Consider the following 57,671-nt stretch of genomic DNA (forward strand, 5'->3'; position numbering starts at 1 on the left):
CTCTAGTGCCAGAAACTATCAAGATGACAGTACGGTTTTAGAAATAGACGATGCTGGATTTTTCGGTTAGTTGTTAAAGGGCACTCGTTACAAACGAGCGCTAGCAGAGGAAAAAGTCAACAGGTAATATAGTATCAAGAGGTAAGCTCAAATAAAATAAAAAAGCGCACTTCTAAAAGTGCGCTTTAAGGATCCCAAAAATTATAATTTGGTGACTAACTCAAATAATTAAATAATTGTGGATTGTCCTAAATGAATGTTGGTAAAGTTTAGATTGGTTTCGTCAGGATTGTTAATAAAATCCTCTATGAAGTCCCCAACCTTGATTGTGGTGATGTGTTCGTATTTTGTATTTAAATCGGGGGTAGTAATATGAAGCTTTAATGACTTATCGACACCTTCTTTTACCAAAGAAGCTTCGTCATATAATTCAAAATGATCTAATAACATAGCCGCCGATAAAATCGCTGCTATAGGGTTTGCAATGCCTTGGTTTGAGGCTTTGTTGTAAGCTCCGTGAATGGGCTGAAACATGGCTTTTTTGTCGCTAAAAGATGCCGAAGCCAATAAACCTATAGAGCCTACGATGACCCCAGCAAGTTCAGATAGAATATCGCCAAACATGTTTTCGGTTAAAATAACATCAAACTGTCTTGGGTTAATGGCCAACTCCATAGCCGCTTTATCTATATACATGTAACTAACGGCAACATCTGGATATTGAGGTGCCATTTCTTGAATCACTTTACGCCATAATTTTGAACTTGCCAAAACATTGGCTTTATCAACCAAGGTTAATTTGCGTTTTCTTTTTTGTGCGGCTATAAAAGCTAAATGTGCAATGCGTTCTATTTGAAAGCGTGTGTACTGACAGGTGTCTGTAGCGGTGTTCCCATCGTCACTAAATGTTTTTTCACCAAAATATATACCACTAGTAAGTTCTCTGTAAATAAGAATATCAGTGTCTTTAATTTGTTTCTTTTTTAAAGACGACTTGTCTAAAATATCTTCGTAAGCGATGACGGGTCTTACATCTGCATATAAATCAAATGTTTTGCGTAAGCCCAAAAGACCTTGTTCTGGTCTTATTTTCGCCATAGGATCCATATCATATACAGCATTGCCAATAGCGCCAAATAGGATGGCATCTGCTTTTTCGCAAAGTGCAATAGTTTCCTGTGGTAAGGCAACGCCTGTTTTTTCTATGGCAGAGGCACCAACCACTCCGTAATCAAAAGTAAATACATGGTTAAACTCCATAGCAATAGCTTTCAAGACCTTAACGGCTTGTGCTGTTACTTCTGGACCAATACCATCGCCCGGTAAAACGGCAATATTTAACTTCATAAATTAACTTTTAAGACGAAATGATTTCTTTGTACAATTTACTATGTTCTATAATTTGATGAATATCATCATCATCTACTTGTTTCTTATTGTCTGCAAAGTCTAAAAAGCTAGTATATATGTCATCTAGCTGAAGCTTTGTTAATTCGTAACCTAAATTTTTAGCTCTGTAGGCCAAAGCTGCTCTACCACTTCTGGCAGTAAGTACAATAGCAGATTCCGTAACTCCAACATCCTTAGGATCTATAATCTCATATGTTTCACGTTTTTTAATAACCCCATCTTGGTGAATGCCCGAGCTATGTGCAAAGGCATTGGCTCCCACAATGGCTTTATTTGGCTGGGTGTAAATGCCCATACTCTCTGATACTAATTGGCTGATGCCGTATAACATTTCTGTTTTAATTCTGGTATCCAAATTAAGATATGGATGTTGTTTTAAAATCATAACCACTTCTTCTAAAGCAGTGTTTCCAGCACGTTCACCTATACCATTAATGGTACATTCAATTTGTCTGGCGCCGTTAATAACACCTTCAATGGAATTTGCGGTGGCCAAGCCTAAATCATTATGGCAATGGCAAGACAAAATAGCTTTGTCTATACCTTTAACATTTTCCTTTAGGTATTTAATTTTGGCACCGTATTCACTTGGCAAACAATACCCTGTAGTATCTGGAATATTTAAAACGGTAGCACCAGCTTTAATGACCGCTTCACACACACGAGCTAAATATTCGTTATCGGTTCTACCAGCATCTTCCGCATAAAATTCTACATCTTCAACAAAAGATTTAGCATATTTAACGGCATGAAAGGCACGCTCTAATATATCTTCTTGGGTGGATTTGAACTTGTATTTTATGTGAGAGTCCGATGTGCCAATACCAGTATGAATCCTTGGGCGTTTAGCATATTTTAATGCTTCGGCAGCTACTTTTATATCATTTTCAACAGAGCGTGTTAATCCGCAAACTGTAGCATTTTTTATTATTTTTGAGATGGCTTCAACCGATTTAAAATCGCCCGGGCTAGACACAGGGAAACCAGCTTCAATAACATCTACTCCTAAAATATCAAGTTGTTCTGCAATAATAAGTTTCTGTTCTGTGTTTAATTTACAGCCAGGAACTTGCTCACCATCACGAAGGGTAGTGTCAAAAATTTGAACGTTGTTATTCGACATTTATTAAAATATATTTTCGTATTCTTACTACGAATTTATATTTTGGTTTGTCAAAATCAGTATTCATCAATTGACTTTTACGATGTTTAACACTTCTATTATTGATTTAACTATTTGTATATCATATATTTAATATTGTTTTTACAACTATGACAAAGGAGCAAAAAGATAATTTGTTTGTACTAATAAAATCGTTATCAAAATCAGAGAAGCGGCAGTTTAAGCTATATGTTGGGCGTTTAGGTGTCAATGAAGATTCAAAATTTTTAATGCTTTTTGATATTCTTGAAAAACTATCTGTGTATGATGAATCGGTCATTTTAAAGAAGGGGATAGTAAAAAAGCAACAATTATCAAATCTTAAGGCTCATTTATACAAACAGATTTTAATCAGTTTAAGGTTGAATCCGTCGCATCAGGATGTTAGAATTCAAATTCGAGAACAATTAGATTTTGCCACCATATTGTATCACAAGGGTTTATATAAGCAAAGTCTAAAAATTTTAGAAAAAGCGAAGGCCGTTGCCGTTGCACATGAAGAAAAAAATGTGGCTTATGAAATTGTTGAACTTGAAAAAGTTATTGAATCCCAATACATCACCAGAAGTTTAAGCACTAGAGCCGATGAACTTTCTATTCAAGCCAAGGAATTAAGTCAGCAAAATGTGCTGGCAAGTAAATTATCTAATTTATCACTTCAATTATATGGTCTTTTCTTAAAAACGGGTTACGTTAAAAATGACAAGGAAACTAAACGAATTGTAAAATATTTTGAAGCTAGAATGCCAAAATATGATATTAACGACCTTGGTTTTAGAGAAAAATTATGGCTTTATAAAGCTTATTTATGGTATAGCTTTTTGACACACGATTTTTTGTCTTGTTATAAATATGCGACTAAATGGGTCAATCTGTTTTATGAAAATAAAGACATGATTACTTTAAATCCCGTATTCTTTTTACGAGGAAATCATTACTTGCTTGAGGCATTATTTTATTTAAGACATTATGAAAAGTTTAAAGAATCGCTCCTTAGATTGGAATCTATTACTAAGGAACCTTGGTTTCCAGTAGATGACAATTTGGAAGGTTTGGCATTCTTATATATTTACAACAATAAATTTAACCTCCATTTTATGGAAGGTAGTTTTGAAGAAGGCCTACCTTTAATTGATGAGGTTGTATTTAAATTGAAAGATTTTCACGACCGTATAGATGAGCATCATATTATGGTTTTTTATTATAAAATTGCCAGTATGTACTTTGGTGCAGGCGAAAGCAAAAAATGTATCTATTACTTAGAAAAAATAATTTCAAACAAATCATTACAAATGCGCGAGGATTTATTGTGTTTTACCAGAATATTGAATTTGGTGGCTCATTATGAATCTGGTTTAGATTACCATTTAGATGTACTTATAAAAAGCACCTATAAATTCTTAATTAAAATGGAAGATTTGTATGAAGTGCAAAAAGAGTTTATTAAATTTTTAAGAGGTTTGGGCGATATTTATCCGCATGAAGTTAGAAACGAATTCATCAAACTTCATAAAAAACTAAAAGAATTTGAGGATGATCCATACCAAAGTAGAGCGTTTCTATATTTAGATATTATTTCGTGGTTGGAATCTAAAATCCAAAACAGACCAATAGGGCTAGTTATTAGAAATAAATTTCATGATAATTTGGGAAAACATAAAAGTCATTGAAAAAAAAATTATTAAAAAAATTAGGATTTTAAATTTTTCTGACTGAATATTTGCATTCACAAAGTTCAAAAACGTATTGAAATGTTATCAAGAAAGGCGGAGGGATTAGACCCTGTGAAGCCTTAGCAACCCTTTATCCGTAAAGAAGGTGCTAAATTCTACCCACTTCTGAATAATTTTCAGAATAATTTGGATAGATAACCAAACGAAATTGCTTACGGCAATTTTTATTTCTTTTTAACATTTTTCTATTAAGTACATTTCGAAAGAAGTGTTTATTATTAATTAATAGTCTTTTACCTCTCCTTTGGAGAGGTCAGAAATAGCTGAAACTATTTCTAGGTGAGGCAAATAAAAAACTAGAAAAATGAGTACATTAAAATTAGCAACTAACGCATTACATGCAGGACATGATGTAACGGCAAACGCAGGAACTAGAGCGGTTCCTATTTATCAAACAACGTCGTATGTTTTTAAAAATTCTGACCATGCGGCGAATCTGTTTTCATTACAGGAACTCGGTTTTATTTATACGAGGCTCAACAACCCTACCAATCAAATTTTACAAGAACGTTTAGCAGCTGTTGAAGGCGGTATAGGTGCCGTAGTTTTTGCATCAGGAACGTCAGCTATTTCAACAGGTTTATTAACCTTGTTAAAAGCAGGTGACCATATTGTGGCATCTAGCAGCTTATATGGCGGTACGTATAATTTACTAAAAGTTACCTTGCCACGATTAGGCATTACCACAACGTTTGTGGATGCCGATAATCCAGATAATTTTAAACACGCTGTTCAAGATAATACGAGAGCCTTTTTTGTGGAATCTTTAGGAAATCCAAAATTAGATGTGTTGGATTTAGAAGCCATTGCTGTGCATTCAAAAGCGGCAGGTGTACCGTTTATTGTGGATAACACCGTTGCAAGCCCCGTCTTGTTAAACCCAATAAAACATGGAGCAGACATTGTGATCCATTCGTTAACTAAATATATTGGTGGACAAGGAACATCTTTAGGTGGTGCTATCATTGATGCCGGAACTTTTGATTGGGCTAACGGGAAGTTCCCAGAATTTACAGAACCTTCTGCTGGATATCATGGTTTAGTGTATCATGAAGCATTAGGTGCTGCGGCATATACGTTTAAATTGATATTAGAAGGATTACGGGATTTTGGTGGTGCTTTAAGTCCGTTTAACGCCTTTCAAATCATTCAAGGTTTGGAAACATTACCAGTTAGAATAAAACAACATAGTGAAAATGCTTTGGAACTGGCCAAATGGTTAGAACAGCAAGACGAAGTGGCTTGGGTAAATTATCCAGGATTGGCATCGAGTAAATATAAAGCATTATCAGATAAATATTTGCCAAAAGGACAGAGTGGAGTTATTACCTTTGGGGCCAAAGGGGGTTATGATGCAGCGAAAGCCATAGTAGATAATTCGAAATTATTTTCATTATTGGCAAACATCGGTGATACAAAATCTTTAATTATCCATCCAGCAAGTACAACGCACCAACAATTAACGGACGCTGAGCAAGAATCGACAGGTACTTCAAAAGATTTAATCCGTTTGTCGGTTGGTATTGAAGATATAGAAGATTTGAAAGCTGATTTAAAAGAAGCATTTAAAGCCATTAAATAATTTTTCAGTTGAATAAAGCATTGCAACATATCATCATCACAGATTATATTACAGAAAACAACGTATCTATTTCTGAAATCAAATTAAGCTATCAGCTATTTGGTAAAGATTTAGGTACGGCTCCTGTGGTATTGGTCAACCATGCATTAACGGGAAATAGTAATGTGGCTGGTGAAGATGGCTGGTGGACTGATTTGGTTGGGGATGATAAAGTCATTGATACCAAACTTTACACGGTTTTGGCTTTTAATATTCCGGGTAATGGGTTTGATGGTTTTGTTATTGAAAATTATAAAGATTTTGTAGCAAGGGATATTGCCAAATTATTTTTAATTGGTTTAAAAGAGCTTAAAGTCGATAAACTTTTTGCATTAATTGGCGGTTCGTTAGGTGGCGGTATTGCTTGGGAAATGGCTGTTTTAAATCCAGATATTACCGAGAATTTAATACCTGTGGCAACCGATTGGAAATCGACCGATTGGCTTATTGCCAACTGTCAAATTCAAGAACAATTTTTAATGAATTCTAGAAATCCGGTGCACGATGCCAGAATGCACGCCATGTTATGTTACAGAACACCAGAATCGTTTAACGAGCGTTTCCACCGTTCTAAAAATGAGGAATTGGAAATTTTTAATGTCGAGAGTTGGTTGTTGCATCATGGTAAAAAATTGCAGGAACGTTTTCAGCTATCGGCATATAAATTAATGAACCAACTTTTAAAAACCATTGATGTTACTAAAAACAGACCGAACGATTTTAATGTTTTGGAAAGCATTCATGGGAATATTTATATTATTGGGGTGGATTCCGATTTGTTTTTTACGGCTGAAGAAAATAGACAAACGCATAAACAATTGGCGTTGACAAATCCCAATGTCACTTATAATGAGATTAATTCGGTGCACGGACATGATGCATTTTTAATGGAATACGAGCAATTAGAAAAGATAATAGAAGGCATTTTTGTGCCAAATTCTAAAAAGAGACGCATGAAAGTATTAAAGTTTGGAGGCAAATCTTTAGCAAACGGCGAAGGGTTGAATACCGTGATTTCAATCATTGAAAATAAGGTAAAAGAAGGCGAAAAAATAACCGTTGTGGTTTCTGCCAGAAGTTCTGCTACCGATGATTTGGAAAATATTTTAAATAAAGCCTCAAAAGGACATCCCTACAAAGAAGTGTTGCAGGTTTTTAAAGATTATCAAACAGAACCTTTAAAGGATATTGATTTTTCTAAAGAATTCACCATTTTAGACAAACTGTTTGAAGGCGTCAGTTTATTAGGTGATTACAGCAATAAAACCAAAGATGAAATTTTAGCACAAGGCGAATTGCTTTCAGTGAAACTTATTTCAGCTTTATTGAATAAAAAAGGGATAAAGGCTTCGGCGGTTGATGCCAGGGAACTCATTAAAACCGACGGATCTTTTGGTAATGCACAACCTATTTTGCAATTATCGAAAGACAACGTCAAAAACTTTTATAAAAACAGCGGTAAAGATGTCGTCAATGTTGTAACAGGGTTTATTGCGTCTAACGCTAAAAATGAAACCACAACCTTGGGTAGAAATGGCAGTAACTATACGGCTGCTTTGTTGGCGAATTATTTAGATGCCGAAGAATTGCAAAATTATACGCATGTGAATGGTATTTACACAGCCAACCCCGATTTGGTTGAAGATGCCAAAAAAATTAGGGAATTATCGTTTAGTGAAGCCAATGAATTAGCAAACTTTGGAACCACCGTTTTACATGCTAAAACCATCATTCCGTTGGTTGAAAAAAATATCAACCTTCGTATTTTAAATACCTTTAATCCAGATGATGAAGGAACGTTGATTACGGCGAAACCAAATTCAAAAGAAGTCACCTCCTTATCGGTTTTAGATAATGTGTCGTTATTAAATTTGGAAGGACGCGGGTTGTTAGGAAAAAGCGGTGTGGATGCTCGAATTTTTGGAGCATTGGCAAATCATAATATTAGTGTCAGCATTATTTCGCAAGGGTCTTCAGAACGAGGAATTGGTTTGGTTATCAATTCCGAGCAAGCAACGCAAGCGGTTATCGCTTTAGAACGTGAGTTTGAAAATGATTTTTATTCGCAAGATGTCAATAAAATTGGCGTGGTAGACGATGTGTGTGTTATCTCCATTATTGGTATTGAGTTGAGTTCATTCCACAAACCGTTTAATGCCCTTATAAAAAACCAAATAGTGCCGTTATTGTTTAATAATACGGTGACTGGGAAAAATGTGAGTTTGGTTGTTAAAAAGGATCAGTTGCATAAAGCCATGAACGTGATTCATGGTGAGATTTTCGGAATTTCAAAGAAAATAAATATCGTCATTTTTGGTCATGGGGGCGTTGGTGGCGCTTTAATTAATCAGATTTTAAAATCGAAAGGCGATATAGAAAATCGAAAAGGCATCAACCTAAATGTGTTTGCTATAGCGAATTCCAAAAAACTGCTTTTAAACAAAAGAGGCGTTGATATTAATTGGAAAGATGCCATAAAATCAGCATCATTAGAAAATTCCATTCAAGATATTATAGCGTTTGCAAATACACATCATTTAGAAAATTTAATTGCCGTAGATAATACAGCGAGTCCTCATTTTTATAAAAATTATATACCGTTAATTGAGGCTGGTTTCGATTTGGTGTCATCCAACAAAATAGCCAATACCATTTCACATCAGTTTTACTCAGATTTACGTGTTAAATTAAAGGAAAACAATAAACAATATTTATACGAAACCACGGTTGGTGCTGGTTTGCCGCTTATAGATACCATTAAATTATTGCACGAATCGGGGGAAAATATTACCAGAATACGTGGGGTGTTCTCAGGCACATTAAGTTATTTATTCAATAATTTCTCGGTTCAAGACAAGCCATTTAGCGCCATTGTTCAAGAAACGATTGATAAAGGTTTTACGGAACCGGATCCTAGGGAAGATTTCTCAGGAAATGATGTCGCTAGAAAATTATTGATTTTGGCAAGAGAATTGGATTTACAAAATGAGTTTGAAGATGTATCGGTTCAAAATTTAATTCCAGAAGCGTATAGAGTCATTTCTGTGGAAGCATTTTTAAGTCAGTTGCATGTTTTAGATGATGAATTTCAGAAGATAAAAGAAAATCAAAAACCGGGTTATGTATTGCGATATGTAGGTGATTTGTCGGGCGATTTGTCAAAAGATAAGGGAAATTTAGAGGTGAAATTAGTGTCCATTCCAGGAGATAGTACTTTAGGTCAAATTAAAGGAAGTGATGCTATTTTTGAAATATTTACAGAATCGTATGGCGAACAACCTATAGTAATCCAAGGCGCAGGCGCAGGCGCACAAGTGACTGCCAGAGGTGTTTTTGGGGATATTTTAAGATTGTCTAAGCATATAAATTAATATATAAACCGCAAATTGGCAAATTAAACGGAATAATTATTTGTTAACTCCCCGAGAAAGAAGGATAAAAATAATAATGAATTTAGCAGCCAATGCATAGATTATTAAATCAAAAATTTGCGAATTTGCGGTAAAACAAAAATCATGAGCGAAGAAAGAAAACAATTTGAAACAGAAGCCATTCGTACGCAATTAGAACGTAGCGAATTTTTAGAACATACCAGCCCAATATACTTAACATCCAGTTTTGTTTTTGAGGATGCCGAAGATATGCGTGCCTCTTTTACAGAAGAAAAGGAACGTAATATTTACAGCCGTTTTTCAAACCCAAATACCACTGAGTTTGTAGATAAAATTTGCAAGATGGAAGGAGCCGAAAGTGGTTATGCATTCGCAACGGGTATGGCTGCTGTATTTTCAACATTTGCAGCGTTGTTAAAAAGTGGTGATCATATAGTATCGGCGCGTTCGGTGTTTGGTTCAACACATGCGTTGTTTGTGAATTATCTTCCAAAATGGGATATTACAACCAGTTATTTTGATGTCAATAAACCAGAAACCATTGAAAGTTTCATCACGCCAAATACTAAAATTCTTTATGCTGAAACACCGACCAATCCAGCAGTAGATATTATAGACTTGGAATTGCTTGGTGACATTGCCCAAAAGCACAATTTAATTTTAATCATTGATAATTGTTTCGCCACGCCCTATTTACAACAACCTATAAAGTTTGGAGCACATTTGGTCATCCATTCGGCTACCAAATTAATTGACGGACAAGGTCGTGTTTTGGGTGGCGTAACCGTTGGAAATGCCGATTTAATAAGAGAGGTCTATTTGTTCTCAAGAAATACAGGCCCTGCATTATCACCATTTAATGCGTGGATATTGTCTAAAAGTTTAGAAACCCTTGCGGTTAGGGTCGATAAGCATTGCGAGAATGCTTTAAAGGTAGCTGGGTTTTTGGAAAGCCATTCGAATGTGAGTTGGGTAAAATATCCATTTTTAAAATCGCATCCGCAATACGAAGTCGCTAAAAAGCAAATGAAATTAGGCGGTAACATTGTCGCTTTTGAAGTTAAAGGGGGCATAGAAGGAGGTCGTAACTTTTTAAATGCCATCAAAATGTGTTCTTTGGCAGCAAATTTAGGTGATACAAGAACCATAGTCACACATCCATCCTCAACAACACACAGCAAATTATCGGAAGCGGATAGATTGCAAGTCAGTATTACCGATGGTCTGGTAAGAATTTCGGTGGGGTTGGAACATATAGATGATATTATTACAGATTTAAAACAAGCTTTAGAAAATTAAAATGCAATTATTTACTGTTGATTCTTTTACAAATATTCCTTTTAAGGGAAACCCTGCGGCAGTATGTGTTTTGGAAAAACCGCTGACTGAAGCTGCTTATATTGATATAGCACAAGAAATGAATCTTTCTGAAACTGCTTTTGTGTACGAAGAAAACGGTCAGTACCAACTCAGATGGTTCACGCCAACTCTAGAAATAGATCTTTGTGGACATGCTACTCTGGCGACGGCTAAAATTCTTTTTGAGAAATTCAACGTAACCAAAGACGTTCTCGAATTCCATACTAGAAGTGGGGTGTTGACGGTGAAAAAAAGGGGGCATCAGTTAGAAATGGATTTTCCAATTGGTAAAACCCAACCTGAAAATTCCGATGATGCTTTATTAGAAGCGTTTTTAGGTGAAAAACCCATAACCGTTAATAGTGATAAGGATTGGTGTTTGGTTGAAGTCAGTCAAAGTGATTTGATTAGGCATTTAAAACCTCAATTTGAATTGTTAAAGAAGCACTCCAAAAAGAAATTTATCATCACAGCTAAATCTTCTGAGAAGGAATACGATTTTGTTTCTAGAATGTTCGCGCCAGATTTCGGCATTGACGAAGATCCTGTTACAGGTTCTGCACATTGTTACTTGGCAAATTATTGGAGTGAGAAACTGTCTAAAAATACACTCATTGGTTACCAAGCGTCAAAACGTGGCGGTGTGGTAATATGTGAGGTTATAAATAATGACAGAGTGCTTTTAATTGGCGATTGCGTTATTATGGCTGAGCTTTTGGTGGCGTGGGATAAGTAGATGCATTATTTTGAATTTGGAATAATTTTCTAAAAGCTTTAGTTACTATTGCAAAGTAAAAAACGTATATTTCAGTTATATCGATTGTATTATGGGAGCATTAGAATTAAGGGAAAAACGGAAGAAGTCAATAACTAAAGTTGATGAACGTTTCCTGCGTATGGTAAATGCGCTATACGAAAGCTCCACCCAAAATGAATGACTACGATAATTAACAGAAACCGCTAAGAAGTTAATTAATCAAGGTTTAGAAGATATTAATGAAGGACGTGTTCATACTCATGAAGACGTGATGGCCGAATTGAGAAAGAAATACACTCTTGTTTAAAATTTAATGGAGGTTTTTTGGACTCAAACTGCTAAATGGAGTTACCTCACATTTTCTATTTCACCGTAAATCTAATTGGTAAATCATAAATTTATGATACGTCTTTGGACACAGATGCATTTATCTGTGCCAAAACTAAAAGATATAAAATTATAGTTATTTATTATCACCACCTTGTTGTTTATTATCACCACCTTTGATTGTATTTTTTTTCCCATAAGTTAATTATCAACTATTTATAACCTTCAAATAACATTTTTTACTTTTTAAAAGAAAATAATTAAAATTTATCCATTGGGGTGGAGACTTGGTTTATAAATATATTAATAAACAAAAAAAATGGATAATAGAAATTTTTTGAACGAGCAAGCCATTGCGAGCAATCTGGCAAAAGATTTAAAGGCTGCTTACAGTGAAATATCATTTCAAATCGAAGAAAAGGGAAAGCGTGCAGCAGAGCTTGTTATAGCCAACATAGAACTTTCTTTTCAAAACGAAGAAAAAGAAAAACGATCAGCAGAATTAATAATAGCTAACAAGGAACTCATTTTCCAAAATAAGGAAAAGGGAAAACGCGCAGGAGAATTAATAATAGCTAACAAGGAACTCATTTTTCAAAATAAAGAAAAAGGAAAACGTGCTGCAGAGTTATTCATTGCTAACAATAAGCTTATCAAATCAGAAGCCAATTTTCGGAAACTGAATGAGGAACTAGAGCAAAAGGTAAGTAAGCGCACGTCACAATATGTCTTCTTAAGCCAAATTAATCAAACCATTGTTCATGTTAGAGACGAAGCGACACTCTTTCGCAATTCATGCCGCTTTGCTCTGGAGTTTGGCAAATTCAAAATGGCATGGATAGGAAGTTTTAACTCAGAACAAAATAAAATTACACTTCTTGAAAACAGTGGCATACCAGCTGAAGACATCAAACTATTTACAGATGTGTCCTATGAAAGCAAAGATCCGCAGGGTATTGTATTTCGAACCGGAAAACATTTTCTTTGCAATGATGTGGAGAACACTCCTGAAATAGAGAGTTGGAAATCCTTTGCAAAAAAGCAGGGTATTCATTCGTGTATTGTCCTACCAATACATAAATCGGGCAAGGTCTTCGGCACTTTTAATCTCTACGCAAGCAAACTTAATTTTTTCAACAAAGAAGATATTGCATTACTTACCGAGGTGACTGGCGATATTTCATTTGCCCTTGACCTTTTAGAAAAAACAAAAAGACATACACAAGCAGAAGAATTAATAATTAAAAATGAAAAGCTTTTTAGAGCATTGATAGAAAAAAGCACCGACATGGAAACGCTTTCAACAATTGACGGCAAAATTTTCTATGCAAGCCCCTCCATTTCCAAAGTACTTGGTTACTCTCTTGAAGAATTTTTAAATACAACCCCTTCTGACATTATTCATCCTGATAATATACCCATAGTTTTTGAAAACATACAAAAGATTTTACAATCTCCTGGCGCTTCATTTACTATACGACATCAGCTAAAACATAATAACGGAAACTATATCTGGTGCGAGGGAACTATTACCAATATGCTTCATGAACCTTATGTGCATGCAATAGTATCAAACTTCCGTGATATTTCCTATAAAAAATCAATTGAAGAACAACTGGAATTCGACAACAATAATCTGAATGCCTTAATTAATAACACTCATGATTTGATGTGGAGTGTGGATCGGGAATTAAATCTTATTACTTCTAACCTTCCATTTGATATAGCACACAAACTTAATTTTGATAGAGCAATTCGTAAAGAAAAAAATATTCTTACAATAATGAATGCTCCTGAAATGATAAACCATTTTAAGCCATTATATGAACGGGCATTTGCAGGAGAAACATATTTATCAACTTTTTATTTGGATACACCAGTAGAGTTATGGACTGAAATTTCCTTCTATCCTATACGCAAGGGACATGAAATAATTGGAACCGCCTGTCATTCGCGTGACATTACGGGAATAAAAAAATCAGAGAAAGAATTAAAAAATATCACAGATCGGCTATTGCTTGCAACTTATTCTGCAAAAATTGGGATATGGGACTGGGATACTAAAAATGATATATTGATTTGGGATGACAATATGTACAAGATTTTCGATACTGTGCAAAATGAATTTAATGGCGCATTTGAAGCTTGGTCTAATACCGTGCATCCTGATGATTTACAAAGAACTTTGCTTGATGTTCAAACAGCACTTGATGGTCCTAAGAACTTTGATTCTGTCTTCAGGATACGCTGGCATAACAATGAAATTAGATATATAGAAGGACATGCAATCGTTCTGCGTGATGAAGATGGTAAGGCTAATAGAATGATTGGAGTAAACCGTGACATCACAGAACTAAAAGTTGCAGAGGAAACCAAAGAAAAATTAATCAATGGCATGGCTCAACGCAACTGTGACCTAGAACAGTTCACATTCATGATTTCTCACAACCTTCGTGGTTCCGTCGCAAATATTCTAGGTTGTGCAGAAACCTTACAGGATGATACACTTACACTACAAGAACGAAAAGAATTTCTAAAAGGTCTTTTTGAATCCGTTTCGGGGCTAGATATCATAATTAAGGACATCAACTCTATACTACAATTAAAACATAAAGTCACCGAAAAAAATGAACTTATATCCTTTTCAAATTTAGTAAATGATATAGTCAACAGCCTCGGACTTCACATAGACAAACACAATGTTCACATCAACTCTGATTTTTCAGCAGTGGACGAAATCCTTTCACTCAAAGTATATATGCACAGCATCTTTTACAATTTAATAAGCAATAGCATAAAATACAGCAAGCCCCATGAACCAACGCATATAGAAATCAAAAGTTATTTTGAAAACGGAAGAATAACCCTCACTTTTAATGACAACGGATTAGGAATTGATATGAAAAAACATGGAGATAAAGTGTTTGGACTCTACAAGCGATTTCACTCTCACGTTGAAGGCAAAGGCATTGGTTTATTTATGGTAAAAACACAAGTAGAGGCATTAGAGGGAAAAATAACCGTATCAAGTGTACTCAATAAAGGAACAGAATTTACAATCGTATTTGAAAACAGAATTAAATAAACCATGACAAAATCTGCAAAACAATTCATACTAGTGGACGATGACTCCTTAAGCACTTCAATCTCTAAAATGGTATTAGTAAAGTCTCTGGAAGATATAGAAGTAAAGGATTTTATTGATCCCGAAATAGCATTGGAGTATATTGAAACGCAATTTGAGAATAAATTTGAAAACCAATTAATAATACTCCTTTTAGATATTAACATGCCAAACTTAACAGGATGGGAATTCCTTGATAAATTTAAAACATTCACCGATTCAATAAAAAAACAATTTGAAATCTATATGCTCTCCTCATCTGTTGACCCAGTTGATATTCAAAGAGCGAAACTAAATCCCCTTGTCAAAGATTTTATTGAGAAGCCACTCAACAAAGCGGTCCTTTTAAAAATATTGGGTTGAGAATACATGCTTTCAAGCTATGAACTCAATGTTTTTATTAGCGTTGTAAGCTTCCCATAATAAAACTACGAATTTAATTCTACTAGTTAATTTTACAAGTGATTTTTACTGTTGCCCAACTCATTATACATCCATTAAAATACTCATTATCCATTTATCTTTTCAGCATCATAATAACTTTTGTTAAAATACTTATCTTCGCAGCATGCTATCTAAAAAAACAAAATACGGTTTAAAGGCACTCACCTATATTGCCAGAAAAGGTAATAACGAACCAGTACAAATTGGTGAGATTGCCAAAAACGAACATATTTCACAGAAATTTTTAGAGAGCATTTTACTAACGTTAAGAAAATCTGGGTTTTTAGGTTCAAAAAAAGGGAAGCACGGGGGTTATTATTTGATTAAAAAACCGTCTGATATTTTAATGACCGATGTGATGCGTGTTTTAGAAGGTCCCATAGCTTTGGTATCTTGTGTGAGTTTGAACTTTTATGAAAAATGCGATGATTGCCCAGATGAAGCCAGTTGCAGTGTAAATAAATTAATGATTCAAGTGCGGGATAGCACCCTTAATGTGTTTAAAAATAATACACTAGAGGATATATCACGGTAATGATTAAAAAAAACATAAATATTTTTTGAGATATAATAAAAAGTATTATTTTTGTAATCCCTATTAAGTCGATAGGAATAATATAATACGAATAAAATGATTGACCAAGTGTTGACAAATCCAAATCAAACAGAGAAAACGACATATAAAACCGATTCAACTAAAGAGAAGCCAATAAGAAGTATAGCAAAATCTATTAGTTGGAGGATAATAGGAACGATTGATACCATGATCATTTCTTGGATTATTACTGGAAAGTTGAATACAGCACTTTTAATTGGGGGTGTTGAAGTCGTCACAAAGATGGTATTATACTTTTTCCACGAACGCATATGGAATTCAGTTAAATGGGGTAAATAAGAGATTATAATGATAACGGAAAATCAAATTAAAGAATTAAACGACGCTTATAAAAGTGCTAAGCCCTCTGACATTATCCAGAAGGCTTTTGAGCTTAGCAAAGAAGCGGTAGTAACAACAAATTTCAGGCCTTACGAAGCAGCTATATTATATGCTGTAAATACCGTTGAAGCCAATGTGCCAGTGGTTTGGTGCGATACAGGTTACAATACACCACAAACCTACAGACACGCCGAAAAAGTCATAAAGGATTTGAATATAAACGTATTTCTGTACGTGCCTAAACAAACATCGGCGCATAGAGATGTGGTTATGGGTATTCCAAGTGTTGATGCGCCAGAACATGCTCTTTTTACAGAACAAGTGAAGTTAGAACCTTTCAGACGTGCTATGGAAGAACACAAACCCAAAGTTTGGTTTACCAATTTGCGTCAAGGGCAAACAGCATTTAGGGATAGTATTGGTATTTTCAGCGTCAGCAAAGATGGCGTTTTAAAGGTAAGTCCGTTCTATTATTGGTCTGATGCCGATTTAGATAAGTACTTAGAAGAACATAATTTGCCAAACGAATTTAAATATTTCGATCCTACAAAAGCGTTAGAAAACAGAGAGTGTGGATTACACGCCTAAGTAAGTTAAAAGTTAAAAGTACAAAGTTAAAAGTTGTTATTGATTTGGTTCAGAAACCAACAACCATCAACCAACAACCATCAACCATAAAAATATTATGAATAAAGACACATCGCATATAAATTCACTAGAAAACGAAGCAATTTATATTATTAGGGAAGTAGCAGCTCAGTTTGAAAAACCGGTATTGTTGTTTTCTGGCGGAAAAGATTCCATTACCTTGGTTAGACTTGCCGTAAAAGCATTTTATCCTGCAAAAATTCCGTTTCCATTAATGCATATCGATACAGGGCATAATTTCCCGGAAACGATTGAATTTAGAGATAGATTGGTTAAGGAATTAGGATTGGAATTGATTGTTAGAAATGTTCAGGATTCTATTGATGAAGGTAAAGTAAAGGAAGAATCTGGCAGATATGCTAGTAGAAACCAATTGCAAACCACCACACTTTTAGATGCTATTGAAGAATTTAAATTTGATGCTTGTATAGGTGGTGCTCGTCGTGATGAAGAAAAGGCAAGAGCTAAAGAACGTATTTTTTCGGTTCGGGACGATTTTGGCCAGTGGGACGAAAAAAAGCAACGTCCGGAATTGTTCGATATGCTAAACGGACAAATTAATTTAGGACAAAATGTACGTGTGTTCCCAATTTCAAATTGGACAGAGTTAGACGTTTGGTCTTATATTGAACAAGAGAATATTGAAATTCCATCTATTTACTTTGCTCATACGCGTAAAGTATTTTTAAGGGATGGGATGATTTGGTCAGCTGAAGATGAAGTAGTTTATAGAGATGATAACGAGCAAGTAATTGAAGAATTGGTACGTTTTAGAACCGTTGGGGACATGAGTTGTACGGCAGCAGTGTTGTCCGACGCTACAACCATTTCAAAAGTAGTGGAAGAAATTAGGGAATCAACCATTTCAGAACGTGGTGCGCGTATAGACGATAAACGCTCTGAAGCCGCTATGGAAAAACGTAAACAACAGGGGTATTTCTAAAATTTGCTTAAGCAAATTTTTGCTATTAGCTATTGGCTGTTAGCCTTTAGCACAAGTTTAAAAATTAATTATAAAATTGCCATAAGTGGATAGCGAATAGCTAAAAGCTAAAGGCCAACAGCATAAACATGGAAGTAATAAAAATTGCAACAGCAGGTAGTGTAGATGATGGAAAGAGTACCTTAATTGGGCGCATACTTTACGATACAAAATCATTAACGACCGATAAGTTAGAAGCTATAGAAAAAACCAGTAAACAAAGAGGATATGATTATCTGGATTTTTCTTTGGCTACAGATGGTTTGGTTGCTGAAAGAGAGCAAGGCATCACCATTGATGTGGCTCATATTTATTTTTCAACAGCGAAAAAAAGTTACATCATTGCCGATACACCGGGGCATGTGGAATATACCAGAAACATGGTTACTGGGGCTTCAACATCACAAGCATCCATCATTTTAATTGATGCTAGAAAAGGCGTTATTGAGCAAACCAATCGTCACTTCTTCATCAATAATTTATTAAGAATTAAAGATGTGGTTGTTGCTATTAATAAAATGGATTTGGTTGATTATTCTGAAGACATTTACAATAAAATCAAAGCAGATTTTACTGAATTAATGAGCAAAAGGGATTACCAAGACCAAAAAATAACATTCATTCCAGTAAGTGCTTTAAAAGGAGATAATGTAGTGAACAAATCCCAAAAGATGCCTTGGTACAAAGGGCAGTCTTTGTTAGAGCATTTTGAGCAATTAGATAAAGCGGATATTTATAATGTGGGTACACCACGTTTTCCTGTACAATATGTTATTCGTCCAAAAACAGAAGAATTTCATGATTTTAGAGGCTATGCAGGTAAAATATATGGAGGTGAGTTAAGTGTTGGTGATGATATTTTAGTGTTGCCTTCAAAAACAAGATCGAAAATTAAAGACATTTATTTTTATGATCAAAAGTACCAAACGGCTTCCAGACGTTCTTCGGTAACGATTACTTTGGAAAACGACATTAATGTAAGTCGTGGTGATATGATTGTTAAAGATGGCGATTTACCAACCATTGATAAAGAATTCACGGCCAATGTGTGTTGGATGGACTCAAAACAATTAGTACCAGGTGCTAAATATGTAGTGCAACATGGCATTAATAAAGTTTTAGGTAGGGTTGAGAGAATCAACCATAAAATACATCCAGATTATTCTGGAATAGAAAAAAATGTTACAGAATTAGGAGTCAATGATATTGCTTCGGTAACATTCAAATTAAATAAGCCAATTTTTTATGATCAATTTAAAAACCACAGAACCAACGGTTCTTTTATTTTAATTGATACACAATCCAACAATACAGTTGGAGCAGGCTTCATTCAGTAAAGCCCCTAGCCCCCGATGGGGGAATTAGCAGGGCTGCGAAAAAATAATAATAACAATATTCTTGCTTCACCCGAGTAAGAATTCCTCCCCTTTTGGGAGGTTAGGAGGGGCTAGATTATGCAAACTTTTAGAACAGAAATAGAAAATCCGGTTGTAGAAAAGGATATTATCGATTTAGCGAATAAAATCGAGCTTTTTCACAAAGGAAAAATAGATGAGGAAAAATTTAGAAGCCTTCGTTTGGCACGTGGTGTTTATGGTCAGCGTCAAGAAGGTGTTCAAATGATACGTATTAAATTGCCTTACGGAAAAGTAAAAAGCAACCAATTACGTAGAGTTTCTGATGTGTCTGATGAATATTCTCGTGGACGTTTACACATTACAACACGTCAAGATATTCAAATTCATTACGTTGATTTGAACAGAACACCTGAGCTTTGGGCAGAGTTGGAAAAAGATGATGTTACCTTAAGAGAAGCTTGTGGTAATACCGTTCGAAATATCACCGCTTCAGAACTTGCAGGAATCGACATCAATGAACCCTTTGATGTGTCACCGTATGCCGATGCCATGTTTCGTTTCTTTTTAAGAAATCCTATTTGTCAAGAAATGGGACGAAAATTCAAAGTGTCTTTTTCATCTTCTGATGACGATACTGGATTATCTTACATGCACGATTTAGGTTTTATAGCGAAGATTGAAAATGGTGTTCGTGGATTTAAAGTGATGATTGGTGGTGGATTAGGGTCTCAGCCTCGTGAAGCCGATGTGCTATATGATTTTATACCAACAGATAAAATCATTCCAACTATGGAAGGCGTTGTACGTGTTTTTGACCGTTACGGTGAACGTAAAAGCCGTGCCAAAGCGCGTATGAAATTCTTAATTAAAGATGTCGGATTGGATGCTTTTATAGAATTGGTAGAAGCAGAGCAAAACGCTATCGAGCTTAAAACGGTTGCTATTGATGCAGATGTTTACCCCGTTTCGAAACCAGTGTCGGTAGAAGCCCCTCAAGTAGCCATTAAAGACCAAAAAGCTTTTGAATTATGGAAATCTACTAACCTTATTCCTCAAAAACAAGACGGCTATGTGGCTATAGGAATTAAAGTGTTGTTGGGTGATTTTTATACAGATAAAGCGCGTTTATTGGCCGATTTGGTTGAAAAATATGCTGCGGGCGAAATACGTTTGTCATTGCGTCAAAATATCGTTATTCCTTTTGTAAAGGAAGATTTAGTGCCTTTCTTCTACACAGAATTGGAAAAATTAGGTCTGGTGGAAGTAGGTTATAATAAAGCAGTCGACATCACAGCTTGTCCAGGAACTGATACGTGTAATTTAGGTATTGCAAGTAGCACAGGAATCGCAGATGAATTAGAACGCGTGTTGAAAGCAGAATATCCTCAATATTTAACTAAAGATGATTTAGTCATAAAAATTAGTGGTTGTATGAATGCATGTGGGCAACACAATATGGCGAATATTGGTTTCCAAGGGATGTCTGTTCGTACTCCAGATAAATTAGTAGCACCTGCTTTACAAGTCTTATTAGGTGGTGAAAATTTAAAAAATGGTAAAGGAGCTTTTGCAGATAAAGTGGTAAAAGTGCCAAGTAAAAGAGGCCCAGAAGCATTGCGTAGAATTTTAAATGATTTTGAAGCCAATGCCAACGGAAAAACATTCTATGAGTATTACCAAGTAACAGGTGAACGCTATTTTTATGACTTATTGAATGATCTTCAAGATGTTACCAATTTAACCCAAGACGATTTTATTGATTGGGGAACCAACGAAGAATATGTTAAGGAAATAGGTGTTGGTGAATGTGCTGGTGTGGTCATTGATTTAATTGCAACTTTGTTCTTTGAAAGTGAAGAGAAAATAGAAAATGCTACAGTTTCCTTCGATAACAAAGTGTATTCTAGTGCTATTTACCATGCTTATAGTTCTATGGTAAATTCTGCGAAAGCATTGCTTATCGCCGAAAATAAAAGCACAAACACCCATGCTGGTATCATCAGTCAGTTTGATGAATTGTTTGTTGAAAGTGGAAAAATAAATTTGGGTGTTTCTTTTTCTGAATTGATTTATCAGATTAATAAAAATGCACCAACCGAAGCTTTTGCATCGAAGTACATTGAAAGTGCCAATCTGTTTTTAGATAAAGTAAGAACGTATAGAAGCCCCAAACCCCTAAAGGGGGCAAAATAGCGGTATAAATAAACTGTTGTTTTTCAGAATTAAATGAATAAGAAAAAAAAAACATATGAAACTGAGTCTTCTATTTCCCCTTCGGGGGTTAGGGGGCGGTTAACGGTAGTAGGTGCAGGGCCAGGAGATGTAGATTTAATTACCATTAAAGCAATTAAAGCTATAGAATCTGCTAATGTGATACTGTATGATGCCCTTATTAACGAGGAGTTGTTAAAATATGCTTCAAAAAAGGCTGAGATTATTTTTGTGGGTAAACGCAAAGGATGTTATGCCTTTCAGCAAGAACAAATTAACGAACTTATTGTTGCTAAAGCCAATGAAAAAGGACATGTAGTTCGATTAAAAGGAGGTGACCCTTTTATATTTGGCAGAGGTGCAGAGGAAATTGATTATGTAAAACCTTTTGGTTTGGAGACCTATGTGGTCCCTGGGATATCCTCTATAAGTGCTGTACCAGCGTATCAAGGAATTCCGTTAACTAAAAGACATGCTGCCGAAAGTTTTTGGGTCATTACAGGAACAACAAAAAACCATCAATTATCTGAAGATGTTGCTATTGCAGCAAAATCGACAGCAACAATTATTATTTTAATGGGAATGTCTAAGCTGAAAGAGATAGTTAAGGTTTTTTCAGCAGAAAATAAACAAGATATTGCTGTAGCTGTGATTCAAGAAGGGACAACAGCTAATGAAAGAGTAGGGATTGGGACGATTAGCAACATTCAGCAAGTTGTGGAAGAAAAACAGTTAACATCTCCTGCAATCATAGTTATTGGCGATGTTGTAAAAGAGCGTGTTGAACTTTCATCGTTAGTTAAGAATTTAAATGAGAATATATCTTAACGGACAGGGATGGAAGAAAGAAACAATCTATATCCAATTTTTTTAAAACTAAGTAACCTTAAAGTACTGATAGTTGGTGGTGGAAATGTTGCTGAAGAAAAATTGTCATTTATTTTGAAATCCAGTCCAGATGCTTGTGTAACAATGGTGTCACCTATGTTTAGGGATGCTACCATATCTTTGGCAAAACAAGGCAATGTTAAGTTAATAAAAAGTAGATATAGCAAACGTTTCTTAAAAGGAAAACATATGGTGATTGTAACTACCGATATTCCTACTGTAAATGTAAAAGTTTACAAACATTGCAGAAAGCGTAGCATTTTAGTTAATGTAGCCGATAATCCACCGTATTGCGATTTTTATATGGGTGGCATCGTAACCAAAGGCAATGTGAAAGTGGCGATTTCCACTAACGGAAAGTCACCTACAACAGCCAAACGTTTACGTCAGTTTTTCGAGGATGTTATTCCAGAAAATGTAGATGATTTGGTTAAAAATTTGAATGAATATAGAAAAACAATAAAAGGTGATTTTCAAGAAAAAGTGGAAACACTCAACGAATTTACCAAAGGATTAATTGAAAAAAAAGTGCAAAATGATTAAAACAGATATACTCATAATAGGTGCGGGACCAACAGGATTGTTCACGGTTTTTGAGGCGGGATTGTTAAAACTAAAATGCCATTTAATTGATGCATTGCCTCAGCCAGGTGGTCAATGTTCAGAAATATATCCTAAAAAACCTATTTATGATATTCCTGGTTTCCCAGAAATATTAGCGGGCGATTTGACTAAAAATTTATTAGAGCAAGGTAAACAGTTTGAACCTGGTTTTACATTAGGAGAACGCGCAGAAACTATAGAAAAACAAGACGATGGTTCGTTCATTGTAACTACAAATAAAGGTACAAAACACCAAGCGCCAGTGGTTGCTATTGCTGGAGGATTAGGATCTTTCGAACCTAGAAAACCAGCACTAGATAATCTGGAAATTTATGAAGATAATGGTTTAGAATATTTCATTAAAGACCCAGAAGTATACAGAAACAAAAGAGTGGTTATTTCTGGTGGAGGTGATTCTGCTTTGGATTGGAGCATCTTTTTAGCCGATGTAGCCTCAGAGGTAACATTAATACACAGAAGAAACGAATTTAGAGGTGCTCTAGATTCTGTTGAAAAAGTAGGCGAATTAAAAGACCTAGGGAAAATCAATTTAGTAACGCCTGCCGAAGTTGTAGAGCTGCACGGGAATGGTAAAATTGAAGCGGTTACAGTAAATATAGATGGCGAATTAAGTCAAATTGAAACCGATCATTTCATTCCGTTATTCGGTTTATCTCCAAAATTGGGGCCTATTGCCGATTGGGGATTGGAAATTGAGAAGAATGCTATTAAAGTTGATAATTCCTTAAATTATCAAACTAATATCCCCGGTATTTTTGCCATAGGAGATGTTAACACCTATCCAGAAAAATTAAAATTAATTCTTTGTGGATTCCACGAAGCTACCTTAATGTGCCAAGCAGCTTATAGAATTATTAATCCAGGTAAAAGGTATGTGTTAAAATATACGACTGTAAGTGGTATTGATGGTTTCGATGGTACACGTAAAGAAGCACCAAAAGCGGTTGTTCAATCCATTTAATCGAAAAGAATTTTTATCTAAATCTATTATTGTTGTAAATTTCAGAAGTGAATAACGACAATCATTAGATAATTAAAATGTATTTGATATGGATCCATGTGAAGAATTGAACGATAAGTTGATTCAAAAAAAGTATAATGTTCGTTTAAAAGATGTTGTAAAAACATTTACGAAACGATTGTTCTATTATGTTTTTGATGAACACGACAATGAGCTTCAATCTTTAAAGAAAACGTTTTTAGATATTACCGATAATCTGAATATTGAAAATAGCGAAGCTATCTGGGATGAGTTTAAAGGTAAATTTCATGCCATTAGGGTAAAATTAGATTTAGATGCTATTGCAGTTGTAAATTTCGACCCAGCTACAAAAAGCTTAGAGGAAGTTTACATGGCATGTCCAGGGTTTTATGCCATTTCCATATACCGATTAAGTCATGAATTATATGTGCAAAAAGTGCCTATTCTCCCAAGAATGATGAGCGAATATGTGCACGGCATAACAGGTATTGATATTCATCCGGGAGCAACCATTGGCGAATCCTTTTTTGTTGACCATGGCACCGGTATCGTCATTGGAGAAACGTCCATCATCAAAAATAACGTCAAGATTTTCCAAGGGGTTACTTTAGGAGGCATTCAAGTGAAGAAAAACATGGAATCTACTAAACGTCACCCAACCATTGAAGATAATGTGACGATTTATGCCAATGCGACTATTTTAGGTGGTGATATTGTCATAGGAGCAAACAGCACTATTGGTGCAAACGTTTGGATAACCCAATCAGTTCCAGAAAATTCATTGGTGACATATCAAACGGAAATTAAAATCAGACCAAAGAAAAATGGAATACGCTAGTATTACAGACCGAATAGGAAATACACCACTGGTAGAAGCCAGCCATTTAATTCAAAATAAAAAAGTTACTCTATTATTAAAACTTGAAGGTGATAATCCGGGCGGAAGTGTAAAAGATCGTGCGGCATTTAATATGATTTCTGAAGCTTTAAAGCGTGGAGAGATAAAACAAGGTGGAACTTTAGTGGAAGCTACAAGTGGCAATACAGGCATTGCATTGGCGTTTATAGCTAACTTATTAGGTTTGAAGATGGTGTTGGTGATGCCCGATAACTCAACCGAGGAACGTGTTAAAACCATGCGAGCTTATGGCGCTGAGGTTATCTTAACACCTGCCGATATTGGCATTGAGGGTTCTAGAGATGTTGCTTTTCAATTACGTGACGAAAAAGGATATATGCTTTTAAACCAGTTTGAAAATGATGATAACTGGAAAGCACATTATAAAACCACGGGACCAGAAATTTGGAGAGATACTAATGGTGAAGTAACTCATTTTGTGTCTGCCATGGGGACCACGGGAACCATTATGGGCGTGTCAACCTATTTAAAAGAGCAAAATAAAAATATCACCATCGTTGGTGCCCAACCAGCAGATGGCGCTAAAATTCCGGGCATAAGAAAATGGTCGCCAGAATATGTGCCTAAATTTTTTGACAGATCGAAAGTAGATGTGGTCATAGATGTGAGTGAAGAAGATGCAAAAACGATGACTCAAAGGCTAGCAAAGGAAGAAGGCGTTTTTGCAGGCATGAGCAGTGGCGGTTCTGTTTTTACAGCTTTAAAATTGGCAGAAACTTTAGAGAGTGGTGTTATTGTTGCTATTATTTGTGATAGAGGAGACCGGTATTTGTCTTCAACATTATTTGAATAATTAAAGCAATTTTTCATAAATAGTGCGGATAAAAAAAATATTGTTAGTATTTTTGTTCGCTCGTTCATAAACGTATTTTCATAAACGTATTAATTATGTTATCAAGAAAGGTAGAGGGAATAGACCCGTTGAAGCCTTGGCAACCCTTTACCTTGTAAAGAAGGTGCTACGTTCTACTGCTTGTCCTGAATTTATTTTCAGGAACTATTCAGAAAGATAACGAAAAGTGTTTCTTTTACTTTTCTTGATGACATATAGATAAAAAAAAATCGAAAATGTCAAACATACAACAAGCTTTACAGCAACGTATTTTAGTGCTCGATGGCGCTATGGGAACCATGCTTCAGCAATATAAATTTACTGAAGAAGATTTTAGGGGCGAACGCTTTAAAGATTATCCAACACCATTGCAGGGTAATAACGATTTATTGTCTATTACCCAACCTGAAGCTATTAAAACCATTCATGCTAAATATTTTGAAGCAGGTGCCGATATTGTAGAAACCAATACATTTTCTGGTACAACGATTGCTATGGCCGATTATCAAATGGAAGATTTGGTGTATGAACTCAATTACCAATCGGCTAAAATAGCTAGAGAAGTTGCTGATGTGTTTACCGCAAAAGAACCACACAAACCGCGTTTTGTTGCTGGGTCTATCGGACCAACAAACCGTACAGCCAGCATGTCACCTGATGTTAACGATCCAGGGTATAGAGCTGTGACTTTTGATGAGTTGCGTATTGCCTATAAACAACAAGTGGAAGCGCTGATGGATGGTGGTGTTGATTTATTGTTAGTTGAAACCGTGTTCGATACCTTGAACGCCAAAGCAGCATTATTTGCGATAGAAGAAGTTAAGGAAGAGCGCAATATGGATGTGCCTATTATGCTAAGTGGTACCATTACCGACGCTTCTGGTAGAACGCTATCAGGTCAAACTGCCGAAGCTTTTTTGATTTCCGTGTCTCATATTCCATTATTGTCCATTGGATTTAATTGTGCTTTAGGGGCAAACTTATTGCAACCGCATTTAGAAGCGATTGCGAATAAAACTGACTTTGCTATTTCTGCGCATCCTAATGCGGGTTTACCAAATGCTTTTGGAGAATATGATGAATCTCCAGAAGAAATGGGTGAACAAATAGAAGAATATTTAAAGAAAAATTTAATTAATATTATCGGTGGTTGTTGCGGTACAACACCAGAACATATTAAAGTCATAGCGCAATTAGCGGCGAAGTATAAACCGCGGGAGTTTGTCATTCCTATGGAGGCAGGAATCCAATAGAAGAATTAATTATGATATTAGAGGTTGCTGTTTTAAATATTAAAAAAGGACTTTCAGAAGATTTTGAAAAAAATTTTCATGAAGCACAAAAAATAATTTCATCAATGAAAGGATACATATCTCATGAATTGAAGAAATCTATAGAGCAACAAGATAAATATTTATTATTAGTGAATTGGGAAACCATTGAAGATCACGAAGAAGGATTTCGTAAATCGGAAGCATATCAAGATTGGAAAAAATTATTGCATCATTTTTACGAACCATTTCCAACAGTAGAACATTATAAATAATGCAAATTAAACAAACAAAGTACATGCGTTTATCTGGACTTGAACCTCTTGTCCTGAATGAAAATAGCAATTTTATAAACGTTGGTGAGCGTACTAACGTGGCGGGGTCACGTATGTTTTTACGATTAATAAAAGAAGAAAGATTTGATGAAGCCTTAGATGTGGCACGTCATCAAGTAGATGGTGGTGCGCAGATTATTGATATTAATATGGACGATGGTCTTATTGATGGCAAAGAATCGATGGTACGTTTTCTAAATCTAATTGCTGCCGAACCCGATATTTCTAGAGTACCAATCATGATAGACAGCTCGAAATGGGAAATCATTGAAGCTGGTTTAAAAGTGGTACAAGGTAAATGTGTGGTCAATTCTATTTCTTTAAAAGAAGGTGAAGACAAATTTATTTGGGAAGCAAAACAGATAAAACGGTACGGTGCTGCGGTAGTTATCATGGCATTTGATGAGGTGGGACAAGCCGATAATTATGAACGTCGATTAGAAATTTGTAAGCGTTCGTATGATATTTTAGTAAATAAGGTAGGCTTCCCTTCCGAAGATATTATTTTCGACTTAAACATATTTCCTGTGGCAACAGGAATGGATGAACACCGTAGAAATGCCATAGATTTTATTGAAGCTACGCGTTGGGTACGTCAAAATTTACCAAACGTCAGTGTAAGTGGAGGCGTTAGTAATGTGTCGTTTTCATTTAGAGGAAATGATGGTGTACGTGAAGCTATGCATTCTGTGTTTTTGTATTATGCCATTCAAGCGGGCATGAATATGGGGATTGTCAATCCAGCACTTTTAGAGGTTTATGATAATATTCCAAAGGATTTATTGGAACGTGTAGAGGATGTTATTTTAGACAGAAGAGAAGATGCTACCGAACGGTTATTGGATTTTGCTGAAACTGTTAAAGGTTCTAAAAAAGAAGCGGGAGCCGATTTATCCTGGCGCGAAAACCCCGTTCAAGATAGAATTACACATGCGCTTGTAAAAGGTATTGATGCGTTTATTATTGAAGATGTTGAAGTAGCCAGATTAGAAGCTGAAAAACCCATCGATGTTATTGAAGGTCATTTAATGATTGGGATGAACGTTGTGGGCGATTTGTTTGGCGCGGGAAAAATGTTTTTGCCTCAGGTTGTTAAGTCAGCCAGAGTGATGAAAAAAGCAGTAGGATATTTAAATCCGTTTATTGAAGCTGAAAAAGGAGATTTACAAGAACCAGTTGGTAAAGTACTGATGGCAACAGTAAAAGGCGATGTACACGATATTGGTAAAAATATTGTGAGCGTCGTTTTGGCTTGTAATAATTATGAAATCGTCGATTTAGGTGTGATGGTGCCACCAGAACGAATTATATCTGAAGCCAAATTGCATAATGTTGATGCCATTGGATTGTCTGGATTGATTACACCGTCGCTTGATGAAATGGTCTATTTAGCGAAAGAAATGGAGCGTCAAAATTTCAGTATTCCATTACTTATCGGTGGAGCAACAACCTCAAAAGCACATACAGCAGTGAAAATTGATACTCAATACAAAAATGCCGTGGTTCATGTCAATGATGCATCGAGGGCCGTTACTGTTGTGGGCGATTTGTTGAACAAAAAAACGGTCAACGAATATGTGGTCAATTTAAAAAAGGATTATGATGAGTTTCGCACCAAGTTTTTAAAACGCGGCAAAGAGAAATCCTATATTTCTATTAATGAAGCTAGAAAAAGAAAGTTTAAAATTGATTGGGAAACTTCTGAAATTTTAAAGCCTAAAGAATTAGGAATTCAAGTTTTAAAGCAATTAAGCTTAAAGGAATTAGAGCCATTTATAGATTGGAGTCCGTTTTTTAGAAGTTGGGATTTACATGGAAAATATCCAGATATTTTAACAGATGATGTGGTAGGTGAGCAAGCAACCATTATGTTTAAGGAAGCTCAAAAAATGATTGAAGAAATCATTGCAAAGCAATTATTAAAACCTAGAGCAGTTTTCGGATTGTTTGAGGCAAATACCATCCATCATGACGATATTTCTGTTCAGAAAAAAGGAAAAGAAATAGCTATTTTTAGAACGTTACGTCAGCAATTAAGCAAACGGGAAGGCATTCCAAATATCGCTTTAGCCGATTTTATCGCACCAAAAGAAACCGGAAAAACAGATTATATGGGCGCCTTTTGCGTCGCCATTTTTGGAGCGCAAGAGTTGGCCGATAGTTATAGAAAAAAAGAAGATGATTATAACGCAATTATGGCACAAGCCATTGCCGATAGGTTTGCTGAAGCATTAGCAGAATATTTGCACAAGCAAGTACGAACCAAACATTGGGGTTATGCGGCAGACGAAACGTTGTCTAATGATGATTTGATAAAAGAAAGCTATAAAGGTATTCGTCCAGCACCAGGATATCCAGCATGTCCAGACCATTTAGAAAAGGAAACAATTTGGAGTTTATTAGAGGTTGAAAAAATTATTGGTGTAACCTTAACAGAAAGTATGGCGATGTGGCCAGCAGCAGCGGTTTCGGGATATTATTTCGCAAATCCTGAAGCGAAGTATTTTGGTTTGGGAAAAATCACAGATGATCAAGTAACCGATTATGCCGTTAGAAAAGGCATCACAAAGGAAAAGGCCAGGAAATGGCTGCATCCAACGATTGCAGATGAATAAGCCCCACCTAGCCTCCCAAAGAGGAGGGATGATAATGGAAAAGAATTACTGTAAAGTTATTTTCCGTGCGAGTTCCCCTCCTTTGGAGGGGTTAGGGGAGGAAAAAATATAGAAATGAAAGATAAATTTATAGAGTTAACATTGGGCAGTTACATTATTTCGCATGGCTATAATGCTAAAAATAAAGAGATGATGGAGCCTATTGCTTCGGATCATTTTTCAAAGAAAATCATTCCAGTTTCCAGAATAAAATCGATTAGTGAGAAATATATTTTAACCGATTATGTAGATGGACGATGGATTTATTGGGAATATGAAGAGGACTATGAAGCCATTAAAAAGTTATTGCTTTAATTTGCGTTAACAAAAAAAAATAATTAATTAAGACCACGAAATTCCCCTCCTTTGGAGGGGTTAGGGGAGGCCTATGAAAGTAACAGATCACATAAAAAAAGCCAACGGAAAAACATTGTTTTCCTTTGAAGTTATTCCACCTCAAAAAGGAAAAAATATTCAGGAATTATATGACAATATAGATCCGTTAATGGAGTTTAAACCACCTTTTATTGATGTAACGACATCTAGGGAAGAATATGTTTATATCGATAAAGGTAACGGACTTTTAGATAAACGCATGACACGTATGCGCCCTGGAACCGTTGGTATTTGCGCGTCTATTATGCATAAATATGGGGCTGATGCGATTCCGCATTTGCTATGTGGTGGCTTTACAAAAGAAGAAACTGAATATGTTTTGGTCGATTGCCATTATTTGGGCATTGACAATGTGATGGCATTGCGTGGAGATTCCATGAAAGATGAACCGTATTTTAAACCTGTAGAAGGTGGTAATGCGTTTGCTAGCGAATTGGTGGAACAAATAGCCAATTTAAATCGTGGTAAATATTTACATGACGATGTTATAGTAGAACGTCATGCTGATTTTTGTATTGGTGTCGCTGGCTACCCAGAAAAACACATGGAAGCACCATCTTTGGTAACCGATTTAAAGCGTTTAAAAGCCAAAGTAGATGCTGGAGCCGATTATGTGGTGACACAAATGTTTTTTGATAACAATAAGTTTTTTGAGTTTGTTGAAAAAGCAAGAGCAGCAGGTATTACCGTGCCCATTATTCCTGGTATTAAACCCATTGCCGTAAAGCGTCATTTACAATTATTGCCTCAGGTTTTTAAAATAGATTTACCACAAGAACTTATTGATGCTGTGGAAGCTTGTAAAGACAATAATGCAGTAAGGCAAGTGGGTATTGAATTTGCCATACAACAATCGAAAGAGTTAAGAGATTTTGGAGTACCTGTATTGCATTATTATTCCATGGGCAAAAGTGATAATATAAAAGCCATAGCCTCTGCTTTATTTTAATATAGTACATTTACCAAATAAGCAAATGCTTTAATGAAGCCATTTTTAACCTACACGTTTATTTTTGTTGCACTGCTTGGTTTTTCACAAGACAAAGAACATACATCGTATTTTGATGTCAACTATTTTAAAGGAAACATTTCCTTACATAATAATGATATTCTTCATCTAATTAAAGGGCATCCAGAAGGTGTTATTTTAAGTTGGAATAAAAAAACCTATGGATTTAACAATTGGGAACAACGTTACAACTATCCAGATTATGGAGTCTCGTTCATTTATCAGAATTTAAAAAATGATGTTTTAGGAGATAATTATTCAATGTACGCGCATTATAATTTTTATTTTTTCAATCGGAATGTAATGATGCGTATCGGTCAAGGTTTGGCTTTAACAACAAATCCGTACGACAAAGAAACAAACTATAGAAACAATGCTTTTGGGTCTAAATTATTAAGCAGTACGTATGTGATGCTTAATTACAAAAAAGAACGAATTGTAGATAATTTTGGTTTGCAAGGGGGCTTGTCTTTAATTCATTATTCCAACGCAAACCTAAAAGCACCCAACACCAGTATTAATTCCATTACTTTAAACTTAGGGGTTACTTATAATTTAGATGCTGAAGAACCAGAATACATCACCACATTATCCCAACAAGGCAAAGAAAAATACACTCAGACATTAAAATATAATCTCGTTTTTAGAACGGGGATTAATGAAAGTGATGTTGTTGGTAGCGGACAATTTCCATTTTATATAGTGTCTGCGTATGTGGATAAACGTATCAATGTGAAAAGTGCATTTCAGTTAGGAACCGAAGTGTTTTTTTCTAATTTTTTAAAAGAGTATATTCATTATAGGTCGGTGTCTTATCCAGAAGAGCCCACAACCGGAAATGAAGATCATAAACGTGTTGGTGTTTTTGTTGGTCATGAGCTATTTGTTAACAGGACATCGCTGGTTACACAATTAGGATATTATGCCTATTATCCGTTTGATTTCGAAGGAAGAACCTATTTTAGAGTGGGGTTAAAGCGTTATATTAATGATAATTGGTTTGGTGCTTTAACGCTAAAATCGCACGGAGCAAAAGCTGAAGCCGTAGAATTTGGAATAGGGGTGAGGTTATGAAAAACTGGAAATGATAAATAATAGTAGATTCCTGCTTTTGCAGGAATGACAAAAGATGAAAAAAATAATATACATATTAATTTCTATTTTGATGATTGCTTGTAATAGTGAACAGGCGGGCGACTGTTTTCAAACATCGGGAATTATTATTCAACAAGAAGTGATGCTTTCTAATTTTGATAAAATATTAGTAAATCGTGATATTGAATTAATTTTGAAAGAAGGTCTAGAGCAAAAAGTAATTATTGAAACCGGTAAGAATTTATTAAATGATGTTGAAGCGGTGGTTACCGATGGAAAACTTATTATAACAGATAATAATAGTTGTAATTACGTGCGTGGTTATGGCATTACAAAAGTGTATATTACATCTCCAAACATTACCGAAATTAGAAGTTCTACACAATACGATGTTCGGTCAGATGGCGTTTTAACATACCCAACGTTGACTATTTTATCTGAGGATTTTAATGTACCGGATAGTTTTACCATTGGAAATTTTTATTTGCAATTGAATAATGATGCTTTTAACGTGGTATTTAATAATATATCGAATTGCTATGTTTCAGGCAATACCAATAACTTAAATATCACTTTTGCATCTGGGGGGTCAAGGTTTGAAGGGGAAAACCTTATTGCTCAAAACGTAACAATTTGGAACCGAAGTTCAAACGATATGATTGTAAACCCACAGCTATCCGTAAAAGGAAAAATTTCAGGAACAGGAGATGTGATTTGCTTAAACCAACCTCCTATTGTGGATGTTGTTGAACAATATAAAGGTCGATTAATTTTTAAATAAATTCATCGATTGTTTAACGATTTCCAATTCTTCATTAGTTGGAACTACCAAGATTTTTGCTTTTGAATCCTCTTTGTTGATAGCTCGAATGGTTCTTAAATCAGAATTATTTTTTTCAGTATCCAAATTAATGCCAAAAAACTCTAAATCTTCACAAATTAGTTGGCGCATATATTTTGAATTTTCACCAATACCACCCGTAAATACAATAGCATCAAGTCCGTTTAACACAGCAGCATAACTTCCTATATATTTTTTTATTCGATATGCATTCATATGTAAAGCCAATAAGCAATCGGTATTGCCTTTTGAAGCCATAGCTTCAATATCTCTTAAATCGCTATAACCAGTAAGCCCAAGCATACCACTCTTTTTATTCAATAGGGTATTTATATCCTTTAAATGGTATTTTAGTTTGTCTTTTAAATGAAAAATGATGGAAGGGTCAATGTCACCAGATCGTGTTCCCATAATTAAACCGCCAAGTGGTGAAAAGCCTAAAGAATGATCGATGCTTTTGCCATTTTTTATAGCGGTCATACTGCAACCATTTCCTAAATGAATGGTGATCATTTTAGATTCTTTTTTATCTAAAAACGCAATGGCTTTTTCTGAAACATATTTATGGCTTGTGCCGTGAAAACCATACAAGCGGATATTATGTTCGATTAAAAACTCATTAGGAATCGCATATTTATAAGCATGTTCTGGAATACTTTGATGAAAAGCAGTATCGAAAACAGCTACCTGTTTTGCATTGGGAAAAATATCTTCGGCCACTACGATGCCTTCTAAATTGGCAGGATTGTGCAAAGGGGCTAAAGACGATAATGCTTTTATTTTCTCTTTAACTTCTTCAGTAATTTCGGTAGTATTACTAAAATAAATACCGCCATGTACCACTCTATGACCAACAATAGCAATATCTTCAGGTAGTTTTATAACGCCTATGTTTTTATCCAAAAGATGTTGCGCTACTAGTTTTAAAGCTATTTTATGATTTGAAATCTGAGACTCTAACTCAATAGTATCTTTATTGGTTTTAAATTTGAAAATAGAATCATTAAAACCAATACGCTCTACAATTCCAGAGCATAAAATGGTTTCATCTGGCATGGAGAATAATTGAAATTTTAAAGAGGAGCTTCCTGAGTTTAAAATGAGTACTTGCATATATATGTTAAAGTTCTTGAGCTTGAATGGCGGTTATAATTACGGTGCTGTAAATATCATCTACAGTACACCCTCTACTAAGGTCGTTAACGGGTTTGTTCAGTCCTTGTAAAACGGGGCCGATAGCCAAAGCTCCTGTTTCACGTTGCACCGCTTTGTAGGTGTTGTTACCAGTATTTAAATCTGGAAAAATTAATACACTGGCATGTCCTGCCACTTCAGAATCTGGCATTTTGCTTTTTCCAATACGCATGTCTACAGCGGCATCATATTGAATAGGCCCTGCAATTTTTAAGTCTGGAGCTTGTATCTTAACAATTTCTGTGGCTTCCCTTACTTTTTCAACATCAGCACCTTTACCTGAAGCACCAGATGAATAAGATAACATAGCCACTTTGGGTTCTATACCAAAATCTTTAGCAGTTTGAGCAGAGGAAATTGCAATTTCAGCTAACTCTGTAGCATTTGGGTTTGGGTTTATGGCACAATCACCAAAAACAGAAATCCTGTCTTCTAAACACATAAAGAATATAGACGATACAATATTAACGCCTGGTTTGGTTTTAATGAATTGCAAAGCTGGCAGTAAGGTATGTTGGGTGGTGTGCACTGCTCCCGAAACCATACCATCAGCATGGCCTTTGTAAATCATCATGGTTCCAAAATAGGATACATCTGCCATGGCATCTCTAGCCATTGCCAAATTAACATTTTTGTGTTTTCTTAGTTCATAAAGGGTGTTAACATAATCTTCAAAATAAGGTGATTTTGTAGGATATACAATGTTTACATCTTTTAAATCTAAAGGAATATCAAATTTTTCAACAAGCTCCTTTATCTTATCTTCATTACCTATAAGCGTTAATTTTACAACTTGTGCATTAATCAACCGGGCAGCTGCACGTAATACACGTTCATCATAACCTTCGGGCAACACAATGTGTTTTTTATTTTTTAAGGCACGTTGCAATAAATTATATTGAAACATTCTGGGCGTAAATATATCTGATTCAAATGTTATTAATTTATCCGCTAATTTATCCGTATCTACATGTTTTTCAAATGTGGCAATGGCTGTTGTGATTTTTTCAGTGTTATCGGCATATATTCTTGGTTTGATAGTACCAATACTATTGGTAACCAAATAGGTGCCTCCATTAACACTAATTATGGGAACAATACTAGAAAGACCTTCAATAAGTTTTAGTATAGATTCTTCAGGAATAAGCCCCCCTGTTAAAATAATCCCCGAAATTTTAGGATAGTTTTTAGAGATATTGGCTTGTAAGGCACCAAGAATAATATCGGCACGATCTCCCGGAGTTATTACCACTGCATTATCTTTTAAATGCGTCAAATAATTGCGTAATTGCATAGCACCAACACTAAAGTTTTCAGAAAGATTGTGTAACATGTCGTTTCCAAAAAGAACCTTTCCATTTAGTGATTTTACAATTTCTTTTATGGTAGGGCTTGATAAACTATGAATCATTGGAATAACAGTGATATCTGTATCATTGTTTATACGCTCTTTTAATAGACGTTTTAATTCTTTAAGATTATTGGCATGTACTTTATTGGTCATAATGGAAAGTACATCGGCTTCTTGTTTAAAAGTGTCATATGCCAATTGCACATTATCAACAATGTCCCTTAAATCAGTTTTGTCACCTCTTGTAACGATGATTACAGGAAGTCCCAGATTTTTTGAAATGAGCATATTAATATCTAATTCCAGACTTGAGTTGTCATGCGAAAAATCGGTGCCTTCAACCAAAACGATGTCAAATTGATTCTCTAGATATTTGTATTTACGAATGATTTCATCAATAACGTCTCCAGATTTTCCTTGATTGTACAGGTTAAGAACTTCATTTCTAGTAAAAGCGAAGCATTTCTTGTAATCAATATTAATTTCAAAGTATGATAGTACGGTGTTGATGTGGTTATCGATTTCACCCTCGTCAATATCATCAATTATGGGTCTAAAATACCCGACTTTAGCCGTTTTGCCCAATAGCATACGCATAAGGCCCAAAACCACAACCGATTTGCCACTACTTGGTTCAATGGCGGCTACATAAATTCCTTTACTCATAATTCCCCTTTGTTTTTAAAATATATGCAAAATTAATGTCTTCATATATTTGTAAAACTGATTAATATCATACCTCTCAAAAATTATAGAAGAAAGTATGCTGTTATTTTGAAGTTAAATCTCTAAAAAGAGATTCTAAACTTGCATTTTTTTGATTAAGCTGTAAAATCTTCAATTGATTATCATGTGCAAAATCAAACACATAAGCGCGCATATCATCTGATGTCGAAAAGGTTATTTCATATACAAAATCGTGTGTGTTAACAACGTTTTTTGCTTTTGGTAATTTTAATAAAAAAGCATCTTCAACTCTATAGTCAAATTCCACAACAACGGTTTGTTCTTTACTATCACGAAGTTCCTGTAGTTTTTTATCAGCAACAATTTGTCCTTTGTTTATAATGATAACGCGGTCGCACATGGCTTCCACCTCTTGCATGATGTGGGTAGAGAGAAACACGGTTTTTTTCTTGCCAATGGTTTTAATTAAATGTCTAATATCCACTAATTGATTGGGATCTAAACCTGTTGTAGGTTCATCAAGAATCAACACTTCTGGGTCATGTAACAAGGCATTTGCTAAACCCACACGTTGGCGATATCCTTTAGATAATTGGCCTATTTTTTTATGCGATTCTGTAGTTAAGCCCGTTTGTTCAATAACTTCATTAATTCTGTCTTTCGCAACATTATATATAGTCGCATTGAAGGATAGATATTCTTTAACGTACATATCTAAATACAATGGATTGTTTTCCGGTAAATACCCAACACTTTTTTGAACACCTTCAACATTATCAGTAACATCATGTCCATTTACCTTGGCATTACCAGCATCACTTTTGAGGAACGTGGTTAAAATTTTCATCATGGTAGACTTTCCTGCGCCATTCGGCCCTAGAAAACCAACAATTTCTGGGTTATTTATTTTAAATGATACATTATTTAAAGCTTTTTGGTTTCCGTAAAGTTTAGAAACACCTTCAACTTCTATTGACATATTTAAATAGTTTGCTCAAAAATAATGATTATATCGCGTAATGTAAGATTTGATGTTAAATCTTTAAAACTTTTAATAAAATTGAAAAAAAATAAATATTCGATTTTGATTTATTAAAATATTAATTACTTTAGCGGCTTAATTATGAAACCTTCATAAAGATTTTAAATTCCTTACGGAATGATTGAATGAAGGTTGCATGTAACAATTGGGAAAACAATAAATAACCCACATGAAAGCAGTATATTATACATATTTTAGCAACTTTTATTTCTTTTTTAGCAAAAGGATCGAGGCGTTGTATGTATAATTTATAAGATATAAATTTAATATAAGTCTCGATGAAAATCGGGACTTTTTTTTGTTCAACTTTTGGTTGAACAACCTCCATGAAGATGGAGGTCTAAAAAATAAAAACTAGATTTTGATAAAAACGGTTGCCATACAGGGAATAAGAGGATCTTTTCACCATATTGTTTCATTGCAATATTTTGAAAAACCTGTCCGCGTTATAGAATGTATGACGTTTGATGGCGTTGTGGAATCTTTAATAACTAATGAGAGTGATGCAGTAATTATGGCCTTAGAAAATTCCATTGCGGGATCCATTTTACCTAATTATGCTTTGATAAATAAGCATGATTTGCATATTGTGGGCGAGCATTATTTGGATATTCAACATAATTTAATGGCGCTGCCTAATCAAACGATCGAGGATATTAAAGAAGTGTATTCGCATCCCATGGCGTTGTTGCAATGTAAAGAGTTTTTTAGAAACTATCCGCATATCAAACTTGTTGAAGATAAAGATACTGCTGAGGTTTCCGAGCGCATCCATAATCATCAACTTAAACAGGTAGGCGCTATTGCAAGTGTTATGGCCGCAGACATTTTTGAATTGGATATTTTGGCACACAGTATTCAAACCATAAAACATAATGAAACCAGATTTGCTATTGTTAAAAGAGTAAATTCTGAAGTTCCTGAAAATGAAATTAACAAAGCTTCACTAAAATTTGAAGCAGACCATAAACGGGGTAGTTTAGCAACCATATTGAATGTGATGAGCGATTGCAAATTGAATTTAACTAAGATTCAATCCATGCCCATTATAGAAACACCTTGGAAATATGCTTTTTTTGTTGATGTTACTTTTGAAACGTATGCCGATTTTAAGAAAGCAAAATCCATTATAGACATTATGGCTATTAATTTTAGAGTATTGGGTGAATATAAAAATGCTAAGTTATGATAGAAGTAGCAGATAGATTGAATACTGTTGAAGAATACTACTTCTCAAAAAAATTAAGAGAGGTAAATTTGCTAATTGCAAATGGAAAGCCTGTTATTAATTTAGGTATTGGTAGCCCAGATATGCGGCCGCCACAAAAAGTTATTGATGCTTTGGTAGAAAGCTTGCAAGATGTTAATGCGCATAAATACCAGAGTTATCAAGGTCTTCCGGCATTACGTGAAGCTATGGCTGGATTTTATAAAGAACATTTTAATGTGTCTTTAAGTCAGACAACAGAAATTTTACCATTAATGGGAAGCAAGGAAGGTATTATGCACATTTCTATGGCTTTCTTAAATAAAGGAGATGGCGTGTTAATTCCAAATCCGGGATATCCAACATATCAATCGGTGACAAATTTAGTAGAAGCTAAGGCTATGTTTTATGAACTAGACGAAACTAACAATTGGTTTCCAGATTTTAAAGCCATTGAAAAGCAAGATTTAAGTAAGGTAAAGTTAATGTGGGTAAATTATCCGCATATGCCAACAGGAGCAGGTGCTACTGAGCAATTATTTAAAGATTTAATAGCTTTTGCAAAACGGTATAATATATTAATCGTTAATGATAATCCGTATAGTTTTGTATTAAACGATTCGCCAAAAAGTATTATGAGCATTCCTGGGGCAAAAGATGTTTGCTTAGAGCTTAATTCGCTTAGTAAAACATTTAATATGGCTGGATGGCGTGTAGGTATGGTTGTGGGAGATAGTAATTATATTAACCATATTTTAAAAGTTAAAAGCAATATGGATTCTGGAATGTTTTATGGCATTCAAAAAGGGGCTATTGAAGCTTTAAAATGTTCAAGCATGTGGTTTGTTACATTAAATAGTGTTTACAGAAAGCGTAGAGAGTTGGTATGGAAACTAGCCAAGGCATTACATTGTACGTATGATGAACATGCTACCGGACTTTTTGTTTGGGCAAAATTACCTCCAAACATAAAATCGGAGGCATTTATAGATTCAATATTAAATATCAATTATATATTCATAACACCGGGAACCATTTTTGGCAGTAAAGGTGAAGGATATATCAGGTTTTCTTTATGTGCTTCGGAAGAAGAATTAGTGGAAGCCATTGCAAGATTAAAATAAGTTTACAGTCACAGTAAACAGAAAAGTAATAAATAAAATCCGTAACATTCCCTCTCCTTTGGAGAGGGTTAGGGAGAGGAAAAATGAAAAATATATACATCATAGGTGTTGGATTAATAGGCGGAAGTTTAGCTTTAGAACTAAAGAGGCTAGACCCTACCGTAACTATTTATGGCATCAGTAGAAAAGAAACTACTTTAGATGAAGCCATGTCTTTAAACTTAATTGATAGAAAAGCAACTATTGATAACATTGTAAATGCCGATTTAGTGATTTTATCTATTCCCGTTGATGCCGCGGTTAAGTTATTGCCATCGCTTTTAGATACCATACCAGAAAAAGGATTGGTCATTGATGTAGGATCAACTAAAGAAGCCATTTGTAAAGTGGTTGAAAATCATCCCAAAAGAAAGCATTTTTTAGCCATGCATCCCATAGCAGGAACCGAATATTCTGGTCCTAAGGCAGCTATATATGATTTGTTTCAAAATAAAACCAACATCATTTGTGAAGAGGATAAAACAGATGAAGCTCTTAAGAATAAAGTGTTGAATTTTTTCACTACAATTGGCATGAAACTAAGGCGCATGAATCCAGAGTCACATGATAAGCACATTGCGTATGTCTCTCATTTATCGCATATCAGTTCATTTATGTTGGGTAAAACCGTTATTGAAAAAGAAAAAAATGAACGCGATATTTTTGATATGGCTGGGAGTGGATTTGCTTCAACGGTGAGACTTGCAAAAAGTTCACCAGAAATGTGGACTCCCATTTTCAAACAGAATAAAGTTAATGTTATTGAAACATTAGAAGAATATATTACAAACCTCACTCATTTTAGGGATATGATGAAACAAGATGATTTTGAAGCCATTTATAATGAGATGAAAAATACCAATCATATAAAAGACATATTAAAAGGAATCAATTAAAGTAAAAAGTAATAGTTAAAAAGTAAAAGTTAATAAATTAATAGAAATAGATTTTTTCCGCTTGTACTGAGCAAAGTCGAAGTATTGGGAAACTATCTGAAAGACAAAAGGGATATGGAAAACAAGAAGGAATTAAGAGGCTGGTTAGATGATTTAAATTTAGATCATCCTTTGGTTATCGCAGGACCATGCAGTGCAGAAACAGAAGAACAAGTATTAAGAATAGCTCACGAGCTAAAAGATACGGATGTTAACTATTACAGAGCAGGCATTTGGAAACCAAGAACACGACCAGGCATGTTTGAAGGCGTTGGGGCTTTGGGTTTAAAATGGTTGCAAAAAGTAAAAGCTGAAACTGGTATGAAAACAGCAACCGAAGTTGCTAATGCAGCCCATGTAAAATTAGCTTTAGAGCATGATGTAGATTTATTATGGATTGGCGCACGCTCCACAGTGAGTCCGTTTATTGTTCAGGAAATTGCAGATGCCTTAAATGGAACCGATAAAATCGTATTGGTTAAAAACCCAGTGAATCCAGATTTGGCCTTATGGTTAGGTGCTATTGAACGTTTGGCAACGGCTAATATTAAAAAATTAGGAGTCATTCATAGAGGGTTTTCAACATACGAAAAAACAAAATACAGAAATAATCCAGAATGGCAATTGGCGATTGAGTTACAAACAAAATTTCCAGATTTACCAATAATTAATGACCCATCACATATTACGGGAAAACGAGATATGATTTTTGATGTGTCTCAAACGGCTTTGGATTTGAATTTTGATGGATTAATGATTGAAACACATTTTGATCCAGATAATGCTTGGAGTGATGCATCTCAGCAAGTAACACCAAAAGTATTGATTCAAATTATGAAAGATTTGAAGATAAAAAAAGAGACCGATCCCGAAGCGGACTATAATAAGAATCTTGATAATTTAAGGGCTCAAATTGATATTGTAGATAATCAAATTATAGATTTACTTGGTAAGCGAATGAAAGCTGCCGATAGTATTGGAGTTCTTAAAAAACAAAAAAACGTTGCCGTTTTACAATCCAAACGGTGGAATGAAATATTAGGCAAAATGGTTCTTGAAGGAGAATCTAAAGGATTAAGCGAAGAGTTTGTTTTAAAAATGTTTAAAGCGATTCATCAAGAATCCATCAATCACCAAGAGAAGATTATTAATGGTTAAAAAAAAAGAGCCTCACAATTGTGAGGCTCTTTTTTTGATAGTTTATTGAAAAATTAATCTTTTACTTCTTCTCCTTCTTCTTCTTTACTGTTTTTAGTATAGGCCAATCTTCGTGATGCCTTTCTCATTAAAATATTAATTAAGTCTTCGGTATCACTACCAATACTTCCACTAACTTTTTTATTGTAATTCCAAAGTAAAACACCATCGGCAGTATTATGAACACTCATATTAATTGTGGCACTATTTGTGTTCCCAAAAAACCCAAATAAAACACCCAATGCGACAGAAGCACCTTCAGACATGGGTTTGTTAGTTTCAAAATCACCAGAAATTATCGCATCCACTCCAAGAATCGTAGCCAACTCTTGAGGAGTAGAATCCATAATATTATTATAATCAATATTCTGTTTTTTTAATGTGGCATTAGTAGTTCTGGGATCCTGAATGTCTAAAGATTCAAGGTCACCTCTCTTTTTTCGTTTTAGAAACCAAGAATACATAGCTGTTTGAATACTTTCACCTTCAGATTTTTCAATGCGGTTAAGTTGTTCCGCAGTCATGTCCTTCATTTGTTTTGGACGCAATTTCACTTGGGTTTTAAATGGAACCATGGCAATGATTTTGTGACTTTTTGCAATTTCATCAAAATCTGGGTTTTCATATAGGCTGGTTTGTGAAAACATACTTTGAAAGAATGCCAATAGTAAAATGGATAATAAAATTTTTTTCATGTGGTTGTTGATTTTTGTTTATCTCGCAATATATGGTTTTTTCTCACGGTATATTATAACTAAATGTTGTTAATTTGTATAAGTAATTATTTAATCATTAATGACAGGACTTGTTTATAAATCTACTGGAAGTTGGTACACGGTTAAAACCGATTTAGGCGACACTTACGAGTGCCGTATTAAAGGTAAATTCCGAATGAAAGGGATAAAAAGTACCAACCCCATTTCAGTTGGCGATGTTGTAGATTTTGAATTGGAAACTGATAATAATCAAGTTTCGGGAATCATTAATAATATCCACGACAGAAAGAATTACATCATTAGAAAATCGGTCAATTTATCGAAGCAAACGCATATTATTGCGGCAAATATCGATCAGGTTTTTTTATTGATTACCATAAACAATCCGCCAACGTTAACTAGTTTTATCGATAGGTTTTTAGTTACGGCCAATGCCTACCAAATAAAAACTATTTTGCTTTTCAATAAAATTGATAGCTATGATGAGGAAACATTAAATGAAGTAAAGTTTCTGGCCTATGTGTACAGAAAGATTGGTTATGAGTGTATTGGTGTTTCAGCCAAAACAGGTAAAAATGTTGACAAGGTTAAATCCATCATGCAGGGTAAAGTAAATATGTTTTCTGGTCATTCTGGAGTCGGGAAATCGACACTTGTTAATACAATTGAGCCAACTTTAGATATTAAAACCAAAGAAATTTCAACACTACACATGCAAGGACAACATACTACTACGTTTGCCGAAATGTTCGACTTAACTTTTAATGCCAAAATAATTGATACGCCCGGAATTAAAGGTTTTGGAGTTGTGGACATGGATAAAGAAGAGATAGGCGATTATTTTCCGGAATTTTTTGCTCTTAAACAGCATTGTAAATTCCATAATTGTTTGCATGTACAAGAACCAAACTGTGCTATAAAAAAAGCCTTAGATAATGATGAGGTTGCCTTTTCACGTTACCGTAGCTACATTCAAATACTTGAAGGAGAAGATGAACATTATAGAACCGATAATTGGGAAAATCAGTAAGCAGTATTTAGTCTCAGTTTTCAGTTTAAGAAATATTTAAAAAATAGAAGTCCCTTTGGGGATTTAGGGGCTTATGAAGGTTGTCATTCAAAGAGTTTTAAAAGCAAGTGTAACAATTGAAGATAAAATAGTAGCTTCCATTGGTCATGGTCTTTTAATCCTTCTGGGAATCGTTGATAAAGACACCCAAGAAGATATAAACTGGCTCAGTAATAAAGTTGCCAACCTCAGAATTTTTGGTAATGAAAACGGTGTGATGAACAAGTCCATTTTAGAAATACACGGAGATGCTCTTGTTGTTAGCCAGTTTACATTGCATGCTTTAACCAAAAAAGGCAATCGTCCGAGTTATATAAAAGCAGCAAAACCAGCTGTTGCCATTCCCATATATGAGGCCTTTGTAAAGCAATTGGAATTAGATTTAAATAAAAAAGTTCTGACAGGAGAATTTGGTGCGGATATGAAAGTGGAACTAACAAATGATGGTCCGGTAACCATTATAATTGATTCAAAAAACAAAGAGTAAATACAATTATACATATGGGAATATAGTCTTTCCCTTATTTTATTATCTTATCTGTAAGATTTTAGCTTATAAACTAAAAAGCTAAGCATTACAACGAAATATGATTTTTCTCATGTAATTATAAGCTTAAAAAGAATATATTTAAGGCTTTAATCATATTTTGCACAATAAATGAATGTAAAAAGCATAGCGATTATTTTTGTTTTATTCTCAACAACATATCTTTTTTCACAAGAAAATTTATATTCTTTCACTTCAATTCCCGAAAATCTTAAACAAAATGCTAATGCTGTCGTTAGGCTGCATCAAGTAAATGTTTCGTTGAATTCTATAAATAATATGGATGTTTCTGAAAAACGTATTATTACTGTTTTAAACAAACAAGGAAACGATAATATTGATGCTTATGTACATTATGATAATAACGTAAAAATTAAAGAATTAGAAGTTCTGGTTTTTAATCAGTTTGGTAATGAAATAAAAAAAATTAAAAAGAACGATTTTAAAGATGTAAGCGCTGTAGATGGCGGCACATTGTATTCTGATTCAAGAGTTAAATATTTAGAATATATACCCATTTCGTATCCTTATACAGTTGAATTTAATTACTCATTAAACACATCTAATACGGCATTTATATCACCATTCATACCTATTGATAGCTATTTTTTAAGTGTTCAAAATAGTTCTTATACTATAAACTTCCTCAGTGATATAACTATGAGAACCAAGGAAGTTAATTTAGAAGGTTTCGATGTCACTAAAGAAGAACTTTCAAATAAAATTAGCTATAGTGTAAAAAACATGGAGGCCTTGAAGCCAGAAGATTATAGCCCTAATTTGGTAGATATGTCTCCAAAAGTATTAATTGCTTCAAAACAATTTACATTAGAAGGGGTGTCGGCTCAGGTTGAAAATTGGTACGACTTTGGAAAATGGATTTATGATGATTTATTAAAAGATACAAACGATTTATCAGCTGAAACGGTGTCTTACATTCAAAATTTGGTTAAAGACGAAAAGAATAATATTGATAAGGCAAAAAAAATATATCAATATGTACAGGACAAATCCAGATATATTAGTGTTCAAGTTGGTATTGGCGGATGGAAACCTTTTAATGCTTCAGAAGTTGATAGGTTGAGTTACGGAGACTGTAAAGGTTTAACGAATTACACCATGTCTTTACTTAAAGCGGCCAATATAGAGTCTAATTATACTGTTCTGTACGCAGGTGAGAATCAAAGAAGTATGGATCCACATTTTGCTTCCATGCAGGGCAATCATGCTATTTTATCTATTCCAACAGAAAACGATACACTTTGGTTAGAATGCACCAGTCAAAAAGCTCCTTTTGGTTTTATTGGTGATTTTACCGATGATAGAGATGTGTTGGTTGTAACACCAGAAGGAGGTAAAATTCAACATACCAAAAAATATACAACGGAAGAAAATACCCAACACTTAAAAGGACGCTATGCGGTATCAAATACTGGTGATATTGATGTAAAGGTGAATGTGAATTCTAAAGGAATTCAGTACGATAATAAATATATATATGAAACCCAAACCAAAAGAGATTTAGATACCTATTATAAAAGTAGATGGAATTATGTTAACGGTATTACCATTAATAACATGCAAATTACCAACGACAAAGAGCAAATAGCGTTTATTGAGGATGTTAATTTTATAGCTGGTAATTATACCAAAATAGCTGGGGATAGAATGTTAATTACATTAAATGCTTTAAATAGGCAGACAGAAATTCCGGATCGATATAGAGATAGAAAATTTCCACTTAAAATTAAAAGAGGCTTCAAAGATGTAGATGAAGTTGAAATAACACTACCATCAGATTATAAAATTGAAGCGATGCCTAATAATGTTTCCATAGAAAATAAATTTGGAAATTATGGAGTTGAAATTGAAAAAAGAGATGAACATACACTAATTTATAAAAGACAGTTTGTTGTAAATGATGGAGAGTTTCCTAAAGAAGATTACGAAGCCTTTAGGGATTTTTTCATAGAAGTATCAAAACAAGACAATACCAAAGTAGTACTAATTAAAAACCAACACTAAATGAGAACCACCACATTATTGCTCAGCTTATGTTTTTCCATAACGACATTAGCTCAAAACTATGATTTTGGAAAAGTTTCGAGAGAAGAACTAGAGGAAAAACAAAATCCTTTAGATACTTCGGCAAACGCAACCTATTTATATAAAAACCGAAAAACCTATCTTCAATATGATCAAACCCAAGGATTTCAACTAATTACCGATATCCATGAACGTATAAAAATATACAATCAAGACGGGTTTGATTATGCTACAAGAAAAGTAGAACTTCACAAGAGCGGAAGCGATGAAGAAAAACTTTCAAGTTTAAAAGCCAATACCTTTAATCTGGTTGATGGAAAGATAGAAGATACAAAACTAGATAAAGATGGCATTTTTAAAACAGAACTTTCTAAGTATAATAATGAAACGACATTTACAATGCCAAATATAAAAGAAGGAAGTGTTATTGAGTATAAATATAATATTGTTTCTCCTTTTTATTGGAATGTTGATGATTTCGTGTTTCAGCATGCCATTCCAGTAAAAAAATTAGAAGCATCCTTTGAAACACCAGAATATTTTAATTTTAAATTAAACACCAAAGGGTATTTAATGGTGACACCAAAAGTTGAGACCAAAAATGATAAAATTACGTTTACAAGTAAAGAAAGGTCAGGTCGAGGCGGATTTGGTGCGGCGTCTATTTCAACTAGTTTTAGTACATCTAGTTTAGATTTCATGAAAACAATAACATCCTATAATCTTTCAGATATCCCGGCATTAAAAGATGAACCTTATGTAAATAATATTGCTAATTACCGTTCGGCTATTCAATATGAATTATCCTATACAAAGTTCCCTCAGTCACCCTTAAAATATTATTCCACAACATGGGAAGATGTGGTTAAAACCATATATGATAGCCCAAATTTTGGGTCTGAGTTAGATAAAACAGGTTATTTTGAAGGAGATATCGATGCTTTAATAAGTACTATTTCAGAACCAATGGCAAGAGCATCATTAATTTTCAACTTTGTAAAAACCAAGGTAAAGTGGAATAATTATATTGGTAAATATACAGAGGTTGGTGTAAGGAAGGCTTATAAAGATCAAGTAGGAAATGTTGCCGAAATAAATTTGATGTTAACAGCTATGTTACGGCATGCAGGTTTGAATGCAAACCCTATTTTGGTTAGTACGAGACAAAATGGTATCCCACTATTCCCAACCTTGGATGGTTACAATTATGTTATATCTGGTATAGAAATAGAACAAGGTGTCATTCTTTTGGATGCTAGTAACAAGTATTCTATGCCAAATATTTTGCCAACTACTGCTTTAAATTGGGAAGGACTAATAATTAGAAAAAATAAAAGTTCATCTACAATAAGTTTGTATCCAAACCAACCTTCTAGAAATACAGTAACGATGATGGCCAATCTAGATAGAAGTGGTAATATAGAAGGAAATTATAGATCTGTAAAAACAAATCATGATGCTATGTTATACCGGGCAGGTTATTTAGAAACCGATAAGAACCAATTTCTGGAAAGCCTTGAAAATAAATACAATGGCATGGAAGTTTCTGATTATGAAGTTGTAAACGATTATAATTTATCTGAACCAATTACAGAATCATACAAATTCTCATTAGAAAGTCAAGCAGATGTTATAGGAGATAAGTTATACTTTTCACCCATGTTCTTTTTAAAAACAAATGAAAATCCTTTTAAATTAGAAAAGCGAGAGTTCCCTGTTGATTTTGGGTATCCATCAGAAATAGCATTTAGGATATTAATTAACTTGCCAGAAGGATATAAAATTGAAAATATGCCAGAACCGGCAGCGGTTATTATGCCAGATAACTTAGCGGAATTTAAATATTTTGTTTCTGGAAATGAAAAAAGTATCCAACTTATAGTTTCAACTAAAGTAAATGCACCTATTATTTCACCTATGTATTATGATAGTTTAAAGGAATATTTTAATAAATTTATTGAAAAAGAAGCAGAACAAATTATTCTCACTAAAATATAATGGACATTAAAAACGCACAAATAATAGTAGATGATTGGATAAGAGACCATGGCGTTCGCTACTTTAACGAACTTACCAACATGGCACAACTTACCGAAGAAGTAGGTGAGGTAGCACGTATTATTGCGCGCCGCTATGGTGAGCAAAGCGAAAAGGAAAGTGATAAGGATAAAGATTTGGGAGAAGAACTCGCCGATGTTTTATTTGTGGTCTTGTGCTTGGCTAACCAAACAGGTGTCGATTTACAAGAGGCTTTTAATAAGCGAATGGACAAGAAAGCTAAACGCGATCATGATAGGCATCATAATAATGAAAAATTAAAATAATTTATAAGTATCTTTGAACGCTTCTTCCAATAGCTATTGGAAGAAGCGTTTTTTTAATACATTATAATGGATATTACACTTCACAAATCACAAATCGTAAATCGTCAATCAAAGATCACCATTACAGGCTCTAAAAGTGAATCTAATAGATTGCTCTTATTAAAAGCTTTGTACCCAGAATTTACTTTGGAAAACATTTCAAATTCTGATGATAGTAATTTAATGACCCAAGCATTAATTTCAGATTCTGATATTATAGATATTCATCATGCAGGAACGGCCATGCGCTTTTTAACCGCTTTTTTGTCTATTCAAGAGGGTAAGGAAGTTATTATTACAGGCTCTCAACGTATGAAAGAACGTCCGATTAAAATTTTAGTTGATGCATTAAATGAGCTGGGAGCAGATATTAGTTATACAGATAATGAAGGCTTTCCACCATTAAGAATAAAAGGGAAAAAGTTAACAAATAATAAAGTGTCGCTTCAAGCAAATGTAAGTAGCCAATATATTTCGGCTTTACTATTAATTGCATCCAGACTTGAAAATGGATTGGAATTAACGCTCGAAGGAGATATTACATCCATTCCGTACATAAAAATGACATTGGCACTTTTGGAAGAAATCGGGATAGAAACATCCTTTATTGAAAATACAATAAATGTTAAACCCAATACCCAGCACCCAACACCTAACACTCAAAACCCAACAACCTTAATAGTGGAATCCGATTGGTCTTCGGCATCCTATTACTTTAGTATTGTGGCTTTATGCGGCGTTGGTACAGAAATAACCTTGTCTTCCTACAAGGAAAATTCATTACAAGGCGATTCCGTTTTAGTAGATATTTATAAACATTTTGGAGTCGTTTCGACTTTTAATGACAACAAAATTACTTTAAGAAAAGAAACTTTTAATGTTCAACCTTTAACTTTAAACCTTCAAAATGCACCAGATATTGCTCAAACCATCGCTGTAACCTGTTTCGGATTAGGAATAGCATGCGATTTAACAGGGCTCCATACATTAAAGATTAAAGAAACAGACAGATTAGTAGCTTTAAAAACCGAAATAGAAAAGTTGGGCGGAGAGGTTGACATAACCGACGAATCTTTGCATCTATCACCTTCTGAAAAAATAAATAAAAATATTCCCATTGCCACGTACCACGACCATAGAATGGCTATGGCTTTTGCACCTTTGGCATTAAAAACAAATATAATAATTGAAGATGCGAACGTGGTTTCAAAATCCTATCCAACCTTTTGGGAAGACCTAGAATCTATTGGTTTTAAAATAACAAAATAATAAACTGGTTTTTACTTGACAAGGCCTATCTCACGATTGTATATTTGCAGCCTGATTTTTAAAAGCTGAAGCAAAAACTTTAAACTTTTAAACTCTTAAACTTTTAAACATTATTTTAAATGAAATTATCACACTTCGGATTCAATTTACCAGACGAATTATTAGCAGAATATCCAGCAGAGAACAGGGACGAATCTCGTTTGATGGTTTTAAACAGAAAAACACAAACCATAGAGCACAAAATGTTTAAAGATATCATGGATTATTTTGACGAAGGAGATGTCATGATTATAAACAATACAAAGGTATTTCCTGCAAGATTGTATGGTAATAAAGAAAAAACAGGAGCTAGAATTGAAGTGTTTTTATTAAGGGAATTAAATGAAGAGCAACGTCTTTGGGATGTTTTAGTAGACCCTGCCAGAAAAATAAGAATAGGTAATAAATTATATTTTGGTGATGACGATACGCTTGTTGCTGAGGTTATAGATAATACAACATCTCGCGGACGTACATTACGTTTTTTATATGATGGTTCTTATAAAGAATTTAGAAATAAACTAACCGAATTAGGCGAAACACCACTCCCTAAATATATAAAAAGAGAAGTGCAACCAGAAGATGAAGAACGTTACCAAACGATTTTCGCTAAAAATGAAGGTGCTGTAGCAGCACCAACGGCTGGACTTCACTTTTCAAAGCACCTTTTAAAACGATTGGAAATTAAGGGCGTTAATTTTGCCGAAGTCACTTTACATGTTGGTTTAGGAACTTTCAACCCAGTAGAGGTAGAAGATTTATCCAAACATAAAATGGATAGTGAAGAATTAATTATTAATTCAAAAGCGGTAGACATTGTTAATAATGGCATTAAAAATAAAAAGCGTATTTGTGCCGTAGGTACAACAGCTATGCGCGCTATAGAAAGTTCAGTATCCTCAAATGGCAAGTTAAACGAAATGGAAGGTTGGACCAACAAGTTTATTTTCCCTCCATACGATTTTAGTATTGCAAATTGCATGATTACTAACTTTCACACACCAAAATCAACATTGTTAATGATGGCATCAGCATTTGGTGGCGTAGATTTTGTTAAAAAAGCATACCAAGAAGCGATTAAGGAAAAGTATAAATTCTATAGCTACGGTGATGCCATGCTAATAATATAAATTTAAAAGCCTTGTGTATTCAGGGCTTTTCTTTTTTGTCATTACCGCGAAATGTGAGATTCACGGATACATATTCTAAAATAAGAATCAATGAGTAAGGCAGGAATCTCTTTTTTAAAGTTTTAGAAATTTTTTTCAAATTAGAGTTTCCCTCCTTTGGAGGGATTAAGGGAGGCTTTTTTCATTATTTTTGCATCTTATGACAGTTACAAAAAAAGACATTCGGGCATTATCAAAAGAAGACCTTAGGGATTTCTTTATAAAACAAGGTGATAAAGCATTTAGAGGCAATCAGGTTTACGAATGGCTTTGGCAAAAAGCGGCACATTCGTTTGATGGAATGACCAACCTTTCAAAAGAAACCAGAGATCTTTTAGAACATCATTTTGTTATCAACCACATTCAGGTTGATACCATGCAACGAAGTAAAGATGGAACCGTAAAAAATGCAGTAAAATTACATGATGGCTTAATTGTAGAATCTGTTTTAATACCAACTGCTACTAGAACAACAGCCTGTGTATCCAGTCAGGTTGGTTGTAGTTTGGATTGTAAATTTTGTGCCACCGCAAGATTAAAACGCATGCGTAATTTAAATCCTGACGAAATTTATGATCAAGTGGTTGCCATCGACCAAGAAAGCAAATTATATTTTAACAGACCACTTAGTAATATTGTTTTTATGGGCATGGGCGAACCGCTCATGAATTATAATAATGTCATTAAAGCCATTGATAAAATTACCTCTCCAGAAGGTTTGGGGATGTCTCCTAAACGAATCACGGTGTCAACATCTGGTGTGCCAAAAATGATTAAAAAAATGGCAGATGATGACGTTAAATTTAATTTGGCTGTGTCGCTGCATTCCGCTATTGATGAGGTAAGAACATCCATCATGCCGTTTAACGAAACCTTTCCTTTGGCAGATTTAAAAGAGGCTTTGGAATACTGGTACATGAAAACCAATCGGAAAATCAGTTATGAATATGTGGTTTGGAAAGGTATTAACGATAGCCAAAAAGATATCGATGCTTTTGTGAAATTCTGTAAATATGTGCCTTGTAAAGTTAATATTATAGAATACAATCCCATTGATGATGGCGAATTCCGGCAGGCAAGCCCAGAAGCTATAGAAAATTATATTTATCATTTAGAGAAACATAGAATTGTAGTGAATGTGCGCCGAAGCCGAGGAAAAGATATTGATGCAGCTTGCGGACAATTAGCTAATAAATCCTAATATATATTTTTGTCATTCCTGCGCCTCCCGATAGCTATCGGAAGGGAATCCACTAATTAAATAACAATGAACTTTTAATTTAATTCATTTGAAATAGTATATTTAAACTTTAAATGAAAATAGTAGAGCAAATAAAACAACCCATAGCCTATGAAATGGATCTTTTCGAGCAAAAGTTCCTGTTATCTATGGCTAGTAAAGTGGCTTTGCTTAACAGAATTACGACTTACATTGTAAATAGGAAAGGCAAACAAATGCGCCCCATGTTTGTGTTTTTGGTTGCTAAAATGGTATCGAATGGCGAAGTTAGCGAGCGTACCTATCGAGGCGCTTCGGTTATTGAATTGATACACACCGCTACTTTGGTGCATGATGATGTGGTTGACGATAGTAACCGCAGAAGGGGCTTTTTTTCAGTCAATGCCCTTTGGAAAAATAAAATAGCTGTTTTAATAGGTGATTATTTATTATCAAAAGGCTTATTACTTTCTATTGATAATAATGACTTTGATTTGCTTAAAATTATTTCCATCGCTGTGCGTGAAATGAGCGAAGGCGAATTACTTCAAATAGAGAAAGCTAGAAAGCTAGATATTACAGAAGCTATTTATTATGAAATCATTCGTCAAAAAACCGCAACGCTCATAGCAGCTTGCTGTAGTTTGGGTGCGGCCTCGGTAAAACCAGAATCCGATCATGTGGAAACCATGCGCAAGTTTGGTGAATTGATAGGGATGGCCTTTCAAATTAAGGACGATTTGTTCGATTACGGTGATGCACAAATTGGTAAGCCAACGGGAATCGACATCAAAGAGCAAAAAATGACTTTGCCTTTAATTTATGTGCTTAATCAAGCATCTGAAAAAGATAAGAACTGGTTAATTAATTCCATAAAAAATCATAATAAAGATAGTAAGCGCGTAAAAGAAGTGATTGCTTTTGTAAAAGATAATGGAGGTCTGGATTATGCCATCAATAAAATGAACTTGTTTCAAGAAGAAGCTCTAAAACTGCTTGAAGTCTATCCAGAATCAGATTATAAAAAATCACTGGAATTAATGGTGAATTATGTTATTGATAGGAAGAAATAACTAGTTATTTTAACCGTTCTAACACCCCTTTTCGTTTTACGATGTTTTTATAATCCCATTGAATGTCTTTTGACTTTTCAATCCACCTTTCTAAATCCATGCTATTTATTTGGGTGATAGAAGTGTAAAGTATGGAAGCGTCTTTAAATTTACCAGAACCTAATTTTAAATCCTCTTCGTTAAAACTTGCGCCACTCCAAAACATCAAGCGAATGCCATTTTTTAATTTACTATAACCAACAATTGGGTTTCCATCTAAAAACCAAACGGGATGTCTGTGCCAAATTTTGCTTTCTACGTCTGGTAATTGTCTATAAATAAAAACGGCTAAAAAGTCACATATTTGACGTTCCTCAAATTCTAGATAGTCATTATATGCAGCTATTTCTTGATTCATGTTATTTTTGATTGTTTTCATTAACTCGAAAAACTACAATTTCAGTAATCAAATCAACAGGTAGATCTTCACTTAAAGGAAATTGAACAGACCCTTTTCCTTGTTTATATTTAGAAAGTTGGGATTCGAACTTTTGGTGTCCGGTAGGCGTTGCATAAAACCCAATATGTTTTGTAAATCCGCCAAAGTAAACAAGCGGTTTTTTGTTCAGTTTATAAGCGGGCATACCATAAGAAATACTTTCAATGGCGTTTGGGGCATTTTTTAAAATGGTTTTACGAACTAACTGTAATTTATTCTGAACGTTTTTAGGAAATTTAGTTATATAGTCTTCAACAGTATTTATTCCTTTTTTCATCTTTTAAATGGTGTGTAAATCTTCATATATGACGATAAATCAATCTAAATTCAAATATTATTTAATGCGAATTGCTTTTGTAGTAAACGATAGTCCTTGCTGCCCCATAGTTGAATTCATGACTCCCTCAAATAAAGGTTCGGGACAGTTTTTAGGGATTTTCCACTCAAATATAAAATTGGAACCAGTGCCTCCCGTAGTGTCAACTTCATCTATAATAATGTCTGCTGTTTCCATTGGTGCCAGAAATATGGGATGATTAAAATAAGTTCTAACTAATTTACCATGCGTATCATAATAACCAGCTTTTAAAACATAAATAGTGTCTAAATCACTTATGTTCCTTAAACTTACCATGGCGGTTAAGTTGTGGGTTTTGTGTTCTGATAAACTATAAATCTGTGAATAAATTGAAAGATACGATTTGCCAAATTCAAGGCTGTCTTTCTTACTTAAGTCTATCATTCTTTTAGACCAATTTTCTGTATTTAATGAACTAACTTCTTTTTGTGTGTTACTACAGCTTAATAAACTTAAAACAACTATTACTAAGGCTACAATTGATTTCATCATCCATTTTTAATTTAATAATAATGTATTTTATATGCTTTGCGCATATAAAAATATACTTACTAAGGTAATGAAATTTCACAAAAAAGAGTTAGAACTTTTTATTGCTGTTGCTGTTGCTGTTGTTGTTGGTGCTGAATGATTTCCAAATTCTGCAAATAGCTGTTATTTGTAGATGAAGGCATAAAATCTTTTGTTTTGAAAGAATCCAAATGATTGTTTTTTGTTGTGCTAACATCTACCTTAACAAGCAGCTTATCTTCAACATTTCCTTTAAAAACACCTTTAACAGGAGAACAGTCGTCATAATGTCTTCCAACGGCTAAACGCACATGGTTTTCATTAGCAATGGCATTGTTTGTCGGGTCTACACCAAACCATCCATAAAAAGGGATGTAAGCTTCAATCCATGCATGTGTAGCACCTTCGCCTCTTGTTATAGTTTCATTTGGGCATATATAACCACTAACATAGCGTGCGGGAATTCCAATCATTCTAACAAATTGCAATAATACATTGGTAAAGTCTTGGCAAACGCCTGCTTTTAAATCCCAAACTTCCTCTAGGGTAGAGTTTACAGTGGTTATTCCTTGAATATACTTGAAGTTTTTATATACATATTCGCAAAGTTCTAAAACCACTTTATAGGGTGAATGGTTTTTGGTATCAATAGCTTCAATTAAATTCAGTACTTCTTGATTGGTTGCAAAAGCTTTGTTATAGGATGTGAAGTCTATATACTCTATATGCCTTTGTATCGCTTTTATTTCAGCCCATTGTTCATCAATAGCCACACTGTCATCAGGAAAAATTTTATCAAACGTAAGAACTTCTACTTCAGATTCAATAAATAGCTCTTTATGGGGTTCTGTAATCATAAAGGTGCCGAACGTGTTGTTGTAGAAATCCGTAAACGTTTGAATATATGCATTATTAGTAACGGCAATGGTATGGGATAACACCTTTTGGTACTCATCATTTATAGGATGAAGCCTAATTAAATTAGCGGCATCAATCACTGAATTACTGTATGTGTATTTTGTAAGATGTTTAATGTAAAATTTAGCCATGATTTCTTGAATCAATTATTTTGTGAAAAGTACACCGCATTAATGTTCAGTGATATATTGCGAATATCGGTTTTAATATCATTAATAAAGTTATTTAAACCTTGTTTATTAATATTTTCAATAGTAGTGTATTTAATGGTACTTTCCAATTTTCCCAATAAAAATTCAATATTATTTTTTTCAAGTTCACCACTCTCAATAAGTTGGTTTATATGTCGGTTTAATTTGTTTACACAATAATACACCGATCTTGGGAACAATTTATCTTGAAATACCATTCTGATGACATGGTCTTCGTTAAAAGTGGATTTGTGTGTTTTTAAATATAACTGATAGCCACCAACGGAAAGCAATAAATTTTTCCAATAAAAACTTTGTTCTAAACTATCGGATGTCTTTCCAATTTCTATAAGCTTAATAGCAGTAAAGTCTGAAATTTGAATAACACGCTCTAAAAATTTACCGACGTTCATAAAATAGTAAGAAGCTCCTCGTTCTTGTGTCACATCAGCCGTACCATTATATATCAAATGATAATTTCTAAGATCTTCCAAAAATTGTATGGGGTCTTCTTCACGAAGTTTTTTAGGCAAATCTTTATTGGTAAGATACAAGTAATAATTATTTATACTAAGCCATAGTTCCCTAGAAATATGTTCTTGAACACTTCTCGCGTTTTCTCTGGCTTTGGTTACTATGTTTATAATAGAGTTCGAGTTTTCATAACTAAACACCATAAATTCGATACATTCTATGGCATCTTCGGTATAAAACTCATTGTCTGAGGTCGTGAAATTTTTAATGATTGGCGTCCAGGAAAAGAGTTCAGGAGAGTCTTGATTGGCATAAAAATTTACTTTAAGTAAATTTAAAATACCGCTTCCACGTTCCATATACCTCTCTAACCAAATGAGATTATTTGCTACTCTACTTAACATACTAATGTTTTTCTGATTATTATTGTATTACCCATGTATCTTTACTGCCACCACCTTGAGAACTATTTACTACCAAAGAACCTTTTTTTAAGGCGACTCTAGTAAGACCACCCGGACAAATATCGATGCCATCCCGGCCAGCAAGAGCAAATGGCCTTAAATCTATACAGCGAGGGGACAATTGACCGTTTATGTAGCATGGGGCTGTAGACAATCTTAAAATAGGTTGCGCTATAAAATTTTCAGGTTTTTTCTTGACGTTATCTATGTAGTCTTTTATTTCTTCATCATTCGCTTCGTGCCCCATTAGCATACCGTACCCACCACTACCATCGGTTTTTTTAATAACCATTTCTCTTATGTTTTTAATAACGTGTTCAAGTTCGTCTGGTCTTCCTAATTGATAAGTTTCAATATTTTTTAAAATAGGCTCTTCACCTAAATAATATTTTATCATATCGGGCACGTAAATATAAATGGCTTTATCATCTGCAATTCCAGTTCCAGGGGCGTTTACAATATTTACATTTCCTTTTCTATAAACATCCATAATACCCGCAACACCTAATATACTTTTGGCATTAAACTCTAAAGGGTCTAAAAAATCATCATCCACACGTCTGTAAATAACATCCACTTGTTTTAAACCATTAGTGGTTTTCATGTAAACAAAATGATTTTTAACAACCAAATCACTTCCCTCTACCAATTCAATACCCATAAGTCTGGCTAACGTCGTGT

The 57,671-nt window shown here is 34.4% G+C and carries 50 protein-coding genes and 2 riboswitches (1 of these 52 running past the window's edge); of the genes, 38 read left to right on the top strand and 12 right to left on the bottom strand.

The annotated features are described in order from the left end of the window. Positions 1–228 precede the first annotated feature (228 nt). Both leuB and CSW08_RS02595 read right to left on the bottom strand, forming a co-directional pair. Positions 229–1,347 (bottom strand): 3-isopropylmalate dehydrogenase, encoded by a 1,119-nt coding sequence (leuB, locus tag CSW08_RS02590; protein ID WP_106658353.1) that lies wholly within the window; start codon positions 1,345–1,347, stop codon positions 229–231. Positions 1,348–1,357: 10 nt separating this feature from the next. Further along, positions 1,358–2,533 carry a 2-isopropylmalate synthase gene (locus CSW08_RS02595; protein WP_106658354.1) on the bottom strand — a complete coding sequence of 392 codons (1,176 nt, stop codon included), beginning with the start codon at positions 2,531–2,533 and terminating at the stop codon, positions 1,358–1,360. Between the two features lie 149 nt (positions 2,534–2,682). Here CSW08_RS02595 and CSW08_RS02600 point away from each other — a divergent pair, with 149 nt between their 5' ends. The 25 genes from CSW08_RS02600 to CSW08_RS02720 all read left to right on the top strand — a co-directional run bounded on the left by CSW08_RS02600 (position 2,683) and on the right by CSW08_RS02720 (position 33,251). Further along, a complete protein-coding gene (locus CSW08_RS02600; RefSeq protein WP_106658355.1) occupies positions 2,683–4,242 on the top strand; it encodes a hypothetical protein in 1,560 nt (519 codons plus the stop codon). A gap of 81 nt (positions 4,243–4,323) precedes the next feature. After that, positions 4,324–4,446, top strand: a riboswitch (SAM riboswitch). Between the two features lie 163 nt (positions 4,447–4,609). Beyond that, positions 4,610–5,887: an O-acetylhomoserine aminocarboxypropyltransferase/cysteine synthase family protein gene (locus CSW08_RS02605; RefSeq protein WP_106658356.1), complete on the top strand. Its 1,278-nt coding sequence runs from the start codon at positions 4,610–4,612 to the stop codon at positions 5,885–5,887. An 8-nt stretch (positions 5,888–5,895) separates the two neighbouring features. Further along, the gene (thrA, locus tag CSW08_RS02610) at positions 5,896–9,297 is read left to right on the top strand and encodes a bifunctional aspartate kinase/homoserine dehydrogenase I (protein ID WP_106658357.1); all 3,402 of its coding nucleotides are present in this window, start codon (positions 5,896–5,898) and stop codon (positions 9,295–9,297) included. 144 nt (positions 9,298–9,441) lie between these two features. After that, a complete protein-coding gene (locus CSW08_RS02615) occupies positions 9,442–10,617 on the top strand; it encodes a trans-sulfuration enzyme family protein (RefSeq protein ID WP_106658358.1) in 1,176 nt (391 codons plus the stop codon). Position 10,618: 1 nt separating this feature from the next. Continuing rightward, positions 10,619–11,413, top strand: coding sequence for a PhzF family phenazine biosynthesis protein (locus CSW08_RS02620; protein WP_106658359.1), 795 nt, complete (start codon positions 10,619–10,621; stop codon positions 11,411–11,413). A gap of 667 nt (positions 11,414–12,080) precedes the next feature. Next, complete coding sequence (locus tag CSW08_RS02625) at positions 12,081–14,846, top strand: PAS domain-containing protein (protein WP_106658360.1); 2,766 nt, start codon at positions 12,081–12,083, stop codon at positions 14,844–14,846. A 3-nt stretch (positions 14,847–14,849) separates the two neighbouring features. Beyond that, positions 14,850–15,248 (top strand): response regulator, encoded by a 399-nt coding sequence (locus tag CSW08_RS02630; protein WP_106658361.1) that lies wholly within the window; start codon positions 14,850–14,852, stop codon positions 15,246–15,248. Positions 15,249–15,453: 205 nt separating this feature from the next. After that, entirely contained in the window at positions 15,454–15,864 is a 411-nt protein-coding gene (locus tag CSW08_RS02635; protein WP_106658362.1) for an RrF2 family transcriptional regulator, read from the top strand. A 96-nt stretch (positions 15,865–15,960) separates the two neighbouring features. Continuing rightward, positions 15,961–16,224, top strand: coding sequence for a DUF2061 domain-containing protein (locus tag CSW08_RS02640; protein WP_106658363.1), 264 nt, complete (start codon positions 15,961–15,963; stop codon positions 16,222–16,224). Positions 16,225–16,233: 9 nt separating this feature from the next. After that, complete coding sequence (locus tag CSW08_RS02645; protein WP_106658364.1) at positions 16,234–16,854, top strand: phosphoadenosine phosphosulfate reductase domain-containing protein; 621 nt, start codon at positions 16,234–16,236, stop codon at positions 16,852–16,854. 97 nt (positions 16,855–16,951) lie between these two features. Beyond that, positions 16,952–17,857 (top strand): sulfate adenylyltransferase subunit CysD, encoded by a 906-nt coding sequence (gene cysD / locus CSW08_RS02650; protein ID WP_106658365.1) that lies wholly within the window; start codon positions 16,952–16,954, stop codon positions 17,855–17,857. A 128-nt stretch (positions 17,858–17,985) separates the two neighbouring features. Then, positions 17,986–19,233 (top strand): sulfate adenylyltransferase subunit 1, encoded by a 1,248-nt coding sequence (locus tag CSW08_RS02655; RefSeq protein WP_106658366.1) that lies wholly within the window; start codon positions 17,986–17,988, stop codon positions 19,231–19,233. A 117-nt stretch (positions 19,234–19,350) separates the two neighbouring features. Then, on the top strand, positions 19,351–21,447 hold the full coding sequence (locus CSW08_RS02660; RefSeq protein ID WP_106658367.1) for a HEPN domain-containing protein: 2,097 nt from the start codon (positions 19,351–19,353) through the stop codon (positions 21,445–21,447). A 33-nt stretch (positions 21,448–21,480) separates the two neighbouring features. Continuing rightward, positions 21,481–22,293 (top strand): uroporphyrinogen-III C-methyltransferase, encoded by an 813-nt coding sequence (gene cobA / locus CSW08_RS02665; protein WP_106658368.1) that lies wholly within the window; start codon positions 21,481–21,483, stop codon positions 22,291–22,293. 9 nt (positions 22,294–22,302) lie between these two features. Continuing rightward, a complete protein-coding gene (locus tag CSW08_RS02670) occupies positions 22,303–22,896 on the top strand; it encodes a precorrin-2 dehydrogenase/sirohydrochlorin ferrochelatase family protein (protein ID WP_106658369.1) in 594 nt (197 codons plus the stop codon). Beyond that, on the top strand, positions 22,889–23,938 hold the full coding sequence (locus CSW08_RS02675; RefSeq protein WP_106658370.1) for an NAD(P)/FAD-dependent oxidoreductase: 1,050 nt from the start codon (positions 22,889–22,891) through the stop codon (positions 23,936–23,938). The genes CSW08_RS02670 and CSW08_RS02675 overlap by 8 nt, the downstream gene beginning before the upstream one ends. A gap of 88 nt (positions 23,939–24,026) precedes the next feature. Next, positions 24,027–24,797 (top strand): serine O-acetyltransferase EpsC, encoded by a 771-nt coding sequence (gene epsC / locus CSW08_RS02680; RefSeq protein ID WP_106658371.1) that lies wholly within the window; start codon positions 24,027–24,029, stop codon positions 24,795–24,797. Beyond that, the gene (gene cysM / locus CSW08_RS02685) at positions 24,784–25,671 is read left to right on the top strand and encodes a cysteine synthase CysM (RefSeq protein ID WP_106658372.1); all 888 of its coding nucleotides are present in this window, start codon (positions 24,784–24,786) and stop codon (positions 25,669–25,671) included. The genes epsC and cysM overlap by 14 nt, the downstream gene beginning before the upstream one ends. A gap of 95 nt (positions 25,672–25,766) precedes the next feature. Further along, positions 25,767–25,894: riboswitch (SAM riboswitch) on the top strand. A 52-nt stretch (positions 25,895–25,946) separates the two neighbouring features. Continuing rightward, positions 25,947–26,963, top strand: a complete 1,017-nt coding sequence (locus tag CSW08_RS02690) for a homocysteine S-methyltransferase family protein (RefSeq protein WP_106658373.1) — start codon at positions 25,947–25,949, stop codon at positions 26,961–26,963. An 11-nt stretch (positions 26,964–26,974) separates the two neighbouring features. Next, the gene (locus CSW08_RS02695) at positions 26,975–27,256 is read left to right on the top strand and encodes an antibiotic biosynthesis monooxygenase family protein (RefSeq protein WP_106658374.1); all 282 of its coding nucleotides are present in this window, start codon (positions 26,975–26,977) and stop codon (positions 27,254–27,256) included. Continuing rightward, on the top strand, positions 27,256–29,931 hold the full coding sequence (gene metH, locus CSW08_RS02700) for a methionine synthase (protein ID WP_106658375.1): 2,676 nt from the start codon (positions 27,256–27,258) through the stop codon (positions 29,929–29,931). The genes CSW08_RS02695 and metH overlap by 1 nt, the downstream gene beginning before the upstream one ends. A gap of 114 nt (positions 29,932–30,045) precedes the next feature. Further along, on the top strand, positions 30,046–30,285 hold the full coding sequence (locus CSW08_RS02705; RefSeq protein WP_106658376.1) for a hypothetical protein: 240 nt from the start codon (positions 30,046–30,048) through the stop codon (positions 30,283–30,285). A 73-nt stretch (positions 30,286–30,358) separates the two neighbouring features. Beyond that, entirely contained in the window at positions 30,359–31,315 is a 957-nt protein-coding gene (gene metF, locus CSW08_RS02710; RefSeq protein ID WP_106658377.1) for a methylenetetrahydrofolate reductase [NAD(P)H], read from the top strand. Between the two features lie 33 nt (positions 31,316–31,348). Then, on the top strand, positions 31,349–32,449 hold the full coding sequence (locus CSW08_RS02715) for an acyloxyacyl hydrolase (protein ID WP_106658378.1): 1,101 nt from the start codon (positions 31,349–31,351) through the stop codon (positions 32,447–32,449). Positions 32,450–32,504: 55 nt separating this feature from the next. Continuing rightward, on the top strand, positions 32,505–33,251 hold the full coding sequence (locus CSW08_RS02720; RefSeq protein ID WP_203226840.1) for a head GIN domain-containing protein: 747 nt from the start codon (positions 32,505–32,507) through the stop codon (positions 33,249–33,251). On the opposite strand, the gene CSW08_RS02725 is transcribed toward CSW08_RS02720, so the two are convergent. From CSW08_RS02725 to gldA, 3 genes are all read right to left on the bottom strand, one after another. Then, the gene (locus CSW08_RS02725) at positions 33,237–34,424 is read right to left on the bottom strand and encodes an acetate/propionate family kinase (protein WP_106658379.1); all 1,188 of its coding nucleotides are present in this window, start codon (positions 34,422–34,424) and stop codon (positions 33,237–33,239) included. The genes CSW08_RS02720 and CSW08_RS02725 overlap by 15 nt on opposite strands. Positions 34,425–34,431: 7 nt before the next feature. Then, complete coding sequence (gene pta, locus CSW08_RS02730) at positions 34,432–36,522, bottom strand: phosphate acetyltransferase (protein WP_106658380.1); 2,091 nt, start codon at positions 36,520–36,522, stop codon at positions 34,432–34,434. A gap of 103 nt (positions 36,523–36,625) precedes the next feature. Then, the gene (gene gldA, locus CSW08_RS02735) at positions 36,626–37,522 is read right to left on the bottom strand and encodes a gliding motility-associated ABC transporter ATP-binding subunit GldA (protein WP_106658381.1); all 897 of its coding nucleotides are present in this window, start codon (positions 37,520–37,522) and stop codon (positions 36,626–36,628) included. Between the two features lie 424 nt (positions 37,523–37,946). Here gldA and CSW08_RS02745 point away from each other — a divergent pair, with 424 nt between their 5' ends. From CSW08_RS02745 to CSW08_RS02760, 4 genes are all read left to right on the top strand, one after another. Continuing rightward, on the top strand, positions 37,947–38,774 hold the full coding sequence (locus CSW08_RS02745; RefSeq protein ID WP_106658383.1) for a prephenate dehydratase: 828 nt from the start codon (positions 37,947–37,949) through the stop codon (positions 38,772–38,774). Next, complete coding sequence (locus CSW08_RS02750) at positions 38,771–39,916, top strand: pyridoxal phosphate-dependent aminotransferase (RefSeq protein ID WP_106658384.1); 1,146 nt, start codon at positions 38,771–38,773, stop codon at positions 39,914–39,916. Before CSW08_RS02745 ends, CSW08_RS02750 begins: the two co-directional genes overlap by 4 nt. Before the next feature lie 83 nt (positions 39,917–39,999). Next, positions 40,000–40,851 carry a prephenate dehydrogenase gene (locus CSW08_RS02755; protein ID WP_106658385.1) on the top strand — a complete coding sequence of 284 codons (852 nt, stop codon included), beginning with the start codon at positions 40,000–40,002 and terminating at the stop codon, positions 40,849–40,851. Positions 40,852–40,965: 114 nt separating this feature from the next. After that, positions 40,966–42,048: a bifunctional 3-deoxy-7-phosphoheptulonate synthase/chorismate mutase type II gene (locus CSW08_RS02760; RefSeq protein WP_106658411.1), complete on the top strand. Its 1,083-nt coding sequence runs from the start codon at positions 40,966–40,968 to the stop codon at positions 42,046–42,048. A 53-nt stretch (positions 42,049–42,101) separates the two neighbouring features. Here the strand turns inward: CSW08_RS02760 and CSW08_RS02765 are convergent, their stop codons facing one another. Continuing rightward, positions 42,102–42,782 carry a hypothetical protein gene (locus tag CSW08_RS02765; RefSeq protein ID WP_106658386.1) on the bottom strand — a complete coding sequence of 227 codons (681 nt, stop codon included), beginning with the start codon at positions 42,780–42,782 and terminating at the stop codon, positions 42,102–42,104. Positions 42,783–42,882: 100 nt separating this feature from the next. Here CSW08_RS02765 and rsgA point away from each other — a divergent pair, with 100 nt between their 5' ends. From rsgA to CSW08_RS02810, 9 genes are all read left to right on the top strand, one after another. After that, positions 42,883–43,833 carry a ribosome small subunit-dependent GTPase A gene (rsgA, locus tag CSW08_RS02770; RefSeq protein ID WP_106658387.1) on the top strand — a complete coding sequence of 317 codons (951 nt, stop codon included), beginning with the start codon at positions 42,883–42,885 and terminating at the stop codon, positions 43,831–43,833. Positions 43,834–43,906: 73 nt separating this feature from the next. Continuing rightward, positions 43,907–44,359 carry a D-aminoacyl-tRNA deacylase gene (dtd, locus tag CSW08_RS02775; protein ID WP_106658388.1) on the top strand — a complete coding sequence of 151 codons (453 nt, stop codon included), beginning with the start codon at positions 43,907–43,909 and terminating at the stop codon, positions 44,357–44,359. 171 nt (positions 44,360–44,530) lie between these two features. Further along, positions 44,531–46,444 (top strand): DUF3857 domain-containing protein, encoded by a 1,914-nt coding sequence (locus tag CSW08_RS02780; protein WP_106658389.1) that lies wholly within the window; start codon positions 44,531–44,533, stop codon positions 46,442–46,444. After that, on the top strand, positions 46,445–48,463 hold the full coding sequence (locus tag CSW08_RS02785) for a DUF3857 domain-containing protein (protein WP_106658390.1): 2,019 nt from the start codon (positions 46,445–46,447) through the stop codon (positions 48,461–48,463). It begins immediately after the preceding gene. Continuing rightward, a complete protein-coding gene (locus CSW08_RS02790; RefSeq protein ID WP_106658391.1) occupies positions 48,463–48,789 on the top strand; it encodes a nucleotide pyrophosphohydrolase in 327 nt (108 codons plus the stop codon). Before CSW08_RS02785 ends, CSW08_RS02790 begins: the two co-directional genes overlap by 1 nt. Before the next feature lie 66 nt (positions 48,790–48,855). After that, positions 48,856–50,097 carry a 3-phosphoshikimate 1-carboxyvinyltransferase gene (locus CSW08_RS02795; RefSeq protein WP_106658392.1) on the top strand — a complete coding sequence of 414 codons (1,242 nt, stop codon included), beginning with the start codon at positions 48,856–48,858 and terminating at the stop codon, positions 50,095–50,097. 119 nt (positions 50,098–50,216) lie between these two features. Next, positions 50,217–51,266, top strand: a complete 1,050-nt coding sequence (gene queA, locus CSW08_RS02800; RefSeq protein WP_106658393.1) for a tRNA preQ1(34) S-adenosylmethionine ribosyltransferase-isomerase QueA — start codon at positions 50,217–50,219, stop codon at positions 51,264–51,266. A gap of 199 nt (positions 51,267–51,465) precedes the next feature. Then, entirely contained in the window at positions 51,466–52,506 is a 1,041-nt protein-coding gene (gene rlmN, locus CSW08_RS02805; RefSeq protein ID WP_106658394.1) for a 23S rRNA (adenine(2503)-C(2))-methyltransferase RlmN, read from the top strand. 113 nt (positions 52,507–52,619) lie between these two features. Continuing rightward, entirely contained in the window at positions 52,620–53,597 is a 978-nt protein-coding gene (locus CSW08_RS02810; RefSeq protein ID WP_106658395.1) for a polyprenyl synthetase family protein, read from the top strand. Between the two features lie 4 nt (positions 53,598–53,601). On the opposite strand, the gene CSW08_RS02815 is transcribed toward CSW08_RS02810, so the two are convergent. The 6 genes from CSW08_RS02815 to CSW08_RS02840 all read right to left on the bottom strand — a co-directional run. Continuing rightward, positions 53,602–54,015, bottom strand: coding sequence for a DUF1801 domain-containing protein (locus tag CSW08_RS02815; RefSeq protein WP_317044918.1), 414 nt, complete (start codon positions 54,013–54,015; stop codon positions 53,602–53,604). Next, positions 53,996–54,352, bottom strand: a complete 357-nt coding sequence (locus tag CSW08_RS02820) for an iron chaperone (protein WP_106658396.1) — start codon at positions 54,350–54,352, stop codon at positions 53,996–53,998. Before CSW08_RS02820 ends, CSW08_RS02815 begins: the two co-directional genes overlap by 20 nt. A 57-nt stretch (positions 54,353–54,409) precedes the next feature. Further along, the gene (locus CSW08_RS02825) at positions 54,410–54,922 is read right to left on the bottom strand and encodes a DUF3124 domain-containing protein (protein WP_106658397.1); all 513 of its coding nucleotides are present in this window, start codon (positions 54,920–54,922) and stop codon (positions 54,410–54,412) included. A gap of 101 nt (positions 54,923–55,023) precedes the next feature. Next, the gene (locus tag CSW08_RS02830) at positions 55,024–55,992 is read right to left on the bottom strand and encodes a transglutaminase family protein (RefSeq protein ID WP_106658413.1); all 969 of its coding nucleotides are present in this window, start codon (positions 55,990–55,992) and stop codon (positions 55,024–55,026) included. Between the two features lie 11 nt (positions 55,993–56,003). Continuing rightward, a complete protein-coding gene (locus CSW08_RS02835) occupies positions 56,004–56,930 on the bottom strand; it encodes an alpha-E domain-containing protein (RefSeq protein ID WP_106658398.1) in 927 nt (308 codons plus the stop codon). 19 nt (positions 56,931–56,949) lie between these two features. Further along, a protein-coding gene (locus tag CSW08_RS02840; RefSeq protein ID WP_106658399.1) for a circularly permuted type 2 ATP-grasp protein crosses the window boundary here: on the bottom strand, positions 56,950–57,671 show its 3' portion. The gene runs 721 nt beyond the window's last position; 722 of the gene's 1,443 nt are visible here — the last part of the coding sequence; the start codon falls outside the window, past its right edge; it ends in the stop codon at positions 56,950–56,952.

The organism is Confluentibacter flavum, assembly GCF_002843175.1.
Classification (GTDB): domain Bacteria; phylum Bacteroidota; class Bacteroidia; order Flavobacteriales; family Flavobacteriaceae; genus Confluentibacter; species Confluentibacter flavum.

What these genes read in the sequence shown, in the direction of transcription:
- leuB (WP_106658353.1), bottom strand. Translation starts at nt 1,347, where the DNA reads ATGAAGTTAAATATTGCCGTTTTACCGGGCGATGGTATTGGTCCAGAA.
- CSW08_RS02595 (WP_106658354.1), bottom strand. Translation starts at nt 2,533, where the DNA reads ATGTCGAATAACAACGTTCAAATTTTTGACACTACCCTTCGTGATGGT.
- CSW08_RS02600 (WP_106658355.1), top strand. Translation starts at nt 2,683, where the DNA reads ATGACAAAGGAGCAAAAAGATAATTTGTTTGTACTAATAAAATCGTTA.
- CSW08_RS02605 (WP_106658356.1), top strand. Translation starts at nt 4,610, where the DNA reads ATGAGTACATTAAAATTAGCAACTAACGCATTACATGCAGGACATGAT.
- CSW08_RS02615 (WP_106658358.1), top strand. Translation starts at nt 9,442, where the DNA reads ATGAGCGAAGAAAGAAAACAATTTGAAACAGAAGCCATTCGTACGCAA.
- CSW08_RS02620 (WP_106658359.1), top strand. Translation starts at nt 10,619, where the DNA reads ATGCAATTATTTACTGTTGATTCTTTTACAAATATTCCTTTTAAGGGA.
- CSW08_RS02625 (WP_106658360.1), top strand. Translation starts at nt 12,081, where the DNA reads ATGGATAATAGAAATTTTTTGAACGAGCAAGCCATTGCGAGCAATCTG.
- CSW08_RS02630 (WP_106658361.1), top strand. Translation starts at nt 14,850, where the DNA reads ATGACAAAATCTGCAAAACAATTCATACTAGTGGACGATGACTCCTTA.
- CSW08_RS02635 (WP_106658362.1), top strand. Translation starts at nt 15,454, where the DNA reads ATGCTATCTAAAAAAACAAAATACGGTTTAAAGGCACTCACCTATATT.
- CSW08_RS02640 (WP_106658363.1), top strand. Translation starts at nt 15,961, where the DNA reads ATGATTGACCAAGTGTTGACAAATCCAAATCAAACAGAGAAAACGACA.
- CSW08_RS02645 (WP_106658364.1), top strand. Translation starts at nt 16,234, where the DNA reads ATGATAACGGAAAATCAAATTAAAGAATTAAACGACGCTTATAAAAGT.
- cysD (WP_106658365.1), top strand. Translation starts at nt 16,952, where the DNA reads ATGAATAAAGACACATCGCATATAAATTCACTAGAAAACGAAGCAATT.
- CSW08_RS02655 (WP_106658366.1), top strand. Translation starts at nt 17,986, where the DNA reads ATGGAAGTAATAAAAATTGCAACAGCAGGTAGTGTAGATGATGGAAAG.
- CSW08_RS02660 (WP_106658367.1), top strand. Translation starts at nt 19,351, where the DNA reads ATGCAAACTTTTAGAACAGAAATAGAAAATCCGGTTGTAGAAAAGGAT.
- cobA (WP_106658368.1), top strand. Translation starts at nt 21,481, where the DNA reads ATGAATAAGAAAAAAAAAACATATGAAACTGAGTCTTCTATTTCCCCT.
- CSW08_RS02670 (WP_106658369.1), top strand. Translation starts at nt 22,303, where the DNA reads ATGGAAGAAAGAAACAATCTATATCCAATTTTTTTAAAACTAAGTAAC.
- CSW08_RS02675 (WP_106658370.1), top strand. Translation starts at nt 22,889, where the DNA reads ATGATTAAAACAGATATACTCATAATAGGTGCGGGACCAACAGGATTG.
- epsC (WP_106658371.1), top strand. Translation starts at nt 24,027, where the DNA reads ATGGATCCATGTGAAGAATTGAACGATAAGTTGATTCAAAAAAAGTAT.
- cysM (WP_106658372.1), top strand. Translation starts at nt 24,784, where the DNA reads ATGGAATACGCTAGTATTACAGACCGAATAGGAAATACACCACTGGTA.
- CSW08_RS02690 (WP_106658373.1), top strand. Translation starts at nt 25,947, where the DNA reads ATGTCAAACATACAACAAGCTTTACAGCAACGTATTTTAGTGCTCGAT.
- CSW08_RS02695 (WP_106658374.1), top strand. Translation starts at nt 26,975, where the DNA reads ATGATATTAGAGGTTGCTGTTTTAAATATTAAAAAAGGACTTTCAGAA.
- metH (WP_106658375.1), top strand. Translation starts at nt 27,256, where the DNA reads ATGCAAATTAAACAAACAAAGTACATGCGTTTATCTGGACTTGAACCT.
- CSW08_RS02705 (WP_106658376.1), top strand. Translation starts at nt 30,046, where the DNA reads ATGAAAGATAAATTTATAGAGTTAACATTGGGCAGTTACATTATTTCG.
- metF (WP_106658377.1), top strand. Translation starts at nt 30,359, where the DNA reads ATGAAAGTAACAGATCACATAAAAAAAGCCAACGGAAAAACATTGTTT.
- CSW08_RS02715 (WP_106658378.1), top strand. Translation starts at nt 31,349, where the DNA reads ATGAAGCCATTTTTAACCTACACGTTTATTTTTGTTGCACTGCTTGGT.
- CSW08_RS02720 (WP_203226840.1), top strand. Translation starts at nt 32,505, where the DNA reads ATGAAAAAAATAATATACATATTAATTTCTATTTTGATGATTGCTTGT.
- CSW08_RS02725 (WP_106658379.1), bottom strand. Translation starts at nt 34,424, where the DNA reads ATGCAAGTACTCATTTTAAACTCAGGAAGCTCCTCTTTAAAATTTCAA.
- pta (WP_106658380.1), bottom strand. Translation starts at nt 36,522, where the DNA reads ATGAGTAAAGGAATTTATGTAGCCGCCATTGAACCAAGTAGTGGCAAA.
- gldA (WP_106658381.1), bottom strand. Translation starts at nt 37,522, where the DNA reads ATGTCAATAGAAGTTGAAGGTGTTTCTAAACTTTACGGAAACCAAAAA.
- CSW08_RS02750 (WP_106658384.1), top strand. Translation starts at nt 38,771, where the DNA reads ATGATAGAAGTAGCAGATAGATTGAATACTGTTGAAGAATACTACTTC.
- CSW08_RS02755 (WP_106658385.1), top strand. Translation starts at nt 40,000, where the DNA reads ATGAAAAATATATACATCATAGGTGTTGGATTAATAGGCGGAAGTTTA.
- CSW08_RS02760 (WP_106658411.1), top strand. Translation starts at nt 40,966, where the DNA reads ATGGAAAACAAGAAGGAATTAAGAGGCTGGTTAGATGATTTAAATTTA.
- CSW08_RS02765 (WP_106658386.1), bottom strand. Translation starts at nt 42,782, where the DNA reads ATGAAAAAAATTTTATTATCCATTTTACTATTGGCATTCTTTCAAAGT.
- rsgA (WP_106658387.1), top strand. Translation starts at nt 42,883, where the DNA reads ATGACAGGACTTGTTTATAAATCTACTGGAAGTTGGTACACGGTTAAA.
- dtd (WP_106658388.1), top strand. Translation starts at nt 43,907, where the DNA reads ATGAAGGTTGTCATTCAAAGAGTTTTAAAAGCAAGTGTAACAATTGAA.
- CSW08_RS02780 (WP_106658389.1), top strand. Translation starts at nt 44,531, where the DNA reads ATGAATGTAAAAAGCATAGCGATTATTTTTGTTTTATTCTCAACAACA.
- CSW08_RS02785 (WP_106658390.1), top strand. Translation starts at nt 46,445, where the DNA reads ATGAGAACCACCACATTATTGCTCAGCTTATGTTTTTCCATAACGACA.
- CSW08_RS02790 (WP_106658391.1), top strand. Translation starts at nt 48,463, where the DNA reads ATGGACATTAAAAACGCACAAATAATAGTAGATGATTGGATAAGAGAC.
- CSW08_RS02795 (WP_106658392.1), top strand. Translation starts at nt 48,856, where the DNA reads ATGGATATTACACTTCACAAATCACAAATCGTAAATCGTCAATCAAAG.
- queA (WP_106658393.1), top strand. Translation starts at nt 50,217, where the DNA reads ATGAAATTATCACACTTCGGATTCAATTTACCAGACGAATTATTAGCA.
- rlmN (WP_106658394.1), top strand. Translation starts at nt 51,466, where the DNA reads ATGACAGTTACAAAAAAAGACATTCGGGCATTATCAAAAGAAGACCTT.
- CSW08_RS02810 (WP_106658395.1), top strand. Translation starts at nt 52,620, where the DNA reads ATGAAAATAGTAGAGCAAATAAAACAACCCATAGCCTATGAAATGGAT.
- CSW08_RS02815 (WP_317044918.1), bottom strand. Translation starts at nt 54,015, where the DNA reads ATGAAAACAATCAAAAATAACATGAATCAAGAAATAGCTGCATATAAT.
- CSW08_RS02820 (WP_106658396.1), bottom strand. Translation starts at nt 54,352, where the DNA reads ATGAAAAAAGGAATAAATACTGTTGAAGACTATATAACTAAATTTCCT.
- CSW08_RS02825 (WP_106658397.1), bottom strand. Translation starts at nt 54,922, where the DNA reads ATGAAATCAATTGTAGCCTTAGTAATAGTTGTTTTAAGTTTATTAAGC.
- CSW08_RS02830 (WP_106658413.1), bottom strand. Translation starts at nt 55,992, where the DNA reads ATGGCTAAATTTTACATTAAACATCTTACAAAATACACATACAGTAAT.
- CSW08_RS02835 (WP_106658398.1), bottom strand. Translation starts at nt 56,930, where the DNA reads ATGTTAAGTAGAGTAGCAAATAATCTCATTTGGTTAGAGAGGTATATG.